Source organism: Streptomyces sp. NPDC024017 (assembly GCF_040638895.1).
GTDB lineage: Bacteria > Actinomycetota > Actinomycetes > Streptomycetales > Streptomycetaceae > Streptomyces.
Window position 1 is genome coordinate 679,946 of sequence record NZ_JBEZYZ010000001.1, and the last position, 55,983, is coordinate 735,928.

Here is a 55,983-nt window from a genome sequence, read left to right on the forward strand (position 1 = left end):
TCCGGATCGCTGCGAACAGCTCAGCGCGCGACAAACCCACCCCGGCCTCCCGACATGACCGCGATCAACACACACGGCCTCCGACAAGACCGTGATCGACGCACACACCCTGCCGTCGCCGGGCGGACGGAGCAGCGCATTCACTCCAACGAGGGCACGCCGCAGCACGTGTTCGCCAAGTGATAGCGGCCAGTCGGGATTCCCCACTGGCGGCCAGTTAGCCGGGAGTTATCTGGCCGCCAGTGATCACTCCGCGTGAGCGGGCCCGCGTCGGCTTGCCACGGTGGAGCCCTGGCCTCACCGGGCCGCGATGTGCGCCGCCCCGAACAGGCGCTTGGTCATGCCGAGGCGTTCATACGTGGCGATGGCCGACGCGTTACCGGTGAGCACCATGAGCGCGGCGCGGCCGTGCTGGTTGACGAGGGCATCCACGACGAAGCCGCACACGGCCCGCGCAAGACCGCGTCCGCGGGCGGCGGGGTGGGTGACCACCCCGCCCATGAACCCGCACCCGGCCGCGGACCACGCGTCCGCCGCCACCGCTAGTGGCTTCGCCCCGACGCTGCTGTCCACCTCGCCGACGGCCCCGGCCCAGCGGCGCATGCCCGCGCGTCCCGGCTGCGCGTAGGAGTCAGGGAAGAAGCGGTCGAACAGCGAGGTCGCCTCCTTCTCCTCGCGGGCGTTCAGCCACCGCACGCCTACGGCGGCGGCACCGGATGGGGGCGTGGCCTCCATCCAGAAGAAGTCGTGGACCGGCGCCAGGTTGGGCAGCTGCCGCACCAGCGCATCGATCAAGGCAGCTTCCCCCAAGACTCGGTAGGACGGGCCGATCTCCTCCAGGATCCGCCGCACCAACACGGCCACGTCGGCGACGTCGCCCTTGACCCCAAGCCGGTCCTGTTGAGGGTTCGGGCTCGCCAGCGCCGCGCCGTGGCACCAGGCCCGTACCCCCGGCCCCAGGCCGTCACCGCCTTGTCCCTGGGCGGCCCAGACCGGATGTCCGTCGCCGGCCGCGGCCTGCTCGATATCGCTGAGCCGTGCAAGTTCCTCCATACGCCGTGCTTAACAGGCGTTCTCGGAGGCCCGCTGTGACCCAGCCCTCATCGATCACCGACTGTGATCACGTATCTGGCCGTACCTGGGGAATGTGAAGTGGCCGCCGACAGCAAAGTGGAGCCAGATCAACTTCTTACTCCGCGGAGCCACTTCAACCCCGTGCACTGGAGCCCAAACAAGTGCTTACAAACACAAGGGCACCGCCCCAAGGACAGCGACCGTTCCAATCAACCGATAGACGAAGGTCTGTGGAGGACGCAGGGTCGATCCAGGACCCAGCAATTGACGGCAGACGGCAGACGGCAGACGACAGCGACACTCAGCGGCTCGGAACGGTGGCGGGACAAGGCGGTCTGACCGGCCTACCACGCCCTGCCCGCCTCTTCTAAGCGCTTGGCGGCAGGTTCGAGTCCTGCCAGGGGCGCAAGTCTCCGCCCTCCCTTCCGGGAGGGCTTTTTGCTGGTCAGGGCACATGCCAGTCGACACGGCGAGGCCCCTGACGCCCTCTTGGTGATCAAGGGTGGGCTCCGGGGCTGTCCGCTGTTACCGGGTTTTGCGGGTGGCCGTGTCGAATACGGCAGCTCCGAGCCCGCCTCTTCAGGTCGGGCAGCCGGCCCTCGACGCAGCGGGCGTAAGTCGCCAGGAGCACGGCAACGCTGTTTCCGCCCACTCGGCCACCTGGCGGGAGGGATCCCGTCGTTCAGCCACTCCCTCAGGCGCGTGTTCCGGTTGTCGTAGACGCGCCGTCCGGTGAGCGACTCGAAGACGTGCGGGGGCAGTACGGCCTTACGGGCGCTGCGCCACGCTCGACGGATGACGGATGACGGATGACGGACCCGGCGAGGATGCCGCCGGACTCACTTTGGAACATGAGCGGCATCGCCGTGACGCGCTCGCCCGCGTCCAGCGCCGACTCCGGAACTCCAGCGCGGAACAAGCCCTGGTCTCCAACCCGCCGTTGTGGCGGGTCGGTCCCTGTGTCGTTGGGTTCAGTCCTCGTCGGGGCGGGGCTGGGGCGGGCCGAAGGGTTCGATCTTCGGGTTCGCGTACGGCCCCTGGGCACCGGGCGTGCCGTGGACGCGCTCGGCGACCGCCTCGGTGACGAGCAGGGCGTAGGTGCCGTTGTGCAGGTCGACGAGGCCGTAGTCGGCATCGACCGCCTCGCGGCCGATGCCGAGCTGACGCAGGGCGTCCTCGAGCGTGGCTCCCGACGGGAGCGTGACCGTGATGAGGCTGGCTGGCTTGTCGGGAGCCATCGGTCTCTCCTCCGGTGCGATGCGGCTACCTGCGGGTGCCGTGCCCGTTCTTGCTGCGGCGGCGAAGCGCATCCATGATCGCCGGTACGTTGATGATGCCGAACCCGTAGTCGTGGTCGAAGCCTGCGGCGCCGCGGTCGTCGGCCGTCCGCTGCAGCAGGGTGCGAAGCTCGGCCGGCTTGATGACGTTGGCCGACCACTGCGTGCGTACGGCGGCGACCACGCCCGCGGCCACCGGACAGGCGGCCGAGGTCCCGGAGTCCGGTTCGCCCGCCCCGAAGGCGTGTGAGCCCTCGAAGTGGGTGTACGCGCAGATGTCCGGCTTGTTGGAATCGAGCCGGCCGGGGCCCTGCGAGGAGTAGCCGACCCGGTTGCCCCGCGTGTCGACACCACCGATGGACAGCGCGCGCGGGTGCGAGTTGGCGCCGACGATGGGCCGGTCGGGGAACTCGCAGCGGCCGTCAGGGCAGTCCAGGCCGCAGTTGCCCGCCGCGAACAGGACGTCGGCGCCCGCGCTCTCCAGTGCGGTCACCATCAGGTTGAAGGGGTGGCCGGGATTGTCCGAGTAGTTCCCGGGGTGGCTGGGCGGGAAGTCCCACCGGGGCGAGAAGGAACCCCAGCTGTTGCTGACGACCAGGGCCCGCTTGTCGTCGGGCATCGTCTCCAGCACGCTCCACAGGTGGGAGTAGGCCGCCACGGCGTCCGAGAGCAGCCCGCTCATGACCGTCGGGCCTTGCTGTTCCGAGAGCAGGACCGGGATGTCGATCAGCGTCGCCTTCGGTGCGGCGATGAGGGCGTCGAAGGCGCACATGGTGCCGTGGTCGACCGGGAACTTGCCCGGCCTGCCGGTCACCCCGGGCGGATTCCAGCTCCGTGCCGCGTCGACCGTGACAGGACGGTCCAGTTCGTTGCTCAGGTGCTGGGTGTTGATGCCGGTGTCGGTGATCGCCAGCGCGATACCGCTGCCGTCCAGGTCGTCCGCGCCGAGCTCGGCGAGGAGGTTCTTCACGTCCTGCCAGTTGCCGACCGGTCCGTCCCCGGGACACGTGGGCGACGTCTGGATGACCGGGTCGGCGGAGATGCCGACGATCTGCGGGCGGCTGAGGGCCAGCATGGAGAGCCGGCTGGCGGTGTCGTAGTCGTGGATCTCGCCACGGACCAGGACGGTGGCGTCTTCCGGCCGCATGGAGAACCGGAGCGGCTGGGTCAGGGACAGCGGGTCCCCTTCGGCCGTGGACGGCACCGGCCTGGGCAGCGCCACTGGTGTGAACGACTGGTCCAGCTCGACGCCGGGCATCGATCCGGCGACATCCTGAGTGGTCACGGTGAGCTGGGGGTTGGCGACGGCCTCAACGACGTCGCGTTCGGGCTTCATCTGGATGAGGACACGCATGGTTCTCCTTGATGTGGGACGGAATCCAGCGCACGCGAGCGGCGTTTCGTCCACGGCGGTTCGTGGAGGGTGCGGCTGGGTGGGGAGCCGTTGAGAGGCGATGGGTGGCCTCGCTGCGACCTGCCATCGACCGGCGGATCGGCCTAGGCCGAGCGCGCGGTGGGCAGATGCGGATCAGGCGCCGTTACCCATACTCACCGGGCAAATGCCGCACCGCACCTTGATGCCCCCGGATGGCCTACAGGCGGCCCGTCCCCCGCCCTTCAACTACTGACCAGCACACCCTCTCCTCAGCACACCACCCCGTTCCGCGACCCGCTGGGTCGTCGGGGGACAGCGGCAGGCTTCCCGCACCGCCGCCCAGGCGCGATCATGACCCCTGGATCCGAGACACGGGCCGGGAAAGGGGCACGACGTGCGGCTGCGCTGCGCTGTACTGGACGACTTTCAGCAGGTGGCGACCGTGGTCGCCGACTGGTCGGTGGTCGCGGACGACGTGGAGGTCGTGGCCTTCGACCGGCACATCGAAGGCGAGGACGATCTGGCCGCGGCCCTGGCCGGGTTCGACATCGTGGTGACCCTGCGCGAACGCGTGCCGTTCCCCGGGTCGCTGATCGCCCGGCTGCCCCGGCTGAAACTGATCGTCGCCTCCGGCATGCGGAACTCCGTGATCGACTACGCGGCCGCCGAGGCGCACGGCGTCACGGTGTGCGGCACGGCCAGTTCCTCCACCCCGCCCGTGGAACTGACCTGGGCACTGCTGCTCGGCCTCGCCCGCGGCATCGTCGAGGAGAGCAACGCCCTGCGCTCCGGCGGCCCCTGGCAGAGCACGGTCGGTGCCGATCTGCACGGCCGGCGTCTCGGGTTGCTCGGTCTGGGGAAGATCGGCAGCCGTGTGGCCCAGGTCGGGCTCGCCTTCGGCATGCGCGTGAGCGCCTGGAGTCAGAACCTCACCCGGGAGCGCGCCGACGAGGTCGGTGCCGAACTCGCCGGTTCCAAGGAAGAGCTGCTCGCGAGCAGCGACTTCGTGTCCGTCCATCTCGCCCTCGGCGACCGCACCCGCGGCCTGCTCGGCCCGGCCGAACTCGCCCTCCTCAAGCCGACCGCCTATCTGATCAACACCTCACGCGCGGCGATCATCGACCAGGACGCCCTCCTCGACGCTCTGCACGCGGGCCGTATCGCCGGCGCCGGCGTGGACGTCTTCGACAGCGAGCCCCTCCCCGCGGACCACCCGATGCGAACGGCACCCCGCCTCCTCGCCACCCCGCACCTCGGCTACGTCTCCCGCGCCAACTACGCGACCTACTACGGGCACGCCGTCGAGGACATCCGGGCGTTCCTCGACGGCGCACCCATACGACGGCTCCCCTGAGATCCCTGAAGACCCCTGACGGCCCCCGGCCTACCCCGGACGACCCGCGACCCGGACGACCCGCGACCCCGGACGACCCATATGGCGTGCACGCTTGTCCAAGATGGGTGATCCGGCCATGATCGCCGTGACCACCCGTGTACGGGCGCGTTGAACGGGAAGCACGGCGGCGCCACCTGCCGCCGTGCTCACCGAGTCAGAAGGAGAACGTGATGTCTCGCATCGCGAAGGCAGCCGGTGTCGCACTCGGCACGGGTGCCGTGGTCCTCAGCGGGGCCGGTCTGGCCCTGGCCGACGCGGGTGCCCAGGGCAAGGCCGTCGGGTCTCCGGGCGTCCTCTCGGGCAACGTCGTCCAGGTCCCGGTCCACATCCCGGTCAACCTGTGCGGCAACACCGTCAACGTGGTCGGTCTGCTCAACCCGGCATTCGGCAACGAGTGCGAGAACAAGGACGACGACAAGGGCCACTCGGGTGGCCACGGGTACGGCCACTGACCCGTCCGCACACCCTGTGCACCCAGAGAGCCCCGGCACCTCGAGCGCCGGGGCTCTCCTCGTGTTCCCGGAGCGTCACGCGTACCGGTAGAACCGCCCGTGATCCTCCAGCTGATCGGGCGTCACGTCCCACGGCGGCAGCTTCTGGTGCCGGGCCACGACCCGCCGGTACTGCGCACTGCCCGGGCCGGGCGGCTTCGCCGGCAGATAGCGGTGCTCGCGGTGCCGCCGCTGCCAGCGGGACCACACCAGGTCGACGAAGGCGTGGTGCATCCAGAACACCGGGTCGTTGACGGAGGCGCCGCCGACCATGGCCCCGCCGACCCAGCGGTGCACCCGGTTGTGGTTCTGCCAGGAGGCGCTGCCGCGGCCCCTCCCCCACCCCTCCAGCTTGTTGCGGAATCCCCTGCCGGCCGTCGAGTCCCAGGGGGAGGCGTCGTAGACCGGGTCCTTCAGGGCCCGTTCCAGTTCGGCCTTGGTGGGCAGCTGGATCGGGTCGCGGGAGCGGCCCAGGTCCCGGGTGAGGAACTCCTCGTCGGTCACGCCCTCCTTGATGGTCCAGTTGCCCTCCGCGTAGGCGAACGGCCCGGTCATGACCTGGCGGTCGGAGCGCCGCCCGGTGCCGCCGAGGAGGTCGGCGGTCCAGGGCGCGGACGTGGTCGTGCGGTCGCGTGTCCAGTCCCAGTAGGGCACCGACACCGACGCGTCGACCCGCCGCAGCGCCTTCTCCAGGTCCAGCAGGAACTGCCGGTGCCAGGGCAGGAAGGAGGGCGCCATGTGGGCCGTGCGCAGGCCGTCCTCGCCGTCGGAGGTGTAGTACTCGATGTGCGTCCGGACGAACTCGTCGTATTCGCCGCGCCGTTTCACCTCCAGCATCGCCTTCACGAACCGGCGCTTCTCGGTGCGGGTGAGGGTGCTGACGTCCTTACGCGTGTACGCCATGGTCTCCCCCCTCCAGGTGTCCCGGGCCGTGGCCGGGCAGGTCGCGCAGGCGCTGCCCCGGGCCCAGTTCGTCGACGGCCGCGCGGGTCGCCGCCAGGGGGGTGGGGTAGGAGCCGTAGTGGTCGACCATGCTCAGCCAGCTGCCGTCCGCGCGGCGCATCAGGTGCAGCGGCCGGCCGTCGACGGTGACGTGCCAGTCCACGTCACCGACCTCCTGCTCCGGGGACGGGAGCGGGACACCGCGGATGCGGCGGCCCCGGTAGATCTCCTCGAACATGCCGTCGTCGGCCCGCACGTCCGTGTTCTTTCCGTCGGATTCTCCGGGCCAGGAGGCCACGACGACGGGTGTGAGCGCGGCGCCCGCCGCCGCGGCCATCAGGCCGCGCAGCACTCCCCGCCGACTGCCTCTGGCGCCCCCGTCGTCCGCCGCTCCCACCGGTACTCCGCCGACTCCTACGACCATGTCGTGCTCCTCGTTCCGCTCGGGTTGTCGTAGCGGTAACAGCGCAAAGGCCCCCGCGGTCACCACCGCGAGGGCCACACGAGAACACCCGGCAGGGCCTGACGTCCTACAGACCGGGGCCGATGCCCAGGTCCGCCGTCGGCACCGTCTGCACCAGCGGGGCCAGCACGCCCACCTGCGGGAGCTTGGCCTGGGGCATGCCGAAGCCGTTCTCGTCGGGCGAGGTGAGCGGGGCGTCGACGGAGACGCCCGGGGCCAGCGTCCGCAGGTCGGAGGCGGGGGCGTCGACGCCGACGTGGTCGAAGCCGGCGCCGAGGATGTGCGGCAGGGGCGCGCGCAGGTCCGCGCCGGGCAGCCCCCCGTGGACGGGCAGTTGCGGGACGGCGCGCTCGGGGATGAGCCGGCCCTCGACGTAGCGCGGCCCCTCGGGCGAGCCCGGCAGCGGCACGGGGAGTTCCCCGGTGGCCTCGGGCAGTTCCACGTTGAGTGCCCTCTCGGCGCCGCCCAGCGGCACGGGGACGGGGACCGTGCCGACCGCGGCGGCGGGGGTCGCGGTGGCGGCGCCGGCCGCGGCCGCCACACACGTGATCACTGCGGCGAGGGTTCCTCGGGTGGTCGACTTCATCTGGGGTACGGTCCCTTTCACGTGTCGGGGGCTCAGCGTGCGTACCGAGTAACGAGCCGGGGAACCGCACCAGCGCAAGATTCCCCCGACTGCCGCAGTAATACGACGGACCGGCCCCGCCTTCCGACAGGTGTCCGTCAGCTCGTCCAGAAGTCCCACCAGCGCGTCAGGACGAGCATGCCGACGACGCCGAGGTGCACCACCGGCAGCACCCACGTGAACTCGTCGAGGAACCGGCGCACCGCCCCGGGCGCGGGCAGGAACTGCCGGCGCACGGCGAACGACGTCACGTACCAGAAGAGGGGGATGGTCGCGGCCCACGCCAGACAGCACCACAGGCACAGCGCGTTGATCCGGTACAGCGACTCGAACTGCAGCCACGTCACGAACCCGACGCCGAACAGGCAGCCGGCGTCGAAACCCAGCCAGTACCAGCGGGGGAAGCGGGCACCGGCCAGCAGGCTCAGGCCGACGCAGATCACGACGCCGTAGGCGACCAGTCCCAGCATCGGGTTGGGGAACCCGAAGACCTCGGCCTGGTCGCTCTCCATGACGCTGCCGCAGGACACCACCGGGTTCAGGCTGCAGCCGGGCGTGAAGTCCGGGTCCTCGAGCAACTTGAACTTGTCGAGGGTGATGATCCAGGACGCCAGCAGCCCGGCCGCTCCGGTGACGACGAGCAGCAGGGCGAACGCCCGGCCGGCGCCCGCCGTGCTCGCCCGGGCGTGCGCGGGTGGGGTCACTTCGGCAGCGGAAGACCGCCGAGGAGCCCGCCGTTCGAGTTCAGCCGGGTGGTCGCCTGCTTGACGGTGCTGAGCACGGAGTCCTCGTTCTCGGTGTCGAGCGCGTTGGACTGGTGCTTGAGCGGCATCGGGTCGATGGGCTCCCTGGTGAGCGCGTTGACGGCGCCGTTGAGGCTGGTGGGGGTCACGTCGGCGGGGTCGTAGGCGGCGTGCGCGGGTGCGGCGGCACCGGCGACGACGAGGGAGCCGGCAACGACTGCGGCGGCCTTCAGGGATTTCATCGTGAATCCTTTCTTCGGCGACTGATGTCACCGGCGGGGAATTCGGACGCCGTGCCTAACGATGCCTGTGCGGAGCGGAAACCCCGTTGCCGGAACCTCATATGAGTCGCTGAAACAGAAGTCGTGCCGGTCCAGGGGGCCGGCACGACGACTGGGTGAGTGAGGGGGCGTCTCAGGGGGCCTTCGGCAGTGAGGGGAGGCCGGCCAGGTCGGGGGCGGGCAGTTCGCTGCCGACCAGCGTCGCGGCGACGGTGTTCACGAGCCCTGCGACGACGGCGTCGACGGCCGGGGTGACCTTGGCGGCGTCGCCGGAGGTGACGGCCTTGAGCAGCCCGTCGGTCGCCTGCTCCAGGGCCGTCAGTGCCTCGGCCGTGAGGCCCTCGGGCAGCTCGGCCCGGTCGTCGACGGGTGCGGGCAGCGTGCTGGCCTGCGGCAGCGGGCTGCTCGGGGCGGCGGTGTCCGGCGCGGTCGCCGGTGAGGGGGCGGCCGGAGCCGTCGCGGTGGCCTGGTCGATCGCGTCCTGCACTCCGGTGCCCAGCTTGGCCGCCTGCGAGGGCGGCAGCTGACCGCCGTCCGCCTTGAGCACGGCGGTCAGCAGATCGGCGACCGGGACGATGACGCCGCCGAGGTCGCCCAGGCTCTTGACCTGGCCGAGCAGTGCGTCCGCGTCGGGGACGGGGGCCCGGGACGCCGCGTGGGGGTGCGCCGGGGCCGATGCGCTGTCGGCGGCCACGGCCGCGGGCCCGGTGGCCCCGAGCAGCAGCGTGGCGCAGAGCGCGGACGTCGCGATTCGCCGTGCGGGCAGACGCATGGGGGGTTCCTTTCGGTGCGTCGGATCTTGTGCCCACCGTGCGAGCGGCCGGAACGCTCCGCAACCGAGCGAACGCCCCAGGTCAGCACCGCGTCCCCGGCCCCGCGGCGTCCCCCCTGGTGAGGCGGCGTGCGGGTGCCCCGTCCGCCGGGCCGCTCACCCGCCCCCGTTCGGAGCAACGCGAACCGGCCGCCCTCCCGCGTGGTCCCGCAGGAGAACGGCCGGTCAGGGTTTCGAGGCGACGTCAGTCGTTCTCGCACTCGTTGCCGAACGCCGGGTTCAGCAGGCCGATGATGTCGACCGTGTTGCCGCAGACGTTGACCGGGATGTGCAGCGGAACCTGGACGACGTTGCCGGACAGCACGCCCGGGGAGTGGGCGGCGGCGGCCTGCGCGCCGCTGTCGGCGGCGGCGATGCCGGTGCTGCCCGCGACAGCGGCAGCGGCAGCGGAGGTCAGGACCAGGCCCTTCGCGATACGCGACATGGAGAGGTGCTCCTTGGGGTTGACACAAACATCCGGGCGGATGCCCGGCGCTGTGTCAACGCGTGGCGTGCACGCGAGTTGTGCCGCCAAAGGAGTGATCTCGCCGGCAGGGCTGCCTTCACCGTTCCGACACACACGCCCGGTTTCAAGGGAAAAGTGCGGATGGCAACTAGAGTCACAAACCTCTCAACGCACCCCTACTGCAAGCAAATCGCACTCAGGGACGAGGGAGGACACCACAGTCCGCGAAGCCCTCCGGTGCGGTGGTGACCAGGTGGCCGTCCGGCTCGTTGCCCAGCGGGACGCGGCGTGCGCCGGCGTGCTCTTCGGCGCTGTCGGCACCCGGCAGTGAGGCGCGTTCCCGCCGTCCCGAGCGCCATCCGTGAGCGAGGAAAACCGCGCATGCACCTGTCACCGACCGACCCTCCGCCACGGGTCCTCCACGTCACCCAACCCGTGGACGGCGGGGTCGCCCGCGTCGTGACGGACCTGGCCGGGGCGCAGCTCGCGGCGGGTCTGCACGTCACGGTCGCCTGCCCCGACAGCCCCTTCGCGGCCCGGCTCGCGGCGCTCGGCGCGGACGTACGGCACTGGGCGGCGACGCGTGCGCCGGGGCCGTCACTCGCGGGCGAGGCGCGACGGCTCGCCCGTGTCGTGGAGGACGTGGAACCGTCCCTGGTGCACGCGCACAGCGCGAAGGCCGGGCTGGCCGGACGGCTCGCCGTGCGGGGGCGGATCCCGACCGTGTTCCAGCCGCACGCCTGGTCGTTCGAGGCGGTGGACGGCGTCACCGCGGCCCTCGCGCGCGGCTGGGAGCAGTGGGCGGCCCGGTGGGCGGCGCGGGTGGTGTGCGTGAGCGAGGCGGAGCGCCGGCTCGGGGCGGAGGCCGGGGTCCGGGGGCGGTGGAGCGTCATTCCCAACGGGATCGACGTCGAGCGCTTCCGTCCGGCCGACGCGGACGCCGTACGGGCGGAGCTGCTGCCGGACGGTGATCCGCGCGGGCCGCTCGTGGTGTGCGTGGGGCGGCTGTGCCGGCAGAAGGGGCAGGACGTCCTGCTGACGGCGTGGGAGTCGGTGCTGCGGCGGGTGCCCGGGGCGCGGCTGGTCCTGGTCGGCGACGGGCCGGACCACGGCAGGCTGCGGGCCTTGGCCCCCGGCTCCGTGCTGTTCGCGGGGGACGTCGCCGATGTCGTGCCCTGGTACCAGGCGGCCGATCTGGTCGTCCTGCCGTCGCGGTGGGAGGGCATGGCGCTGGCTCCCCTGGAAGCCATGGCGTGCGGGCGGCCGGTGGTGGTGACGGACGTCGGCGGGGCCCGGGAGAGCCTGCCGCCGGCCCTCGTGCCGCACTGCCTGGTCCCTGCCCTGGCCCCGGCGGCACTGGCCGCGGCCGTCGCCGGGCTGCTGCTCGACCCGCCGCTGCGCACCGCGCTCGGCGACCAGGGACGCCGGCACGTCCTGTCCACCCACGACGTGCGCCGCACGGCTCAGGCGGTCGCGGACGTGTACCGCGAACTCCTGGACGCGCACGCCGTGTCCACCGAGCGCAGGGAGTCTGTCGCCTCGTGACCGCGGAAAGCACCGTTCCCACTCCCGCCGGGCAGCCGCGGGATCCCGGATACCCGCCCGTGTCGGTCCTGCCGCCGCGCGGCACCACAGCCGGCTTCCGCTTCCCCGACCGGCGGCCGCCCGCCCGGCCCGTGTCGCCGCTGCCGCTGCTCGCCGCGGACGGCACCGCCGCCGTGCTGGGCGGACTGGCGCTGTCCGGAGCCCAGCGCCACCCGCTGCTGCTGGCGGTGCTGGTGGCCGCCTCGCTGCTGCTGCGCCCGCCCCGGCCCGGGCGCGTGCCGGCCGTGCTGGACGAACTGCCCGCCGTGAGCGGCCGGATCGCGGTGGCCTGGCTGACGCTCGCGGCGTTCGTGGCGGCCTGCACACCGCAGCACGTGCTCTCCGCTTCGACCCTGCTGGCCGGTTTCCTGCTCCAGACCGCGGCGAGCTGCGCCGGGCGCGGTGCGGTGCACGCGTGCCGGCGCGGCGAACTGCTGCACCGCCCGCAGGCCGCGCTCGTGGTCGGGCCCGCCGCGACCGCGCAGCGGGTGGCCGCGGCCGTACTGCGTCATCCGCGGGACGGGGTGCGGCCGGTGGGCGTCGTCACCGACGAGCCGGACGGCAGCGCGGGGCTGCCCGTGCTGACCACGGGCGAGGAGGTCCAGCGGGCGCTCATCCAGAACGGGGTGCGCGAGGTACTGGCCGTGCACCCCTCCGTGCGGGCCGGGCAGGGACCGCTGCTGCGGGCGCTCGCCGAGTCGGGCTGCACGGTGTGGGAGGTCGACCCGGACGTGCCGTCGTACCGGACGGGGGAGCGGCTCGCCGGGTTCTCCTGCCGTCGCCTGGACCTCGGGACGGGGCGGCGCGGCAGGACCGGCAAGCGGGCCCTGGACGTCGTGGTCTCAGGGGCGCTGCTCCTCCTGGTCAGCCCGCTGCTGCTGCTGTGCGCGGTGGTGCTGCGGATGAGCGGCGGGCCGGGGGTCGTCTTCCGGCAGGAGCGGATCGGCAAGGACGGGCGGCCCTTCACGCTGCTGAAGTTCCGCACCCACCGCCCGGTCGACGCGCACGAGTCGGCGACCCGCTGGAGCGTGGCGAACGAACGCCAGATGCCGTGGTTCTGCCGCTTCCTGCGCCGCACCTCCCTGGACGAGCTGCTCCAGTTGTGGAACGTCCTGCGCGGCGACATGAGCCTGGTCGGGCCGCGGCCGGAACGCCCGTACTTCGTCGCGAAGTTCGGCCAGACCCACCCGGGCTACGCCGCCCGCCACCGGGTCCGCACCGGCATCACCGGACTCGCCCAGGTGCACGGGCTGCGCGGGGACACCTCGATCGAGGACCGGGCCCGGTTCGACAACGCGTACATCGACGACTGGTCGCTGTGGCAGGACATCTGCATCCTGCTGCGTACGGCGGCCGCGCTCGTGCGTCCGACGGGGAGCTGAGCGCGGATGACCCGGGTCGGGGCCCAAGCGCCCGTCCTCGCGCTGCTGGCCGTCGTGGTCCTGCTCGCCCTGCCGCTGGGGCCGGGCGGCGAGGGCGGTGCCGGACCGGCCGACGCGGCGTCCGCGCTGGTCGTGCTGTTCTGCGCGGTCCGTCTCGTACGGGAGCGGCGGCGGCCGCTGTCCCGTACGGCGGCCGTGGTGCTGGGGCTTCCGGTGCTCGGCGTCGCCGTCGCCGCCATGGGGGCGGTGTCGCCGGGCGAGGGGCTCACCGGTCTCGGCCGCTATCTCCAGGTCTTCGTGCTGGTCCCGGCCACCGTGCTGCTGCTGGTCCGGGACCGGGCCGACTTCCGGCTGCTGGCCTGGTCGTTCGTGGGACTCGCGGTGTGGCAGGGGGCGGTCGGTGTGCACCAGTACGTGACCGCGACGGGTGCCTCGTACCAGGGCCGGCCGGTGCGGGCCGTCGGCACGTTCGGGGCGCAGGACGTGATGGGGATGGCCACGGTCGTCTCCCTCGGGCTGGTCTGCGCGGTGGGGCTGGCGCTGGGCAGTGCGCCGGCGCGGCAGCGGGCCGTCGCCCTCGCCTGCGCGCTGGTGCTGCTGCCGCCGCTCGCGCTGTCGTTCAGCCGCGGGGCGTGGATCGCCACGGCGGTGACGTGCGCGGTGCAGCTGCTGCTGAGCGGGCTGCGGCGGGCGCTCACGGCCGGGGCCGTGGTGGTCGCGGCCTGCGTGATCCTGGTGGGCGGCTTCGGGGTCGGTACGGCGATGCTGCAGGAGCGGATCAGCAGCATCACGCAGGTCGCCGACGCGCCCGACCAGTCGGTGACCGACCGGTACACCATGTGGGCGGCGGCGACCGGGATGTGGCGCGAGCACCCGCTGACCGGCGTGGGCCTGAAGGGCTTCCCCGAACACCGGGACTCGCACGCCTCGCTGGCCCTCTCGGCGGGCAGCGACACGGAGGGTGCGGGCGCGGCCTTCCGCAAGCAGCCGCTGCTCTCCCCCCACAACATGTACCTGCTGATCCTGGCCGAGCAGGGGCTGATCGGGGTCCTGGCACTGGTGGGCAGCTGGCTGGCCCTCCTGCTGTGCGCCGTGCGCGCCCTGTGGCGGACCCGGCGGACCTCCGCACCCGGCCTCGACTGCGGCCTGATCGCCTGCGGCCTGCTGGTCTGGCAGCTGACGGACTTCGCCTACGCCGACATCGGCGGCCCGTCCACCGTCCTGACGGCGATCTGCTTCGGGCTGACGGCGTGGTGGGGCCTGGCAGACACGTCCGCCCCGGCGAGGCCCGAGCGCGACCGGCCCGAATCGGCCGCGCGGGACATGGCGAAGGGGGCGCCGACGCCATGACGGTGACACCTGAACAGACGAACACGGGCGGCGGGCCGACGGTCCCCCGGCCCGCGACACCGAAGGAGCCTCCGGCGGTCCCACGAGCCATGACCGAGCCCCCGACCGTCCCCCGGGCGACGCCCCCGCACAAACCTCCGGCGACCGTCCCCCGAGCCGCGACCGCGCACGAACTTCCAGCCGCCCCACGGACTGCGGCTGCCGACGGGCAGCCGGCCGGTCCCCTGGCATCGACCGCACACGAGCCCACGGCCGCCCCACGGACCGCGCCCCCGCACGAGCCTCCGGCCGCCCCACGGACTGCGGCAGCGGGCGGGAAGCCGGCCGGTCCCCGGTCATCGACCGCCGCAGGGGCAGTGCCCGGCGCTCAGCCGTCGCCGGCCTCCCGTGCTTCGACTGCGGCCGACGGTGCGCCGGCCACCCCCCACGCCTCCCCCGCGGACGCCCCCGTCACCCGCGGGTTCCTCGCCCGGGCCACACTGCTCACCGCTGTCCTCTCCTTCGCCGGGGCCCTGCTCGGGCTCGGGCGGGACCAGGCGTTGGCGCGGATGTTCGGGGCCGGGAGTGCGACGGACGCGTTCCTCGTGGCATGGACCGTGCCGGAGTTCGCCGCCACGCTGCTCATCGAGGACGGACTGGCCATCGCGCTGATCCCGGCGTTCAGCATGGCCCTGGCCCGGCGGGCACAGGGCGCTCCCGGCGACCCGGTCCGCTCGCTGGTCGCCAGTACGCTGCCCCGGCTGGCGCTGGCCTTCGCCGCCGTCGCCGCACTGCTGGCCGCCTTCGCCCCGCAGGTCGTCCACGTCCTGGCCCCGGGCCTGCCCGACCCCGCGCTCGCCGTGGACTGCACCCGGCTCACCGCCACCTGCGTGCTGACCTTCGGCCTCGCCGGGTACTGCAGCGCCGCCCTGCGCGCACACCGCCGCTTCCTCGCCCCGGCGGCCATCTACGTCGCCTACAACACCGGCATCATCACCGCCGTCCTCGTCCTGGGCCCCCGGTGGGGCGTGCGCGCGGCGGCGGCCGGGGTGGCGATCGGCGGCTGTCTGATGATCGTGGCGCAACTGCCCGTGCTGTGGCGCCTGCTGCGGGCCCGGCCGGGGGTGGCCGAATCCACCGGCGCGGACAGCGGCGGTCGTCCCATGGGGGTCGCTCTGCTCGCCGCCGTGCTGCTGTTCGCGCTGTGCCGGCAGTCCCAGGTACTGGTCGAGCGGTTCCTCGGCTCCACCCTGCCCTCCGGTGCCATCTCGCACCTGAACTACGCGCAGAAGATCGCCCAGATCCCCATGACCCTGTCGCTGATGCTGTGCACGGTCACCTTCCCGGTGGTCGCGCGCGCCCTGGCCGACGGGGACACCGAGCGGGCTCGCAGCCGGGTCGAACGGGACCTGGCCCTGGCCGCGTGCGTGATGCTGGCCGGTGCGTCCGTCGTCGTGGCCTGCGCCCCGCAGATCGTCGAACTCCTCTTCCAGCGGGGCGCGTTCACCGGCGAGGACACGGCGGCGACGGTCCGGGTGATGCGCGTGTACGCCCTCGGCCTGCTCGCGCACACCCTGGTCGGCGCCCTGATCCGCTCGTACTTCTCGGCGGGGCGCGTCACCTGGTACCCGCTCGGCGCGATGGCCGTGGGTCTCGCCGTCACCGCCGGCATCGGCGCGGGGGCGGTGGGCCCCTGGGGCGTCATGGGCATCGCCGCCGCCAACGCCGCCGGCATCACCGTCACGGCCGCCCTGCTGCTCGCCGGCATGGGCCCGCGCAGCATCCCGATCCGCACCCGGCGCGTGCTGGCCGAACTGAGCAGGCCGGTGGGGGCGGCGGCCGTCGCGACACCCGCCGGCGCCTGGGCCGCGAGCCAGGCCGGCACGCCCCTCTCCTCCCTCCTCGCCGGCGCGCTCACCATCGGCGTCGTCTTCCTCCTGCTCGGCCGGGCCCTGGGCGACCAGGGCTGCGTCACCGCGCTGACATCCCTCCGTTCCGTCTCACGAAGGCTCTCTCATGGCCGCTCCCGTTGACTCCCCGGACACCCGCGCCCGCACCAGACCCGGTCCGGCCCCGTTCGTGGCGATGTACCACTCCGTCGGCGACCCCACGGACGACCCCTACCGCATCACGGTCACGCCCGAGCGGCTGGACCGGCAGCTCGGCTGGTTCCGGCGGCGCGGGCTGCGAGGCGTGTCCATGGCCGAGCTGCTCGCCGCCCGGGCCCGGGGCGAGGGCCGTGACCTGGTCGGGCTGACCTTCGACGACGGCTACGCGGACTTCGTCACCGAGGCCCTGCCCGTCCTGCGCCGGCACGACTGCGGCGCGACCCTGTTCGTGCTGCCGGGCCGGCTCGGCGGCGACAACGCCTGGGACCCGCTGGGCCCGCGCAAGCGGCTGCTGACCGCCGACGGCGTCCGGCGGGCCGCGGCCGAGGGCATCGAGATCGGCTCGCACGGCCTCACACACGTCGACCTGACCCAGGCGGACGACGTCACCCTGAAGTCGGAGGCCGAGGGCAGCAGGACCGTCCTCGCGGAGCTGACGGGCGCCGCGCCCGCCGGCTTCTGCTACCCGTACGGCACGCTCGACCAGCGGGCCGTCGACGCCGTACGGGAGGCCGGCTACGCGTACGCGTGCGCCATCGACCCCGGCCCGCTCGGCGGCCCGCACGCCCTGCCCCGGGTGCACATCGGCCAGAACGACACCGCCGCACGGCTGTTCCTGAAGTACCGGCTGCACCGGCTGCGCCGCCGACCCGTGGAGGAGCCGCGGTGAAGGCCCTGCACATCATCACCGGCCTCGGCGTGGGCGGGGCCGAGCAGCAACTGCGGCTGCTGCTGCGGCATCTGCCCCTCGACTGCGACGTGGTGACCCTGACCAACCCCGGCACCGTGGCCGCGGGGCTCGCCTCCGACGGAGTACGGGTCCTCGACCTCGGCATGGCCGGTAACCGCGACCTGGCCGCCCTGCCCCGCCTGGTGCGGATCATCCGCTCGGGCGGCTACCAGCTCGTGCACACCCACCTCTACCGGGCCTGCCTCTACGGCCGCCTCGCCGCGCGCCTCGCGGGGGTCCGGGCGGTCGTCGCCACCGAACACTCCCTCGGCGACTCGCAGATGGAGGGCCGCCCGCTGAACGCCGGGGTGCGTGCCCTGTACCTGGCGGGCGAGCGGCTGGGCCGTACGACGGTCGCGGTCTCCCCCACCGTCGCCGAGCGGCTGAAGCACTGGGGCGTGCCCGGGCCGCGGATCGAGGTCGTGCCCAACGGCATCGACGTGGCCCGCTTCCGCTTCGACGCGGCCCGCCGCCACGACACCCGCCGCCGGCTCGGCCTGCCGGACGACGCCTACGTCATCGGCGCCGTCGGCCGCCTCACGCCCGGCAAGCGCTTCGGCGCGCTCATCCGCGCGCTCGCGCAACTCCCCGACGACCACTGGCTGCTGCTGGTCGGCGGCGGCCCGGAGGAGGACGTGCTGCGCCGCACCGCCCGTGCGGCCGGGGTCGCCGACCGTGTGCTGTTCACCGGCGAACGCCCCTGCGTCCCGGACGGCACGCCCGGCCCCGACCTGCCGTCGCTGACCTGCGCGATGGACGTCCTCGCCTCACCGTCCCCGGAGGAGGCCTTCGGCCTGGCGATCGTGGAGGCCCTGGCGTCCGGCCTGCCGGTGCTCTACGCCTCCTGCCCGGCCCTGGAGGACCTGCCCCCGTCCGCCGCGCCCGCCGCCCGGCGCGTCACCGGCGGCCCCGACGCCTACGCCCGCGCCCTGACGGACGTGCGCCGGCAGGGCCCCGCACCGCGCACGGCACCCGAGGCGGCCCGCCACTACTGCATCACCCGCAGCGCCGCCCGGCTCATGGACGTGTACGCCGCCGCGGTCTCCCGCCCCCTGTCCCCCTCCCTCCAGGAAGCCCGCACCTCATGACCGACAACCCCGCAAGGCAGCACCGCCAGGTCACCGCCCTCTCCAGGGCTCTGCCCCCCTGGTCCCTGCTCGCGGCCGGGGCCGTCGCGGGCGGTCTGCTCGGCGGCACGTACGGCCTGGTCAGGACGCCGGCGTACACGGCGACCAGCTATGTCGTCGCCGTGCCGACGGAGAAGTCCGACACCGCCACCGCCCTCGGTTTCGCCCAGGCCTACGGCCGGGTCGCCCCCCAGCTCGCGGTGCTCGGCGACGCCCAGGTGTGGGCGGGCGTGCCCGTGAAGACGCTGCAGGAGAGTGTCCGGACGGCGACCTCGCCGGACGCGCCGATGGTGTCGGTCACGGCCACCTCCTCCCGCCCGGACGCCGCCGCCGACATGGCCAACGCCGTGGCCCGCGCGCTGACCCGGCACGCGGGCGACACCGAGCAGTCCACCCACGTCGAACTCCAGCAGTTCGCCCGGGCGGTGAAACCCACCGAACCGTCCTCCGCCTCGGCGCGGGTGACGGGGCTGGTCGGCGCGAGCGCGGGCGGTCTGCTGGGCGGGCTGGCCGTGCTGGTCCGGCCGCGGCGCACCACCGACCGCACCGGGCGCCCCGCCGCCGTGCCCGGTCCGGCCGTCGCCGCCGACACCCACGGGCAGCTGTGACCTACACCGCGGAACTCGTCACCGACGAGCGGGTCTTCGCGGGCCTGGCCGCCGACTGGGACCGGCTGCACCGGCGGTGCGCGTCGGCCACCCCGTTCCAGTGCCACGCCTGGCTGCACTCGTGGTGGCAGTCGTACGGCGGGCGCCGCCGGCTGCGGCTGGTGCTGGTGCGGCACGGCGGTGAACTCGTCGCGGCGGCACCGCTGATGCGGGTACGGCGTCCGCTCCCGGCGCTGGTGCCGCTCGGCGGGGCGATCTCCGACCACGGGGACGTGCTGCTGGACGACGAGCACGGCGAGGGGGCGCTGGCCGCGCTCACCGGCGCGCTGGCGGCCGCCGCCCGGGCCGCGCTGATCGACCTGCGCGAGGTACGGCCGGGCGGCGCGGCGGAACAGCTCTACGAGCGGTGGTCCGGGCCCCGCAGCCGGGTGAGCGACTCGGTGTGCCTGGAGCTGCCGGCCGTGCCGATGGACGAGTTGATCGCGCGGGTGCCGTCGAAGACCCAGCAGCGGCTGCGCGCCAAGCTGCGCAAGCTGGACGCGCTCGGCATCCAGCGCCACGTCGTCTCCCCGGGGGAGGTGGAGACGGCACTGCTGCGGCTGCTGGAGCTGCACCGGTTGCAGTGGCAGGGCCGGAAGGTGACGTCGGAGCACCTGCGGAGGCGGTTCCGTGAGCATCTGGTGCGGTCGGTGGGGCCGATGGTGCGCTCCGGGAACGCGGTCGTCACCGAGTTCCGGCTCGACGACGAGGTCGTGGCGGTCGACGTGACGCTGCTCTCGCCCCGGCTCGCGGGCGGCTATCTCTACGGTGCCCATCCGGGGCTGCGGGAGCGCAAGGCGGACGTGGCGGCGATGCTGCTCGACTCCACCGCCACCCACACCAAGGACGGCACGCCCGCCACGCTGAGTCTGCTGCGGGGCAACGAGCCCTACAAGCACCGCTGGCGCCCGCGGGCGGTGGTGAACCAGCGGCTGCTGCTGGCCCGGCGGCGCACGGCACCGCTGCTGACGGCGGCGTTGTGCGACGCGGCGGCCCGGAGACGGGTCAAGGAGCTGATGCGGCGCCTGCGGGAACGCGACGGCCGCGGCGGGCCCTGACCGGGTCCGCCGCCGCCGGTGGGACGTCCGTCCCGGCTACCTCGTACGCGACCACCAGTCGAGGCGCAGGCACAGCTTGCCGCCGATCCAGTACTCGACCCAGTCGCCGAGGTTCAGCGGCGAGCAGTTCGCCGGGCGCTCCGGGGTGGGCGTGGTCGGCTGCGGTGTGGGGGTGGGCGCCGGGGGCTGGGCCGGGGCGGTGGGGGCCGGGTCCGGCTGGTCGTCGCGGCCGAAGAGGAAGGACCGGTAGACCTGGGAGGCCCGGGGGTTGTCGTCGCACTGCCACACGCCGTGCGGGCAGTAGTCGGTCAGCGTCTGGTACAGCGGTTTGTGCTCGTCCATCCAGGCGAGCATGCGCTTCATGTACTCGGGGTTGTCGCCGTTGCGGAAGAGTCCCCATTCCGGGTAGGAAATGGCCTTGCCGTGGGCTTTCGCGAACTCCACGTGTTCCTGGAGTCCGTAGGGCTCCTTCACCTGTTCGTCGAACGACATTCCCCGCGGCTGGTCGTACGCGTCCATGCCGATGATGTCGACGGTGTCGTCCCCCGGATAACACTGCGTCCAGGGGACGGCGTCCCGGCCGCGACTCGGGGTGAAGTCGAACCGGAATTTCTGGCCCGGCACCGCACGCATGGTGGTGACGATCCTGTTCCAGTACTGCTTCCAGGACTCCGGGTCCGGCCCGCAGCGGTGGGTGTAGGTGATGCCGTTCATCTCCCAGCCGAGCACCAGGACCGTGTCCGGCACCCCCAGCTCGACCAGCCGCTCGGCGAGTCTGCGGAAGTGGTGGTCGAATCGGCCGGCCGCGCCGTCACGCAGCAGCCGGCGTACCTCGTGGTCCGACACGCCCTCCTCGTTGCGCTCCATCATGGGCACGTTGAGGACGAGGAGCCGGTCTGCCCGCTCGCGCCGCCAGTTCGCCCACACGTCGAGGAAGCCGGGGAGGCCTTCGATGTTGCTCCAGCGGTCGCCGGGGAGGTAGGTGTGCCCGACGCGCAGTTCGGCACCGCCGAGCCAGGTGCTGAGCTGGGCCATCCGGGCCACGCCGCGGGGACCGTAGTCGAGGTAGGCGCCGAAGGCCGGAACGTGCTTGGCGGGCGCCGCCGGTGTGGCCGCGGGCACCGGTGGAGGCGGCTCGGCGGGGCGCATCGATCCCGCCTCGGCGGCAACCATGTGACCGGACGTCAGCGCCGCCGTCACGGCGACCGCCGCCGCGACGAATGCCAGTCGCCGGGACCGTACGCGTCGCTGCCGTGTGACCATGGCCGCCCCTTTCGCTCGCCTCCACTTACTGACACTCAGTCATATGAATGGCATTCACGCCACCGTCGCTGAGGCTTTCGAGTGGTGCGCTCCCCCGCACCGGTGACCCAGTTCGAAGGAAATGCGCGGGAGAGGGGGCAGCCGGCCGCTGCTGCAGGCGTTCCCGACCCGGTGGGGCGGTTCACTCGGCCGGCCGAATAGAAGTACATGCTTTTATAAAGAAATGCCTAATTTGTTCTCATGACTCACATGAAGCGCACCGCCACGGTGCTTTCCAGCCTGGTCCTGAGCGTCGCCGTCCTCGGCGGCACCGCGTCCGCCGTGGACGCGGACCTCCTCCCCGAGGTCGGCGACCAGTCGAACTCCCGGGAGTGCAACGAGCACGACAGCCTGGGACTGACCCTGCTGGGCATCCCGCTGCTCGGGTTCTTCTTCCCGGACCAGTGCTGATCCCACAGGCCTCACGGGTGCCGGGCGCTTGCGTCCGGCACCCGCTGTGTCAGCGGTGGGACGCGGCCCGGCCTCGCCGGTACAGCACGACGCCGCTCACGATCAGCGCGGCACTGGCGCCCGCGGCACCGAGCAGGTCGGCGGCGCCGGTCTCGGGGAGACTCGGCGGCTGCTCCTGATCACCGGGAGGTGGCGGGGGCGTCTGGTGGCCGCCCGGGGGTGTCGCCGGAGGCGTCGACTGATCGCCGCCCGGCGGGGGTGTGTGCGGGGGCTTGGTCGGAGGGGTGTGCGGGGGCTTCGTCGGGGGCGTGTGCGGGGGCTTGGTCGGAGGGGTGTCGCCGTACCCGTAGCCGCCGTCGTCGTCTCCGTATCCGCCGTCGCCGTAGGACGTGTCCTCGTCGTCGTAGGACGTGTCCTCGTCGCCGCGGGACCTGTCCTCGCCGTCACCGCCGTCGGCGTCCGCCTCGTTGGCGCAGGAGTTGCCGAAGGACGGGTTGAGCGCGGCGATCACGTCGACGCTGTTGCCGCAGGCGTTCACCGGTACCTCGACGGGGGCCTGGACGGTGTTGCCGGACAGGGCGCCCGGTGAGCCCTTGGTCACTCCGTCGGCCGAGGTGTCGGCGAAAGCGGCGCCGCCGCACAGGGACAGGATGCCCGTCGCGGCCGCCGCCGCGACCATTCCCCTGCTCAGGGTCTGTCGCAATCTCGTTGTCTTCCTGCTCGTAGAAGTGGGAAAAGCCGACCCCGGAACGAACGGTGTTGTCCCAGGGCCGGCCAGGTCGCAGCCGATGCTGCTCGTGCGTTGCCGAGTCAGTCGTTCTCGCACTCGTTGCCGAACGCCGGGTTCAGGGCGGCGATGACGTCCACGGTGTTGCCGCACACGTTGAGCGGGATGTGCACGGGAATCTGGATCACATTGCCGGAGAGGACACCCGGGGAACCGACAGCGGCACCCTGGGCGCCGGAGTCGGCGATGGCCGGGCTGGCCATGCCCAGAGCCATGATCGCGCCCGCGAAGACAGCAGCGCTCTTCTTCATGAACTTTCCCTTCTCTGCGGTCATGCCCACCATGACCTGCAGCCTGCAAACGAGGAATTGACAGCCGAAGAAACTGAACAACGTATAGGGTGGGGTAATTCACTCGATTGCCCCACGAAAAGTTGACAAGTACGGCCGGGCGGCCCGCCGTGAAATCCAGCGGGCCGCCCGGGCTGCGTACGGTACGGCTCAGTCGCCGTTCGCCGACAGGACCGACAGGTCCTCCAGGATGTGGTTGAGCGCACCGTCCCGCTTGGTGTTCGTGGAGTTGTCCGCGCACTGCTGCTGGACGTGGTCCGACAGGACCGGGATGTCCTGGACCACCACACCGATGAGGGCGGCGACGCCGACGTCGAGGTCCTGAACGGCGAGACAGGGCTTGTTGAGCGTGCCGTCGACCAGCGAGAGCTGGGGGCTCATGTCGCCCTTGGTCGCCGAGTTGCCGAACGACGACGAGGCGCCGTTGCCGTTGGCGACAGACGGTCCGGAGTCGTCCCCGACGGCAAGAGCCTGGGGAGCAGCCGCCACCGACATTCCGATGACAGAAGCGGCGGCTGCCGCGGCGACCATTGCCTTCTTGAGCACTTCGCGTTCCTTTCCTCGTAGCGACGCATGTCCTACGGCCTCATCAACCGGGCTCCGGATAATTGGTTGCGGGTGTTCACCCGGTTGGCCCGCAGCGCCGCAAAGCCCTGATAATCACCGGGACCGAAGAACACACAAACTGTCCTGGCGTGGGCCGACAGGGTGATGGGGAGAAACCATGCACCGCCCGAGCAGTTGACCAGAACGCTCCGGAGGACGGGGTTTCCTCAGAAAGGACTGGTCAGTGATCAAGAAGGTTATTGCCACCGCGGCGATCGCCGCTTCCGTCATGGGAGCCTCCGCTGCAGCGGCCCCGCAGGCGCTGGCTGTCGGCGACGACAGCGGCCCGACGGCCGTGAACGGCAACGGGGCGATGCAGAGCTTCGGCAACTCGTCGACGTACGGCAACATGAGCCCGCAGATGGCGCTGATCCAGGGCTCGTTCAACAAGCCGTGCATCGCCGTGAACGACCTGCCCATCGGGGTCGGCGCGCTCGTCGGTATCCCGATCCAGGACATCCCGATCCTGTCGGACCACCAGCAGCAGCAGTGTGCCGAGAACTCCACCAACGCCAAGCGCGACGGTGCGCTGGCGCACCTGCTGGAGGACGTGTCGATCCTGTCCGCGAACGGCGAGTGACACAGCGGTGACGAAGGGGCGGGCCGCCGAGCGACTGCTCGGCGGCCCGCCCCCTTTTGCCGTGTGCCGCGCGTCAGTGCCTGCCCGCGTACAGCGCCTCGATCTGCTCGGCGTACGCGGCCGTCGCCGCCTGGCGCTTGACCTTCAGGGACGGGGTCAGCAGCCCGTTCTCCTCGGTGAACTCGCCCTCGACGAGGGTGAAGGCGCGGATCGACTCGGCGCGTGAGACGGCTTCGTTGGCGTGGTCCACGGCCTTCTGCACATAGGCGCGCAGGCGTTCGTCGCGGACGAGGTCGGACATCGGGGTGTCGGCGGGGAGTTTGCGGACCGCGAGCCAGTGGGCGAGGGCCTCGGGGTCCAGGGTGACGAGGGCGGCGACGTAGGGGCGGTTGTCGCCGACGACGAGGCACTGGCCGACGGGCGGGCGGCTGCGCAGGCGGTCCTCCAGGACGGCCGGGGAGACGTTCTTGCCGCCGGTGGTGACGAGGATGTCCTTCTTGCGGCCGGTGATGGTGAGGTAGCCGTCCTCGTCGAGGGAACCGAGGTCGCCGGTCGCGAACCAGCCGTCGTCCAGGACCTCCCCGGTCGCGTCCGGGTTGTTCCAGTAGGCGCCGAAGACGATCCCGCCCCGGATGAGGACCTCACCGTCGTCGGCGATGCGGACGGTGGTGCCGGGGACAGGCAGGCCGACCGTGCCGGGGCGGGGGTCCAGGGGCGGGACGATGGTGGCGGCGGCCGTGGTCTCGGTGAGGCCGTAGCCCTCGTAGATCAGGATGCCGGCCGCGTAGAAGAAGAGGTTGAGGTCGCGGTCGAGGGGGCTGCCGCCGCTGATGGCGTAGCGCATGCGGCCGCCGAGTTCCTTGCGGATGCGGCGATAGACCAGCAGGTCGTACAGGGCCCAGGCGGCGCGCAGACCGGGGCCGGGCCTTGGGCCCTTGCCCAGGAACCGGTTCATGTGGGCCTCGCCGAAGCGGACGGCGATGCGGTGGGCGCGGTCGAAGGAGGCGCCGCGGCCGAGCTTCTCGGCGGTGGCGCGGCCGGTGTCGTGGATCTTCTCGAAGAGGTAGGGGACGCCGACCAGGAAGGTCGGGCGGAACGCCCTGAGGGCCGGGCGGAGTTCGTCGGGTTTGATGCTCGGGCAGTGGCCGATCTCGATCCGGGCCATCAGGCAGGCGATCTGGAGGGTGCGGCCGAGGATGTGGGCGAGGGGGAGGAACAGCAGGGTCGAGGCGGTCTCGCCGGTGACCTCCTTGAACAGGGGGTGGAGGAGCTCGACCGTGTTGGCGGCCTCGGCGTGCAGGTTGGCGTGGGTGAGGACGCAGCCCTTGGGGCGGCCGGTGGTGCCGGAGGTGTAGCAGAGGGTCGCCGTCGTGTCGGGGGTGAGGGCGGTGCGGCGCTTGGTGACCTCCTCGTCGGGCACGTCCCGGCCGAGGGCGGTGAGGTCGTCGAGGGCGTCGCCGTCGAGTCGCCAGACGCGTGGGGGCCGGGGGTGGGCGGCCGTGCCGGTCAGGACCGTGTCGGCGTTCTCGGCGGTCTCCGTGACGACGTATCGGGCGCCCGAGTCGCGGACGATCCACTCCACCTGGTCGGCGGAGGAGGTGGCGTAGACGGGGACGGTCTGGCCGCCGGCGGACCAGACGGCGAAGTCCAGGACCGTCCACTCGTAGCGGGTGCGGGACATCACCGCGACGCGGCCGCCCGGTTCGAGGCCCGCGGCGATCAGTCCCTTGGCCACGGCGGTGACTTCGCGGGCGAACGCCGCCGCCGTGACGGGCTGCCAGCTGCCGTGCAGCTCGCGGCGCAGGACCACGGCGTCGGGGGCCTCGGCCGCGTTGGTGTACGGGATGTCCGCGATGCTGCCGGTCGTCGGGCGGGGCGCGAGGGGAGCCACGCGGGCCTCGCGGACGACGCCCCGCTCGTCCCTGACGGTCTCGGCCTTCGTGCGGATCGCCAGGTCGGTGCGCTGCTTCGCCCGTTGCAGATCCTTGCGTACGCCCATGACGGCTCCCGGTCGCGGATGAGGCTGAGGTGCTGCCGCACTTACTTACTCTGGAGTAAACTTACTCAGAAGTAAGCGTAGGTCAATGGGCCGGGGGTCACATCAGGCGGCTCGCGGTGTCGATCGCCTCGGCGAGCCGGCGGATCTCCTCGCTCTCCGAGCGGTCGGCCAAGTCGTCCGCGTGGTCGGCGAGTTCGTCGAGCCGCGGGGCGTCGGGCAGGCCGGGCCCGTCGTGGCCGAGGGCGTCGGCGAAGTAGGCGGCCGTGGCGGTGGTCCGCAGGCCGCGGTTCGCGCTCCAGACGGAGTCGTCGAGCGCGTCGGTCTCCAGATCGCCGGTCTCCTCGTGCGGGTCGCGGGTGCCCGGGTCGAGCCAGCGGACGGTGGCCGTGGCGAGGTGGCCCTCGGCGCCGGGCCTGGTGCGCACGGCGTACAGGGCGGTGACGGTGTGGCCGGGGCCGACCTCGCCGCCGTCGACGCGGTCGTCGCGGAAGTCCTCGTCGGCGACGCGGCGGTTGTCGTAGCCGACCAGGCGGAACTCCTCGACCGTCTCCGGGTCGAAGGCGACCTGGGCCTTGGCGTCGCGGGCGGTGAGGTCGATGTTGCGCGGGAGCTGCTCGGAGAAGACCTTGCGGGCCTCGTCGGAGTCGGACACGTAGACGGTGTGGCCGTCGCCCTTGTCGGCGAGGTCTTCCATGAGGGCGTCGCCGTAGTCGCTGCCGACGCCGACACCGAAGAGGGTGATGCCGTGCTCGCGGCGTTCGCCGGAGATCCGCTCCAGGATGGCGTCCGCGTCGGTGTCGCCGGTGTTGGCGAGGGCGTCGGAGACGAGGACGACGCGGTTGGTGGCGCCCTTGCGCAGGCCCTCGACGGCGGTCTCGTAGCCGGTCTCGACGCCGGCGCCGAGGTTGGTGGAGTCCTGGGTGTCCAGGTCGGAGATGGCGTCCTGGATCTCGTCGCGGTTGCCGTCCAGGCGGGTCATGGGCAGGACGGTCTCGGCCTCGTCGCTGAAGGTGACGAGCGCGACCGAGTCGTTGTCGCGCAGCCGGTCCGTCATCACGGAGAGGGACTCCTGGGCGAGGTCCAGGCGGCCCGGTTCGGCCATGGAGCCCGAGACGTCGATGACGAAGGTGAGGGCGGCGGGCGGGCGTTCGCCGGAGCGTTCCGTGGTGCGGGTGGCGAGGCCGACGCGGACCAGGGACCAGTCCTCGTCGCCGGTGCGGGCGCCGTCGACGGTGACCGAGAAGCCGTCGCCGTCGGGGCGGTCGTAGTCCTGGCGGAAGCTGTTGACGAACTCCTCGGGGCGGACGGTCGACGGGTCGGGCAGCCGGCCGTCGGCGAGGGAGCGGCGGGCGTAGTCGTAGGAGGCGGTGTCGACGTCGAGGGCGAAGGTGGAGAGGTGGTCGGGGTCTTCCCGGCGGTCGTCCCGCTCCTCGGCGTCCTGGTTCTGGCCGGGTGCGGGCTGGCCCGCGCTGTAGTCGGGGCGGTCGGCGGCCTTGCTGCCGTCGCCGGAGTCGGCGCTCCCGCTGCACGCGGTGAGCAGCAGGCCGCTCGCGGCCGTGAGGGCGAGCAGCGCTGTTCGTGTCCGGAACCGTTCCATCGTCCGTACCCCCTGCATCCGTTGGCGTCGGCTTCTTGCGACTGTGACGGCGCAGGGGGCCCGAACGTGCGGTACGGGGAGTTGCGGAAGCGTCTCGAAGCGGCCACGGGGACCGCCCTTCGAGACCGGTGGGTGATCCTCCGTTGACCTAGGAGACGACGTCCTTGCGGGCGAAACCGCGGAAGGCCAGGGCGAACAGCACGAGCGCGTACGTTACGGAAATCGACGTGCCCTGGATCATGTCCGACCACTCCAACCGGGGCCGGACGGCGTCGAGCCAGGCGTACTGCCAGTGGGCGGGCAGGAAGTGGCGCCAGTCGCCGAGGGCCGTCACCTCGTCGAGGACGCTGCCGATGATGGTGAGGAACACCGCGCCGCCTACCGCGCCGAGCGGGGCGTCGGTCCGGGTCGACAGCCAGAACGCGAGGCCTGCGGTGACCAGTTGGGACACCATGATGTAGGCGACGACGATCAGCAGGCGCTGGGCGGCCGTGCCGGTGGGCAGGGTGCCGCCGGTGGGCAGTTCGAGCGGTCCCCAGCCGTAGGCGGCCGTCCCCACGGCGAGGGCGACGACCGGGAGCAGGATCATCGCGGTCAGGCTCAGGGTGAGTCCGACGGCGAGCTTGGACCACAGCAGCCTGGCCCGGGGCACGGGGGCCGCGAGCAGATAGCGCAGGGAGGACCAGCTCGCCTCCGAGGCGACGGTGTCGCCGCAGAACAGGGCGACGGGGATGACGAGGAGGAAGCCGGCGGCGGAGAAGAGGTTGACGGCGGCGAAGTTGGCTCCGGAGGCCGTCGCCGTGTCCATGAGGTTGACGCGGTTGTTGTTGCCGCCCGGGTCGCCGCCGACCTGGAAGGCGATGAGCAGGATGATCGGCAGGGCGACCAGCACACCGGCCATGACCTGGGTGCGGCGCCGCTTCAGCTGCCGGACCAGCTCGACGCGGAAGGGCAGGGTGCGGCCCGCGCGGTAGCCGTCGGCGACCTCGACGGGCGGCTCGGCGAGCGTGCTCATGCTTCGGCTCCGATCAGGGTGAGGAAGGCGTCCTCCAGGCGGCGGTGGGGGCCGACCGACCGCACCGCCACGTCGAGCCGTACGAGGTCGGCGACCAGGCGCTGCGGGGTGCCGTCGGCGTCGAGCTGGACGAGGAGACCCTCGTCGGTGCGCACGGCCGAGGCGACGCCCGGCAGGGCGGTGACCTTCTCCACGACGGGCTCGTCCACGGGCGTGGCCGTGCCGACGAGGAGGGTGTCGCCCGAGCCGACGATGTCCGCGACCGGGCCCGCCTGGACGAGCTGTCCGTGGTCCATCACGACCAGGTGGGTGCAGGTCTGCTCGACCTCCGCGAGGAGGTGGCTGGAGACGATGACCGTGCGTCCGGCGGCGGCGTAGCGGATCATCACCTCGCGCATCTCGCGGATCTGGGGCGGGTCGAGGCCGTTGGTCGGCTCGTCGAGGATGAGCAGGTCCGGCAGGCCGAGCATGGCCTGGGCGATGGCGAGGCGCTGGCGCATGCCCTGGGAGTAGGTGCGCACGGCGCGGGCGAGGGCGTCGCCCAGGCCCGCGATCTCCAGGGCCTCCTCCAGGTGCGCGTCCTCGGGCGGGCGGCCGGTGGCGCGCCAGTACAGCTCCAGGTTCTCGCGGCCGGACAGGTGGGGCAGGAAGCCCGCGCCCTCGACGAAGGCGCCGACCCGGGAGAGGACCGGGGCGCCGGGGCTGATGGCGTGGCCGAAGACGCGGATCTCGCCGCCGTCGGGCTTGATCAGGCCCATCAGCATGCGCAGGGTCGTGGTCTTGCCCGCCCCGTTGGGGCCGAGCAGGCCCAGCACCTGCCCCTTCTCCACACGGAAGGAGAGGTCCTTGACCGCGTACCGGTCGGAGGCCTTGGCGTACCGCTTGGTCAGGTCGGTGATCTGGAGCGGGACTTCGGCCAGCGTGGGGTCGGGCGGGGCGGGTGCGGCCGTGCGGCGGCGTCCGGTGACGATCAGGGCCAGTGCGATCGCGGCGCCCGCGATCGGCATCCACCACACCCAGGCGGGCAGCGACCCCTGTGTGTTGCTCTCGCCGAGAGCCGACGGGACCTTCAGATCGCCCTTGAGGGAGACGGTGTACGCCGCCGGGGCCGTCGGGGAGGCGTAGCCGAGGTCCGTCGAGGCGAGGACCAGGCGCAACCGGTGACCGTCGTCGACCTCGTGGTCGATGGCCGGGAGCGTGATGGTGACGTCCTTGCCGGCCTTGGCGCCCTCGATCCTGATGGGCGTCACCAGCTGGGAGGGCAGCACCGGCTGGGTGCGGCCCGGGCCGACGTCGTAGACCTTCGCGAAGAGCACGGCGTCGTCGCTGGTGGACTTCACGTGGACGGTCGCCGTCGGGGAGCCGGTGATCTGGACGTCGCCCCGGAAGGGCTCCGACTCGAACGCGGCGAACTGGCCGGGGAAGTCGAGGGAGACGCCGATGCCGAGCGTGGAGAGCTGGCTGAGGCCGCCGGCGCCGCCGAGGCCGGGCAGGGCGGAGACGCCGGGCGGGCTGGCGCCGGGCGGGTTGTCGAAGGTCTGCTCGCGGCCGGCCAGGGAGACGGAGCGCTGCTTGCTCTCCAGGCCGGGGTAGCGGTCCGAGGTCACGCCGGCCAGGCGGGGTTCGCCGTCGCCGGAGCCCGTGCCGAGGGTGCGGGTGACGCGGAAGGCGGGGCCGGTGTCGGCGCCCTTGTCGTCCTTCAGGTAACGGTCGAACCAGGACGTCACGCGGCCTTGGACGCGGCCGGTCTCCATGTCGCCGCCGTCGTGGCCGCCGGCGATCCAGTCGACGTCGACGGGGGCGCCATTGGCGCGGATGGCCTTCGCGGCCCGGTCGGCCTGGTCGAGCGGGAAGAGGGAGTCGGACTGGCCCTGCATCAGCAGCGTCGGCACCTTGATGTTCCCGCCGACCGCGGACGGTGAGCGCTCTTCGAGCAGTTTGCGCGCCTCCGCGTCCGGCTCGCCCGACTCGGCGACCCGCTCGTACATCCGGCACAGCGCGGGCTCGAACTTCTCGCAGCCGCCGCCGGAGTTGACGAAGATGCCGGCCCAGAGCTTCTTGAACACGCCGTTCGGGAAGAGGGCGTCGGCGAGGTTCCAGTAGGTGATCGCCGGGGCGATGGCGTCCACGCGCTGGTCGTGCCCCGCCGCGAGCAGTGCGATGGCGCCGCCGTAGGAGGCGCCGGCCATGCCGACGCGGGGGTCGCCCTTCTTGTCGAGCTCGACCTGGGGCTGCTTCGCCAGCCAGTCGATGAGCTTGGAGACGTCGGCGACCTCGCCCTCGGGGTCGTTCAGCCCGATCTTGCCGTTCGACGTGCCGAAGCCGCGGGCCGACCAGGTCAGGACCGCGTAGCCGTCCCGGGCGAGGTCCTCGGCCTGCTGCCGTACGTCGTTCTTGCTGCCGCCGAAGCCGTGCCCGAGCAGGACGGCGGGGCGGCGATCGGCCCCGCCGGAGGTGAAGTACGAGGTGTCGATGCGGACGCCGTCGCCGGTGGGCAGGGCCCGGTCTTCGCGGTGGACCGGGGGTGCGTCGTCGTCCGCGACGGCGGTCCATGTGCCCGCTCCGGCGAGCACGACGACAGCGGCCCCGGCGGCCATGAGGCGCCGGGGTCGCCGGGTCAGCCCGCGGAGTCCGGGCAGTCGAAGATCCATGCGTCAACGGTACGGGGTGAACCTGTCGAACAGTTGTCGACCGGAGGCCGAAGTGCGGGGCCTTCCAGGGGTGTACACGGAGTTTTCGGCGTACTGCGGGTGGTGTACGGGTCCCGGCTCGGCGGGGGGGCTGTGCTCTGCCGGGTGCGGGTGCGCCGGGGTTGTTCGCGCAGTTCCCCGCGCCCCTTGGGGCATGTGGCTCCCGGCGCGTCGAAGGAGCCGGCCCTACTCCTCCGGCACGGACACCAGCCACCGCGTCTGCCTGCGGGGGCGGAGGTACAGGGCCCAGTAGACGGTGGCCGCTGCCGTGATGCCCCCGGTCCACAGCAGGTAGGCCGGGTCCTGCTGGATCAGGATGTAAAGCAGGACCACGATCAGGAGGAGCGGGGCCGCCGGCCACAGCGGCATGCGCCAGGCCGGGGTGTGCCGGTGGGCTCCGCGCCGGGACAGCAGCGCGGCGATCGCGACGAGCAGGTACATGCCCGTCACCGAGACGCCCGTGACGCCGTAGAGGGTGTCGAGGTTCACGAAGCACAGGGCCGCGCCGGGGACGCCCACCGCGAGGGTGGAGACCCAGGGGGAGCCGAAGCGGCCGAGGCGGGAGAAGAGGGTGTTGACCGGCTCCGGCCATGCCTTGTCGCGGGCCGACGCGAACAGGACGCGGGAGTTCTGGATGACCATGACGATCCCGGCGTTGATGATCGCGAGTGCCACGCAGAGGCTGACGAACGTGCCGACGGCCGAGTCGGACCAGGCGGTGACCATGGCGGAGATGTCCCCGCCGGTCAGGGCGGCGAGGTCCGGGGCGCCCAGGGTGATGGCGGCGACCGGGACCAGGATGATCACGGTGGAGATGGCGAGCGTGGCGAGCACCGTACGGGCCACCGAGCGGCGCGGGTTCTCCAGCTCCTCGGAGAGGTAGACCGCGGTGGAGAAGCCCTGGGTGACGAACAGGGCGATCGCGAGGCCGGAGACCACGAGGAGGGCCGTGACGGTGTCCGGGGCGCCGTCCGGGCCGGCCACTCGCATCGAGACCAGGCTGCCCGGTCCGCGTTCCGCGTGGGTGAAGCCCAGGACCGCCACCACGGCCGCCGCGATGACCTCCAGGACCAGGAAGACGCCGGTGATCCAGGCGTTGGCGCGCAGGTCGAGCAGGCCGGCGAGGGTGGCGAGCAGCATGACCGAGGCGCCCGTCCAGGACGGGTCGAGGTGCGCGAGCGGGGCGAGGTAGTCGGCCGTGCCCATCGCGATGACCGGCGGCACGATCATCACGACCAGCAGGGACAGGACGAACACCAGCCAGCCCGCGAGCCGTCCGGCCATCGTGGAGACCATGGCGTACTCGCCGCCGGCGCTGGGGATGAGGGTGCCGAGCTCCGAGTAGCAGAACGCCACCGCGACGCAGAGCAGCGAGCCGACGGCGATGGTGAGGGCGGTGGCGGTGCCGAGCGTGCCGAACAGGTCGGGCACCACCACGAACAGCGTCGAGGCGGGGGTCACGCAGGAGAGGGTGAGGAGGGTGCCGCCGACGACTCCGATGGAGCGCTTGAGCTTCCCGGGATGACTGTCCGGGCCCTGCGCGACGGCGGTCTCGACAGGGCGGAGCGTGTCGGTCATGCGGCGGTTCCCATCGGCTCGGCGGTGAACTGCGCAGCATCACACCCCGACGAAAGCAGCACGTCAATGGCTGTTTGGCTACGAAATCCGCAGCAGAATCACGCTTTCACTGCTGTTTTAGGAACCGGAGGCCAAGAGGAACAGGGCGGGGGCTCCCTGCGGTTCTCGCAGGGAGCCCCCGGAAAAAACTCGCGGTGGATGCCTCAGTGGTTGCGCGGGAAGCCCAGGTCCACGCCCGCCGGGGCGTCGGCCGGGTCCGGCCAGCGGGTGGTGACGACCTTGCCGCGGGTGTAGAAGTGCGTGCCGTCGTTGCCGTAGATGTGGTGGTCGCCGAAGAGCGAGTCCTTCCAGCCGCCGAAGGAGTGGTAGCCGACGGGGACCGGGATCGGGACGTTCACGCCGACCATGCCGGCCTCGACCTCCAGCTGGAAGCGGCGGGCCGCGCCGCCGTCCCGGGTGAAGATCGCGGTGCCGTTGCCGAACGGCGAGGCGTTGACGAGGTCCAGGGCCTCCTCGTAGGTCTCCGTGCGCAGCACGCACAGGACCGGGCCGAAGATCTCGTCCTGGTAGGCCTTGGCGGACGTGGGCACCTTGTCGAGCAGCGAGATGCCGATCCAGTGGCCGTCCTCGAAGCCGTCCACGGAGTAGCCGGTGCCGTCCAGGACGACCTCGCAGCCCTCGGCCGCCGCGCCCTCGACGTAGGAGGCCACCTTGTCGCGGTGGACCTTGGTGATGAGCGGGCCCATCTCGGACGCCGGGTCGTCACCGGGGCCGATCTTGATCTTCTCGGCGCGCTCGCGGATCTTCTCCACCAGTTCGTCGCCGATCGCGCCGACCGCGACGACCGCGGAGATGGCCATGCAGCGCTCGCCGGCGGAGCCGTAGGCGGCCGACACGGCGGCGTCGGCGGCCGCGTCGAGGTCGGCGTCGGGGAGGACCAGCATGTGGTTCTTGGCACCGCCGAGCGCCTGGACGCGCTTGCCGTTCGCGGAGGCGGTGGTGTGGATGTAGCGGGCGATCGGGGTCGAGCCGACGAAGGAGACGGCCTTGACGTCCGGGTGCTCCAGGAGGCGGTCGACGGCCACCTTGTCGCCGTGGACGACGTTGAAGACGCCGTCCGGCAGGCCCGCCTCGGCGAGCAGCTCGGCGATCTTGAGGGACGCCGAGGGGTCCTTCTCGGACGGCTTCAGCACGAAGGTGTTGCCGCAGGCGATGGCGAGGGGGAACATCCACATCGGCACCATCGCCGGGAAGTTGAACGGCGTGATGCCCGCGACGACGCCCAGCGGCTGGCGGATCGAGGACACGTCGACGCGGCTGGCGACTTGCGTGGACAGCTCGCCCTTCAGCTGCACGCTGATGCCGCAGGCCAGGTCGACGATCTCCAGGCCGCGGGCGACCTCGCCGAGGGCGTCGCTGTGCACCTTGCCGTGCTCGGCGGTGATCAGCTCCGCGATGGCGTCCCGGTTGGCGTCGAGCAGCGCGCGGAACTTGAACAGGATCGAGGTGCGCTGGGCCAGCGAGGACTGGCCCCAGGTCAGGTAGGCCTCCTTGGCGGCGGCCACCGCCGCGTCCACCTCGTCGACCGAGGCGAACGCGACCTTCGTCGTCACCTCGCCGGTCGCCGGGTTGGTCACCGGCCCGTACGTGCCCGAGGCGCCTTCGACGGTCTTGCCGCCGATCCAGTGGTTGACGATCTTCGTCATGGCCGGGAACTCCTTCACAGATGGCGGCGTCGGGTGGAGACGTGCCGTTCGTACAGCTCTCGTGCCTTGACCGCGGACGGCCGTGTCGCGGTCTCGGCCACGGGTACATCCCACCAGGCCTGCGCGGGAGGCGCGCCCGACACTGTGTCTGCCGTTTGGGTCTCTACGTAGACACATGTGGGAGTGTCGGCCGCCCGGGCCTCGGCGAGGGCCTCCCGCAGGTCCCGGACGGTCTTCGCGCGCAGGACGCGCATGCCGAGGCTGGCCGCGTTGGCGGCGAGGTCCACGGGCAGCGGCGGCCCCGTGTACGAGCCGTCCTCGGCCGGGTAGCGGTAGGCGGTGCCGAACCGCTCGCCGCCCACCGACTCCGACAGGCCGCCGATGGACGCGTAGCCGTGGTTCTGGATGATCAGGACCTTGATCGCGATGCCTTCCTGCACGGCCGTCACGAGCTCCGTCGGCATCATCAGATACGTGCCGTCGCCGACCAGCGCCCACACGGGCCGGTCGGGAGCGGCCAGCTTCACGCCGATGGCGGCCGGGATCTCGTAGCCCATGCAGGAGTAGCCGTACTCCAGGTGGTACTGGTCGGGCGACCGCGTCCGCCACAGTTTGTGCAGGTCGCCGGGGAGGGAGCCGGCGGCGTTGATCAGGATGTCCGACTCGTCGGCGATCTCGTCCAGGGCGCCGAGGACCTGGGGCTGGGTCGGGCGGGTGTCCGGTTCGTCCACCTCGTAGCAGGCGTCGACGCGCTGCTCCCAGCGCTCCTTGTCCTCGGTGTACTCGGTGGCGTAGGACGGCGCGACCCGGTGGTCGTGCATCTTCAGCCTCTCGGTCAGCTCCTCCAGGCCGGTGCGGGCGTCCGCGACCAGGGGCCTTCCGCCGAGCTTGTGACCGTCGAAGGAGGCGATGTTGAGGTTGAGGAACCGGACGTCCGGGTTGCTGAACAGGGTGCCGGAGGCGGTGGTGAAGTCGGTGTAGCGGGTGCCGACGCCGATCACCAGGTCGGCGGTGCGGGCCAGTTCGTCGGCCGTGGCCGTTCCCGTGTGGCCGATGCCTCCGACGTCCTGGGGGTGGTCGTGGCGCAGGGAGCCCTTGCCGGCCTGGGTGGAGGCGACCGGGATGCCGGTGATGTCGGCGAACTCGGCGAGGGCCTCCTCGGCACGGCTGTGGTGGACGCCGCCGCCCGCGATGACCAGGGGCCGCTCGGCCGCCCGGATCGTCCGCACGGCCCCGGCGAGTTCGGCCGAGTCGGCGCCGGGACGCCGTACGGCCCAGACGCGCTCGGCGAAGAACTCCTCGGGCCAGTCGTACGCCTCCGCCTGCACGTCCTGGGGCAGGGCGAGGGTGACGGCGCCGGTCTCGACGGGGTCGGTGAGCACCCGCATCGCGCTGAGCGCCGACGGGATCAGGGCCTCGGGGCGGGTGATCCGGTCGAAGTACTTCGACACCGGGCGCAGGCAGTCGTTGACCGACACATCGCCCGCGTACGGCACTTCGAGCTGCTGGAGGACCGGGTCGGCGGGGCGGGTGGCGAAGACGTCGCCGGGCAGGAGCAGCACCGGAAGGTGGTTGATGGTCGCGAGGGCGGCACCGGTGACGAGGTTGGTGGCGCCGGGGCCGATGGAGGTCGTCACCGCCTGGGTGGACAGGCGGCCCGACTGGCGGGCGTAGCCGACCGCCGCGTGCACCATGGCCTGTTCGTTGCGGCCCTGGTGGTACGGCATCTCCTCGGCGTGCTCCACGAGCGCCTGGCCGATGCCGGCGACGTTGCCGTGGCCGAAGATGCCCCAGGTGGCGCCGATGAGCCGCTGCCGGACGCCGTCGCGTTCGGTGTACTGGGCGGCGAGGAAGCGGACGAGGGCCTGGGCCACCGTCAGCCTGGTCGTCTGCACGGTCATCGGTACCCCTCCGTATGGTCCGGGTGGAAGCAGATCCGCCACTCCCTCGTGTCACCCGGGCCCGCCATGACGTTCAGGTAGTACATGTCGTGGCCGGGCTGGGCGATCGACGGGCCGTGCCATCCGTCGGGGACGAGGACGGCGTCGCCGGAGCGGACCTCGGTGAGGACGTCGGAGCCGCCCTCACGCGAGGGGAATACGCGCTGGTAGCCGAAACCGTTCGGGCCGTCGATCTCGAAGTAGTAGATCTCCTCCAGCTCCGACTCCTCGCCGGGCCGGTGCTCGTCGTGCTTGTGCGGCGGGTACGAGGACCAGTTGCCGCCGGGTGTGATCACCTCGACCGCGATGAGCTTGTCGCAGTCGAAGGCGTCGGCCGAGGCGAAGTTGCGGACGCGGCGCAGGCAGCCGCCGCTGCCGCGGTCTTCGACGGGGACCTCCGGCGCGGGGCCGTAGCGGGCGGGGAGTTGTCGCTCGCACTTCGCTCCTGCCAAAGCAAAGCGGCCTCCCGCGCCGGAGGCGATCTGGACCCGGGCGTCACGGGGCGCGTACGCGAAGTCGGTGACCGACGCGAACACGCTCTCCCTGCCCGAGAGGTGGAACTCTTCGTCCTCGGCGCGCACGGTGCACGCGCCGTGCAGGGGCAGCACGATCCACTCGCTGTCCCCGGTGGTGAAGGTGTGGGTGCCGCCCGGTGCCAGCTCCACGATCCGCAGGCTGCTGTGCGTCCAGCCGGCCCGCTTGGGGTCGATGTCCAGGACGTAGTTCACGTCGGCGGTGGTGCCCTTGGGGACGTACAGCTCACTGGTCACGGCACGGCCCTCACAGCAGTCCGACGGCGGTGTCCACGGCGGCGGCCACGTCGCCGTCCGCCGGGTAGAGCAACGAACGCCCCACGACCAGCCCGCACACGGTGGGCAGTTGGAGCGCGCCGCGCCACTTCTCGTACGCCCCGGCTTGTTCCTCGGCGGAGCCGCCCACCTCGCCGCCGAGCAGCACGGCGGGCAGCGTGGAGGTCGCCATGACCTCGGCCATGTCGTCGGGGTTGTCGGTGACGGGGACCTTCAGCCAGGTGTAGGCGGAACTGCCGCCGAGGCCCGAGGCGATCGCGATCGACTTGGTCACGGCCTCCGCGGAGAGGTCGTTGCGGAGCCGGCCCTGCTCGTCGCGACGGCTGATGAACGGCTCGACGAAGACGGGGAGTTTCCGGGCGGCCATGGCGTCGACGGCCCGGGCGGTGGACTCCAGTGTGGTCAGCGAGCCGGGGTCGTCGTAGTCGATGCGCAGGAGCAGCTTGCCCGCGTCGAAATTGAGGCGCTCGATGTCCTCGGGACGGTGGCCGGTGAAGCGGTCGTCGAGTTCGAAGCTGGCGCCCTGGAGGCCGCCGCGGTTCATCGAGCCCAGGACGACCTTGCCGTCGAGGGCGCCGAGCAGGAGCAGGTCGTCGAGGATGTCGGCGGTGGCGAGGACGCCGTCCACGCCCGGCCGGGACAGGGCCAGGCAGAGGCGTTCGAGGAGGTCGGCGCGGTTGGCCATGGCCATGCTGCGGCCGCCGGCGCCGAGGGCGCCGCGGGCCGGGTGGTCGGCGGCGACGATCATCAGGCGACCGCTCGAGTTCAGCAGCGGACGGCGGGGGCGGCGGGCCGCGGCCTCGGCGATCGCCTCCGGGCGGCGGCTGCGCAGGCGGACGAGTTCGGAGATGTCGACGGTCACCGGACGGCCCCTGCGGTGACGGCGGCCTCGATCTCGTCCGGCGTGGGCATCGCGGAGGAGCACTCAAGGCGGGAGGCGACGATGGCACCGGCGGCGTTGGCGTGCCGCATGTTCTTCTCCAGGTCCCAGCCGGAGAGCAGACCGTGGACCAGGGAGCCGCCGAAGGCGTCGCCGGCACCGAGGCCGTTCAGGACGTTCACCGGCAGCGGCGGGACCTCGGCGCTCTCGCCGGCGCTGTCGACCGCGAGGACGCCCTTGGGGCCCTGCTTGACTACGGCCAGTTCGACCCCGGCGTCCAGGAGGGCGCGGGCGGCGGCGTGGGGTTCGCGCACGCCCGTGGCGACCTCCACCTCGTCGAGGTTGCCGACCGCGACGGTGGTGTGGCGCAGGGCCTCCTCGTAGAAGGGGCGGGCCGCGTCCGGGTCCGTCCAGAACATCGGGCGCCAGTCGAGGTCGAACACCGTCGTGCCGGCCTTGGCGCGGTGGGCGAGGGCCGCGAGGGTCGCCGTCCGGCTGGGTTCCTCGCTCAGGCCCGTGCCCGTGACCCAGAAGACCCGGGCGTCGCGGATGGCGTCGAGGTCGAGTTCGTGGGCGTCGATCTCCAGGTCGGGGGCCTTGGGCTGCCGGTAGAAGTACAGCGGGAAGTCGTCCGGCGGGAAGACCTCGCAGAAGGTGACCGGGGTGGGCAGGCCGGGGACCGGGGTGACCCAGCGGTCGTCCACGCCGAAGTCCCTCAGTGCCTCGTGGAGGTAGGTGCCGAAGGGGTCGTCGCCGGTGCGGGTGATCACCGCCGTCCGCCGTCCCAGGCGGGCCGCGGCGACCGCGACGTTGCTCGCCGAGCCGCCGAGGAACTTGCCGAAGGACGTGACCTGCGGCAGCGGGACGCCGGTCTGGAGCGGATACAGATCCACTCCGATCCGCCCCATGGTGATCAGGTCGTACGCCATCAATGTCCCCTCGATGCTCGGCTCTCCCCGGTTTTGTAGCCCCCTCTCGAAGCCCTGTCAATGTTTTGTCCGGACATTCGGACCAGATCATGACAGCGCTTTCCGCTCTCCGGCCGGCTGCCGGCCGGGCCCGGGTGCCGCGTCAAGGCGCCCCGCCGACACTTCGGCGCGCGCCTTTGCCCCGGGTGTGTCACAAACGCCCGCTCTCTGTCACACATGTCGCGTTCACGCGGGTCTTCCGTCACACCCGGCCCACAGGCCCTGCCCCGTGTCCCCCGGGCGTCGTTGACCGGGCACAGGCTTGTTGATCGCCAGCGCAGCGCCCGGCTCCCCCTGGACGGCCGTCCACGGCCGCCGCCGTGGTGCGCGCGGGGAGGTGCACGTCATGACCGACCGAAGGCTCTGGTCCTACAAGGAGATCGCGGCGCACATCCGGGTGCAGCCGGACACCGTGCGGTCCTACCGCAAGCACGGGCTGCTGCCCCCGCCCGACCATGTCGAGAGCGGCAAGCCCTACTGGTACGCCGACACGGTCCGGGCCTGGGTCGCCTCCCGGCCCGGCAACCGGGGCCGAAGAGCCGACTGACCCCACCTCCCGGGCTCGGCCTCGTGCCCCACCCTCGCGTGGGGCACCGTCATCGGCCGGTGCGTCAGCTCCACGGCTCGATGACCGTCGCTCCCACCCCCGGCGCCGTCCCCATCGCCGCCAGCGCGGACGGGACCTCCTCCAGCGCGATCGTCGACGTCACCAGCAAGTCGGGGCGCAGCACACCGCTGCGGACCAGCTCCAGCATCGGCGGGTAGCTGTGCGCGGCCATGCCGTGGCTGCCGAGGAGTTCGAGCTCCAGGGCGATCGCGCGGGCCATCGGTACGGGCGTCGTGCCGGTCGGCGAGGGCAGCAGGCCGACCTGGACGTGCCGGCCACGGCGGCGCAGGCCGTTCACGGAGGCGGCACATGTGCCGGCCGAGCCCAGAGCGTCGAGGGAGAGGTGGGCACCGCCGCCCGTCAGTTCGCGGACCGCGGCCGCGGTGTCCGGCACGGCCGCCGCGTCGACACACCGCGCCGCCCCGAACGTCCGCGCCAGGTCCAGGGCACCGGGCGACACGTCGACGGCCACGACCCGGGCGCCCGACGCGGCGGCGATCATCACGGCCGAGAGCCCGACCCCGCCGCAGCCGTGCACCGCGACCCACTCCCCCGCCGCGACCCGGCCCTGCTGCACCACCGCCCGGTACGCCGTGGCGAACCGGCAGCCGAGCGAGGCCGCCGTCGCACAGGACAACTCCTCGGGCAGCGCCACGAGGTTCACATCGGCGTGGTCCAGCGCCACGTACTGGGCGAAGGAGCCCCAGTGGGTGAAGCCGGGCTGGGTCTGGCGCTCGCACACCTGGTGGTCGCCCGCCGCGCAGGACGGGCAGGTGCCGCAGGCGCAGATGAACGGCACGGTGACCCGGTCGCCCGGCCGCCACCGGGTCACCCGGGCGCCCACCGCCTCGACGACCCCGGCGAGTTCGTGCCCGGGCACGTGCGGCAGGGCGATGTCCGGGTCGTGGCCCTGCCAGCCGTGCCAGTCGCTGCGGCACAGCCCGGTGGCCTCGACCCGCACGACGACGCCGTGCTCCGCGGGCTCCGGGTCCGCGACGTCCCGCACCTCTGCCGCTTCCCCGTACCGCTCGAACACCACGGCCCGCATGGACCCACCCGCCTTTCGTTCCTGCCGTGCCCGGACCCCCCGGGGGTGCTGGGTGCCCTCGCGCCCTCGCGTCGGCACCTCGGGGAACGCTAGCGCCTCCTGCGCCCTGTGCGGCCCCTGGTGGGGACGTCGTGAGCTGATACCCCCTAGGGGTACAGTTGGGTGTGCGGATCCCTCAGAGGACCCCATAGCCCCACACGCCTCGACGAGGAGTAACGACATGACCGCCCAGACCGACACCACGGGCCCCGTCACCACCGTCTTCAAGGTGAGCGGCATGAGCTGCGGACACTGCGAGGGCGCAGTCTCCGGCGAGATCTCCCAGATCTCCGGCGTGAGCTCGGTGACCGCCGTCGCCAAGACCGGCGAGGTCACCGTCGTCTCCGCGGCCCCGCTCGACGACGAGGCCGTACGCGCCGCCGTCGACGAGGCCGGCTTCGAACTGGCCGGCCGCGCCTGAGAACCCCCCGGGCGCGAAAGTCCGGACGACCCGCCAGGCCTGAGACACACCAGACCTGGCACTCGTACTCGTGTACGGGCCGTACGGCCGCCGCCCCGGCCCGTACGGCCCGTTCCGCTTCCCGGGCGCCCCGCATCTCCTGGAGTCGAGGACATGACCAGCACCACCACCCAGGCACCGGCCGACCACGAGCCGGCCCTCGCCGAGGTCGAGCTGCTCATCGGCGGGATGACCTGCGCCTCCTGCGCGGCCCGCGTCGAGAAGAAGCTCAACCGCATGGACGGCGTCACGGCCACGGTGAACTACGCGACGGAGAAGGCCCGGATCGCCTACCCCGAGGGCACCGAGATCGCCGATCTGATCGCCACGGTGGTGAAGACCGGGTACACCGCCGAGGAACCCGCGCCCCCGCGGGAGGAGGCCGCCGCCGCCGAGGAGGACCCCGAGCTGTCGGCCCTGCGCCGGCGTCTGGCCGCCTCCGCCGTCCTCGCGGTGCCTGTCGTCCTGCTGGCGATGGTCCCCGGCCTGCAGTTCGACAACTGGCAGTGGCTCTCGCTCACCCTCGCCGCACCGGTCGTCGTCTGGGGCGGGCTGCCCTTCCACCGGGCCGCCTGGACGAACGCCCGGCACGGCGCCGCCACCATGGACACACTGGTCTCCCTCGGCACCCTGGCCGCGTTCGGCTGGTCCCTGTGGGCACTGTTCCTCGGCGACGCGGGCATGCCGGGCATGCGGCACCCCTTCGAGCTCACGGTCTCGCGCGGGGACGGCGCCTCCTCGATCTACCTGGAGGTCGCTTCCGGGGTCACCGCCTTCATTCTGCTGGGCCGCTACCTGGAGGCCCGGTCCAAGCGCCGTGCGGGGGCGGCACTCAGGGCGCTGATGGAGCTGGGCGCCAAGGACGTGGCCGTACTGCGGGACGGGCGCGAGGTGCGGATCCCGGCGCAGCGCCTGGCCGTCGGCGACCGGTTCGTCGTACGGCCCGGCGAGAAGATCGCCACCGACGGCACGGTCGTCGAGGGCGCCTCCGCGGTGGACGCCTCGATGCTGACCGGCGAGTCGGTGCCGGTGGACGTGACCGCCGGGGACCCGGTCACCGGCGCCACGGTCAACGCGGGCGGCCGGCTGGTCGTCGAGGCCACCCGGGTCGGCGAGGACACCCAGCTCGCACGGATGGCGAAGCTGGTGGAGGACGCGCAGAACGGCAAGGCCGAGGTGCAGCGGCTCGCCGACCGGATCTCCGGGATCTTCGTGCCGGTGGTGCTGCTGATCGCCGTCGCCACGGCCGGGGTGTGGCTCGGGCTGACCGGCGACAGTGTCGCCGCGTTCACCGCGGCCGTCGCGGTACTGATCATCGCCTGCCCGTGCGCGCTGGGCCTGGCCACCCCGACCGCGCTGATGGTCGGCACGGGCCGCGGCGCCCAGCTCGGCATCCTCATCAAGGGCCCGGAGGTCCTGGAGTCCACGCGCCGGGTCGACACGGTCGTCCTGGACAAGACCGGCACGGTCACGACGGGCCGGATGACCCTCCAGGAGGTCCACGTCGCCGGGGGCACCGACGAGAAGGAGGTGCTGCGGCTCGCGGGCGCCGTCGAGCACGCCTCCGAGCATCCCGTCGCCCGTGCGATCGCGCTGGGCGCCGAGGAGAGCGCGGGGCGGCTCCCGGAGGTCGAAGGGTTCGAGAACGTCCCCGGGCGGGGCGTGCGGGGGCGCGTGGAGGGCCGTGACGTCGCCGTGGGGCGGCTCTTCGACGACGTGCCGCCGGAGCTGGCCCGCGCGCGGGACGAGGCCGAGCGGGCCGGACGTACGGCCGTCGTGGCCGGCTGGGACGGGACGGCGCGGGCCGTTCTGACCGTGGCGGACGCGGTCAAGGAGACCAGCGCCGAGGCCGTGCGCGAACTGCGTGCCCTGGGGCTCACACCGGTGCTGCTGACCGGGGACAACCGCGCGGTGGCCGAGACGGTGGCGGCAGCCGTGGGGATCGAGAAGGTGGTGGCCGAGGTGCTGCCCGAGGACAAGGTCGACGCGGTGCGGCGGCTGCAGGCCGAGGGGCGGGTCGTGGCCATGGTGGGCGACGGCGTCAACGACGCGGCCGCGCTCGCCGCCGCCGATCTGGGCCTGGCCATGGGCACCGGCACGGACGCGGCGATCGAGGCGGGCGATCTGACCCTGGTCCGCGGCGATCTGCGGGTGGCCGCGGACGCGATCCGGCTGTCCCGCCGGACACTGGCCACGATCAAGGGCAATCTCGTGTGGGCCTTCGGCTACAACGTGGCCGCGCTGCCGCTGGCCGCGGCGGGCCTGCTGAACCCGATGATCGCCGGGGCGGCGATGGCCTTCTCGTCGGTCTTCGTCGTCACGAACAGTCTGCGACTGCGGACATTCCGGTGAAGTCCCCCGAATTCCCCCTAAGTTCACGGCGAACGCGATTTGAGCCCCTCTGGAGTCCCGGGCCCGGCTCACATAAGCTCTTCACAAGGCTCGCGCATCTTCCTTACGCTTGGGTCTCCGGACGGCATATCCGGGTTCTTGCGCATCTAACGGACATACGCAAGAGACGCAGATCACAGTGATGTGAACGTAACCATCGAAGGGGTTCGAAGGTCTAAGTTGACGATGTCAGGGAGCGTCTTGGGGGGCGCAACCTGGCATCTGGAGATGTCTTGGGGGACTTCTCCAGAGATGCGTTGCCGGGGCACGCACACCGGGAAGCTTTGAGCGGCCCTCCCGGGCGTGTCCCGGCAGATCGCACACCACAGCAGTGCGGCGAGTTTTGCTCGTTCTGCTCAACAGCGGTTTCAGGCGCTGTCCTCACAGACGCCCGGCCGGATCCCGTGGGGGGAATCCGTACCGGGACTGGGAAGGCGCCCTGGTCGTCGGCCCGTGGGGGGACCGGCGCCGGGGCGCCTTCTTCATTGCGTAAGAAATCATGTAAGAGAGCACGCGAGAGCGCACGCGAAAGCCCCCGCACCCGGCAAGCGGATACGGGGGCCGAAGCGGGCTTGCGCCTCAGCGCTCCTCGACGGGAACGAAGTCGCGCTCGACCACGCCCGTGTAGATCTGGCGCGGGCGGCCGATGCGGGAGCCGGGCTCCTTGATCATCTCGTGCCACTGGGCGATCCAGCCCGGCAGCCGGCCGAGGGCGAACAGGACCGTGAACATCTCGGTCGGGAAGCCCATGGCCCGGTAGATCAGGCCGGTGTAGAAGTCGACGTTCGGGTAGAGGCTGCGCTCGACGAAGTAGTCGTCGGAGAGCGCGTGCTCCTCCAGCTTCAGCGCGATGTCCAGCAGCTCGTCGGACTTGCCGAGCGCGGACAGCACGTCGTGCGCGGCGGCCTTGATGATCTTGGCGCGCGGGTCGAAGTTCTTGTAGACCCGGTGGCCGAAGCCCATCAGGCGGACGCCGTCCTCCTTGTTCTTCACCTTGCGGATGAAGGAGTCGACGTCGCCGCCGGAGTCGCGGATGCCCTCCAGCATCTCCAGCACCGACTGGTTGGCGCCGCCGTGCAGCGGGCCCCACAGGGCGTTGATACCGGCGGAGATCGAGGCGAACATGTTCGCCTGCGAGGAGCCGACCAGGCGGACCGTGGACGTCGAGCAGTTCTGCTCGTGGTCCGCGTGCAGGATCAGCAGCTTGTCGAGCGCGGAGACCACGGTCGGGTCCAGCTCGTACTCCTGCGCCGGGACCGAGAAGGTCATGCGGAGGAAGTTCTCGACGTAGCCGAGGTCGTTGCGCGGGTAGACGAACGGGTGACCGATCGACTTCTTGTACGCGTACGCGGCGATCGTCGGAAGCTTGGCGAGCAGGCGGATCGTGGAGAGGTTGCGCTGGCGCTCGTCGAACGGGTTGTGGCTGTCCTGGTAGAACGTGGACAGCGCCGAGACCACCGAGGACAGCATGGCCATCGGGTGGGCGTCGCGCGGGAAGCCCTTGTAGAAGTTCTTGACGTCCTCGTGCAGCAGGGTGTGCTGCGTGATGTCGTTCTTGAACGTCGAGAGCTCGTCGACCGTCGGCAGCTCGCCGTTGATCAGCAGGTAGGCGACCTCCAGGAAGGTGGAGCGCTCGGCCAGCTGCTCGATCGGGTAGCCGCGATACCGCAGGATGCCCGCTTCGCCGTCCAGGTACGTGACAGCGGATTTGTACGCGGCGGTGTTGCCGTAACCGCTGTCCAGCGTCACCAGACCGGTCTGGGCGCGGAGCTTTCCGATGTCGAAGCCCTTGTCACCGACGGTGCTGTCGATCACCGGGTAGGTGTACTCGCCGTCGCCGTACCGCAGTACTACAGAGTTGTCGCTCACGTCTTCCCTCACCGACGTTGTGCCTCATCTTCGAGGTTGCCCTGACTGTCTCTACCATCCCCCACTTGGCTCAGGAGAGTGCACTCGGGGTCGACCATCGGGCCTATCGACGGCACTGAGTGCCGCCAACTTGCTCATCCTGCCCCCTCAGTTCCCCTTCTGGAAGTGTCTTGTGACCTTCACGACTCGTTTGATCGATCATTTTTTGCTGAACCGAGCCGGAAGTCGAGTGCCGTGCACCGCCGGCCCGCCGAAACGGTGCGCACCGCCTGGCCGATCGCCTTGCGCGAACCGACGAGGACGACCAGCTGCTTGGCCCGCGTGACGGCCGTGTAGAGGAGGTTCCGCTGGAGCATCATCCAGGCGCCCATGGTGACCGGGATGACGACCGCCGGGTACTCGCTGCCCTGGGACCGGTGGATCGTCACGGCGTACGCGTGGGCCAGCTCGTCGAGCTCGTCGAACTCGTACGGCACCTCCTCGTCCTCGTCGGTGAGCACCGTCAGGCGCTGGTCGACCGGGTCGAGCGAGGTGACCACACCGACGGTGCCGTTGAAGACACCGTTCCTGCCCTTCTCGTAATTGTTGCGAATCTGGGTGACCTTGTCTCCGACGCGGAACACCCGTCCGCCGAATCTCTTCTCGGGCAGGTCGGGGCGGCCCGGGGTGACGGCCTGTTGCAGCAGGCCGTTGAGGGTGCCCGCGCCGGCCGGGCCGCGGTGCATGGGGGCGAGGACCTGGACGTCCCGGCGGGGGTCCAGCCCGAACTTGGCCGGAATGCGACGGGCCGCCACGTCGACGGTGAGCCGGCCGGCGGCCTCGGTGTCGTCCTCGACGAAGAGGAAGAAGTCCTTCATGCCGTCCGTGACCGGGTGTTGGCCGGCGTTGATCCGGTGCGCGTTGGTCACCACGCCCGACTGCTGGGCCTGCCGGAAGACCCGGGTGAGACGGACCGCGGGGATCGGGCCGCCGTCGGCCAGGAGGTCCCGGAGGACCTCGCCCGCGCCGACGCTGGGCAGTTGGTCGACGTCCCCGACGAAGAGCAGATGCGCGCCCGGCGGGACCGCCTTCACCAGCTTGTTGGCGAGGAGCAGGTCCAGCATGGAGGCCTCGTCGACCACGACCAGGTCGGCGTCCAGCGGGCGGTCCCGGTCGTAGGCCGCGTCACCGCCGGGCTTGAGCTCCAGCAGGCGGTGGACGGTGGAGGCCTCGGCGCCGGTGAGCTCGGACAGGCGTTTGGCGGCCCGGCCCGTGGGGGCGGCGAGCACGACCTTCGCCTTCCTGGCGCGGGCCAGCTCCACGATCGAACGGACCGTGAAGGACTTGCCGCAGCCCGGCCCGCCGGTGAGGACGGCGACCTTCTCGGTCAGCGCCAGCTTGACGGCGGCCTCCTGCTCCGGGGCGAGATCGGTGCCCGTGCGCCCCTTCAGCCAGCTCAGCGCCTTGTCCCAGGCCACGGTCCGGAAGCCCGGCATCCGGTCCTCGTCGGTGCGCAGGAGGCGCAGCAGCTGGGCGGCGAGGGAGAGTTCGGCGCGGTGGAAGGGGACGAGGTAGATCGCGGTGACGGGCTCCCCGCCGTCGGGACCCGGCACCTTCTCCCGCACGACGCCGGGGTCCTCGCCGTCCTGAGGGGGTTCGGCCAGCTCGGCCAGGCATTCGATGACCAGGCCGGTGTCGACCTGGAGGAGCTTGACCGCGTCCTTGATCAGCTGCTCCTCCGGGAGGAAGCAGTGGCCCTGGTCGGTGGACTGGGACAGCGCGTACTGCAATCCGGCCTTGACGCGCTCGGGGCTGTCGTGCGGGATGCCGACGGACTGGGCGATCTTGTCGGCGGTGAGGAAGCCGATGCCCCAGACGTCGGAGGCGAGCCGGTACGGCTGGTTCTTCACGACCGAGATGGAGGCGTCGCCGTACTTCTTGTAGATGCGCACCGCGATGGACGTGGACACCTCGACGGTCTGGAGGAAGAGCATGACCTCCTTGATGGCCTTCTGCTCCTCCCAGGCGTCGGCGATCTTCCTGGTCCGCTTGGGGCCGAGCCCGGGGACCTCGATGAGCCGCTTGGGCTCCTCCTCGATGATCTTGAGGGTGTCCACGCCGAAGTGCTGGGTGATCCGGTCGGCGAAGACCGGGCCGATTCCCTTGACCAGTCCGGAGCCGAGGTAGCGGCGGATGCCCTGGACGGTGGCCGGGAGGACGGTCGTGTAGTTCTCTACGTGGAACTGCTTGCCGTATTGCGGGTGGGAGCCCCAGCGGCCCTCCATGCGCAGGGACTCGCCGACCTGCGCGCCGAGGAGCGCGCCCACGACCGTGAGCAGGTCGCCGGCGCCTCTGCCGGTGTCGACCCGGGCGACCGTGTAGCCGTTCTCCTCGTTGGCGTACGTGATGCGCTCGAGTACGCCCTCCAGTGTGGCCAGTCGCCGCTCGCCCGCCTGATCGGCCCCCGCCTGATCGGTCATGATCCGACGGTACCGCCCGGGTACGACAGTGCGGTGGGGACGAACTCCGGTGGCCCTCGCACAAAGCGACCGATCAGTATGCGGCCCGGCGTTCACCTTTCACGCCGGATTCACAAGGGGACCCGAAACTTTACAGTTCAAGCATCCCCGTCGCCCCTTTTGTGATTCCTTCCCGTGGAAGAATTCAGGGGTTCATCGAAAAGGGGGCGGACTCGATTCCGGAGTGACCGTGATGCCGATGCGTCCCCCAGGCCCCAGTGCCCCTCGGTGCGCGCACACCGCCGGCACGCTTCTCGTCGGCCTGTGCGCCGTCGGCACGTTGACGCTGCTCGTGACCTCTCCGGCGATTTCCGGGAACCACTCGATCGTGGCGCCGGGGCCTTCCGCGCCGAATCAGGAACCCGTGCCGGAATTCCACCCCCGCCCCAGCCCGGAACCGGGCTGATTCCGCCCCGCCTTCCGCTCCGCCCATTCCCCTCTCCCCGGCCCCGAATGACGACGAGGAACGATGTCACCCCAGGCCCAGAGCGTCGCCCTGTGGATCATGTCCCTGGCCATCAACATCACGGCGGCGTGCGCGGGGATCGTATGGGGCTGGGAGGCCTTCGCGCAGTTCCTGCTGCCGGCGTTCGGGTCGGTGGTGGGGGCGTCGATGGTGAGCTACAGCCTGCGGCGCTGAGGGCACCGGCCGGAGCGGACACCGTGCGGCGGGAAAGCCGATTGCCGCCCTGCATTCGGCCTGACTAGCGTCCGTTCCATGCCCCCGGCTCTGCACACCCCGCGCCTGCTCCTGGACCCCTACACTCCGGACGACGAAGAGGGCTTCGTCGCCCTGTTCCAGGACGTCAGGGTGTCCCGGTGGATGGGCGACGGGCCCTCTCCCGAGGCGGACGACCGGGCCCTGTTCGGGCGGATCTTCAGCAAGGTCTACGCGCGGGACCTGTTCGACGTGTGGGCGGTCCGGCGCGACGGGCGACTGGTCGGGCACGCGGAGATCAAGCGGACCGACGCGGTGGACGGGCACGAGATCGTCTACGCCCTGGCCCCCGAGGCCTGGGGAAGCGGACTCGGGACGGAGCTCGCCGAGGCGCTCCTGGCGTACGGCTTCGGGACGCTCGGGCTGACCGAGGTGCACGCCACCGTCGCCGCGGAGAACGAGGCCTCGCTGCGCCTGCTCGGGCGGATCGGGTTCGAGCACGTGCGCGACATCGAGGAGGACGACGGGGGCCTCACCCGCGTACTCACAGCCCGCCGACGGCGACTCGGCGCCGGGTCCGGTCCGCGGTGAGCACGCCGCCCGGGGGCTCCTCAAGAATCCGGCAAGAATTTCTTACCTGCCGTGCAACCCTTCCGGCCCCAAGGCTGTCGTACTAGGCGTCAGGACTTCTGGAGGGGGATCCGGGGGGATCGCGGGGGTTCCTGACGGGAGGGGAAAAGCCGAGGGGGCCCGGTCGACGGACCGGGCCCCTTCGAAACCGTTCAGAGGCGTGACAAGCCGTTCAGGGGTGTCAGAAGAAGACGCCGCACCTCAGCAGGACGTTCGCGTACGGCCGGGCCTCGCCCGTGCGGACGACGAGCCGGGCCCCCGCGGACAGCTCCTTGAGGCGTTCGTGCGACACGAGCTCCAGCCCGGGGAAGTGCCCCTCCAGCAGCGACGACGCCTCCGGATTGGCTCCCCGCACCTCCTGCGCCGCCGTCGCCCCCTCGACCACCAGCTCGGCCAGCAGCCCGTCCAGCACCTCGGCGAACGTCGGCACCCCGGCCCGGAAGGCCAGGTCCACCACCCGGGGGCCGTCGGGGACGGGCATGCCCGCGTCGCACACCAGCACCCCGTGGCCGTGGCCGAGTTCGGCCAGCGCACCGGCGAGGTGACGGTTCAGTATTCCGGACTTCTTCATGAGCCGGCGACCTCCGCCGCCGTCGGGAAGGACGCCTGCGCACCCTCCTTCGTGACGGTCGCGGCACCCACCCGCGCCGCGTACGCCGCCGCCCGGGCCAGGGACTCGCCCGCCCCCAGTCGGCAGGCCAGGGCGGCGGTGAAGGAGTCGCCCGCTCCCGTCGTGTCCACCGCGTGCACCTTCACGGCCGGAACGCGCGAGACACCCGCCGCCGACGCCACCAGCGCGCCCTCCGCGCCCAGCGTCACCACCACCGACTTCGGGCCCTTGGCGAGGAGGATCCGCGCCCAGTCCTCGGGGGTGTCCCCGACGGCGGAGTCGCCCAGGATCACCTTCGCCTCGTGCTCGTTCACGATCAGCGGGTCGCAGGCCGCCAGCACCTCCTGCGGAAGGGGGCGCGGCGGCGAGGGGTTCAGCACGAAACGGCTCTCCGGAGCCAGGTTCCGTACGACCTCCACCACCGTCTCCAGCGGGATCTCCAGCTGCGCCGACACCACCCGCGAGCCCTGGAAGAGGCACCCGGCAGCCCTGACGTCCTCCGGGGTGAGGCGGCCGTTGGCGCCGGGCGAGACGACGATGCTGTTGTCCCCGGACGGGTCGACCGTGATCAGCGCGACCCCAGTCGGTGCGCCGCCCACCAGGACCCCCACCGTGTCGACGCCGGCCGTGCGCTGCGACTCCAGCAGCAGCCGGCCGTACGCGTCGTCGCCGACCCGGGCCAGCAGCGCCGTACGGGCGCCGAGCCGGGCGGCGGCGACCGCCTGGTTCGCGCCCTTGCCGCCCGGGTGGACGGCCAGGTCGGAGCCGAGCACGGTCTCGCCGGCCCCGGGCCGGCGCTCCACTCCGATCACCAGGTCGGCGTTGGCCGACCCCACGACCAGGAGGTCGTAGTCGTACATGAGTTGTCTCCCCACGTGAGTGACATGGGCGGGCGGTCCCCACACGCCGTGTGACCGCCCGCCGTTCCCCGATGTCAGCCGCTGAAGCCGGCCACGTTCTCCTTGGTGACCACCTTCACCGGCACCTTCACCGTCTCCTCGACCTTCTCGCCCTTCAGGGCCCGCAGGGCGTTGTCCACGGCGATCTTCCCGAGCTGGGACGGCTGCTGCGCCACGGACGCGTACAGCGTGCCGCCCTCGACCGCCTTCAGTCCGTCAGGCGTGCCGTCGAAGCCGACGACCGAGACCGACTTGCCGGCCTTGGAGCCCAGGGCCTTGATCGCGCCGAGCGCCATCTCGTCGTTGGCGGCGATGACGCCCTGGACGTCCGGGTGAGCCTGCAGCAGGTTCGACATCACGTCGAGGCCCTTGGTGCGGTCGAAGTCGGCGGGCTGCTGGGCCACGACCTGGATGCCCGGGAAGGCCTTGAGGCCGTTCGCGAAGCCCTGCGCACGCTCCCGGGCCGCGGACGTTCCGGCCTGGCCCTGGAGGATCACGATCTTGCCCTTGCCGCCCAGCTTGTCGGCGATGGTCTTGGCGGCGAGTTCACCGCCGGCGACGTTGTCGGAGGCGACCAGGGCGTCCACCGACGCCTTGTTGACGCCCCGGTCGACCGCGATGACCGGGATCTTCGCCTGGTCGGCGGCCTTCACGGAGTTGCTCGCGGCGTCCGAGTCCACCGGGTTGACGATGATCGCGCCGAGGCCGGAACTGGTGAAGTTCTGCAACTGGTTGGCCTGCTGGGAGGCGTCGTTCTGGGCGTCCGTGACGGTCAGGTCCACGCCCCGCTTCTCCGCCTCGGCCTGGGCGCCCGCCCGGATCTGCACGAAGAAGGGGTTGTTGAGGGTGGACAGCGACAGGCCCATCTTCGGGCTGCTCGTGGCGGAGGAGCCGTTGTGCAGGAAGGACGTGGCGCCGACGATCGCGACGGTGACGACGGCCGCGAGCCCGTACGTCGCCGCCTGCTTGCCCTTGGGGCCGCCGGTGCCGGCCGCCGCCGGGGTCGCCCCCGCCTTGCGCCGGAGCGTGTCGAACAGCACCGCGAGCGCGATGACGACACCGATGACGACCTGCTGCCAGAACGCGGAGACGTTCAGCAGGTTCAGCCCGTTGCGCAGCACGGCCAGGATCAGCGCACCGATGAGCGTGCCGGACGCCTTGCCGGTGCCGCCCGCGAGGGAGGCGCCGCCGATGACGACCGCGGCGATCGCGTCCAGCTCGTAGCCGTCGGCGGCCTGGGGCTGCGCGGAGGACAGCCGGGCGGCGAGGACGACACCGGCGACGGCGGCGAAGACGCCCGAGAAGGCGTAGATCGCGAGCTTCTGCTTCTTCACGCGCAGGCCGGACAGCCGCGCGGCCTCCTCGTTGCCGCCGATCGCGTACATGGAGCGGCCGATGTAGGTCCGGCCGAGCACGAAGGCGGCGATCAGGCCCATCACGGCCATCACCAGGACCGGCACCGGCAGCCAGCCGCCGAGCGTGTCCCCGAGGTGGGAGACGGAGTCGGGGAAGGCGATCGGGGAGCCCTCGGAGATCACGAGGGACAGCCCGCGGGCCACGGACAGCATGGCCAGCGTGGCGATGAACGGCGGGAGCTTGCCGTAGGAGATCAGGATGCCGTTGACCAGGCCGCAGACGATGCCCGTCGCTATGGCGAGGAGAACGGCGAGGAAGACCGGGACCCCTGCCGACGTGGCGCTCCAGGCGAGGACCGTGGCGGACAGCGCGGCGACCGAGCCGACCGACAGGTCGATGCCAGCGGAGACGATCACGAAGGTCACGCCGAAGGCGAGGATGGCCGTCACGGCCGCCTGCACACCGACGTTGAGGAGGTTGTCCGTCGTCAGGAAGTCGCCCGACAGGGCGGACATCGCGATGACGAGGACGATGAGCGCGGTGAGCGCTCCGTTGTCGAGCAGGAGGCGGCGCAGGCCCCCCGAGGCGCCACCCGCGCCCGTCGTTCTCTTGAGCGTGTCAGTGGCCACGGGAGGCCTCCGTTCCGGTCGTGGTCGTTGTCGTGGGGGTGCTGACTGCGAGTGCCATCACGGCGTCCTGGGTCGCCTCGTCGGCGGAGAGTTCACCGGCGATCCGGCCCTGCGCCATCACCAGCACCCGGTCGCTCATGCCGAGCACCTCGGGCAGATCGCTGGAGATCATCAGGACGGCCGCGCCGGCGGCGGTGAGTTCGTTGACGAGCTGGTAGATCTCGACCTTGGCGCCGACGTCGATGCCGCGTGTCGGCTCGTCGAGGATCAGCACCTTGGTGTCGGCGAGCAGCCACTTGCCGATGACGACCTTCTGCTGGTTGCCGCCGGAGAGCGTGCGCACGTGCTGGCCGAGGCCCGCCATCCGCACGCCGAGCTGCCCGGCGATCCGCTCGGCCGCCTCGCGCTGGCCCTTGAGGTCGACGAGGCCCGCACGCGTGGCGGACCGCAGCGTCACCAGGCCGAGGTTCTCCTCGACCGAGGCGTCCAGCACCAGGCCCTGGCCCTTGCGGTCCTCGGGGACGAGTCCGATGCCCGCGGTCATCGCCGCGTTGACGTCGTACTTGGCGATCGGGGCGCCGGAGACCTTCACGGTGCCGTGGTCGTACGCGTCGGCCCCGAAGAGCGCCCGTACGACCTCGGTACGGCCGGCGCCGACCAGTCCCGCGATGCCGACGACCTCACCGGCGTGCACCTCGAAGCTGACGTCGTGGAAGACACCGCCCCGGGTCAGGCCCTCGACGGAAAGCAACGCCTCACCCCTGTCGGCGCGTTCCCGCGGATACTGCTGCTCGATGGAGCGCCCGACCATGAGCCGGACGAGCTCGTCCTCGGGGGTGGAGGCGGGGACCTGCCCGACGCTCCTGCCGTCCCGGATAACCGTCACCCGGTCGCCGAGCGCGGCGATCTCCTCCAGGTGATGGGTGATGAAGACGATCCCGACGCCGTCCTCGCGCAGCGTGCGCACGATCGCGAAGAGCTTGTCGACCTCCTCGGAGGTGAGCACGGCCGTCGGCTCGTCCATGATCAGCACACGGGCGTTCAGGCTGAGCGCCTTGGCGATCTCGACCATCTGCAGGCGTGCGATACCGAGTTCGCGGACCCGCGCGCGGGGCGACACGTTCAAGCCGACCCGCTTCAGCAGGACCTCGGCGTCGGCCTCCATCCGCCCCCGGTCGATCATCCCGAAGCGGCGCGGCTGGCGCCCGAGGAAGATGTTCTCGGCGACCGTCAGGTCGGGTACCAGGTTGAACTCCTGGTAGATGGTGGCGATCCCGAGCCGCTCGGAGTCCTGCGCACCCTGGATGCGGGTCTCCTCACCGCCGACCAGGATCCGCCCGGCGTCGGGGGTGTAGGCGCCGGAGAGCATCTTGATGAGGGTGCTCTTGCCGGCACCGTTCTCACCGAGCAGTACGTGCACCTCGCCCCGGCGCAGGTCGAAGTCGACGCCGTCCAGCGCGACCACGCCGGGGAAGGTTTTCCGTATGCCCTCGATGCGCAGCAACTCGTCCGCGTTGCTCACGTCGTGCTCCTTTGCACTGGGGTGGGGTGCTCGCCGCACGAGCGGCGTACGACGAGCCGGGCGGGGAGGGTGACGGACTCGCCGGGCCGTCCCTCGATGCGGTCGACCAGGGCCCGTACGGCGGCCCGGCCCAGCTCGCCCGTGGGCTGGGCGATCGCGGTGATCGGCGGATCGGTGTGCACGAACCACCGGATGTCGTCGAACGCGGCCAGCGCGAGGTCGTCCGGTACGCGCAGGCCACGCGCGCGTACCGCGTCCAACGCGCCGAGCGCCATCAGGTTGTCGGCCGCGAAGACGACCTCGGGCGGCTCGGCCAGGTCGAGGAAGCCCTCGGTGACCAGACGGCCGCTCTCGGCCTGGAAGTCGCCCTGCCCTATGTAGGCGTCGGGCAGTTCGAGCCCGTACGCGCCGAGCGCCTCCCGGAAGGCCTCGACACGCTCGCGGCCGGTCGTGGTCGCCGCCGGGCCCGCGATGATGGCGAGCCTGCAGTGCCCCAGCCCGTGCAGATGCGCCACGAGGTCCCGTACGGCGCTGCGCCCGTCGGCCCGCACCACCGGCACGTCCATGCCCGGGATCCACCGGTCCACGAACACCATGGGCGTCCCGGCCCGCACGGCGTCCAGCATCAGCGGCGAGCCGCCGTCCGTCGGGGAGACGAGCAGCCCGTCGATCCGCCGGTCCAGCAGGGTGCGTACGTGGTGGTCCTGGAGGTCCGGCCGCTCGTCGGCGTTGCCGATGATGACGCTGTAGCCGAGCGCGCGGGCCTCCTCCTCGACGGAGCGGGCCAGTTCGGTGAAGTACGGGTTCAGCACGTCGCTGATGACCAGGCCGAGGGTGTGGGTCTGGTCGGTGCGCAGGGAGCGGGCGACGGCGTTCGGGCGGTAGCCCAGGGTCTCGACGGCGGCCAGCACGCGGGTGCGTGCGTCTTCGCTGACCGACGGGTGGTCGTTCAGGACGCGCGAGACCGTGGCGACGGAGACGCCGGCCTCGGCAGCGACGTCCTTGATGCTGGCCACCGCCGCTCCACCTCCTTGTGGATCAGTCGGGGAGCACCGGGTGAGTGCTCGTGGAATCGATTACATCGACGGGAGCATGGAATCGATTACACGCATACGAATCAAGCCCCCGACGGTACCTCTTGACCGGATCGTGATGTCGCGGGGCGCGGCCCGGCGGTCCACGCTGGAGGTACGGGAGTTTCACGAGGGGCGTCCGAGGCCCTGACGGGCCGGAGCGGAGGAACCATGACGGCGGCGACCCGGAACGACGTACCTGTCGCCCTCGAAGGCGACGGCGTGGAACTGCGCATGATGCCGATCGGCGGCGGTCTGTCGGTGAGCTACATCACTCTCCCCCAGGGCACGGACATGGGCCCGGCCCTCAAGGGACTGCCCGACGACGCCTGCCAGTGCCCGCACTGGGGCTACCTGCTCAAGGGCCGGATCAGGATGCGCGCGGCCGCGGGCGAGGAGGAGTACGAGGCCGGGCAGGCGTACTACTGGGGCCCCGGCCATGTGCCGGTGGCGCTGGAGGACAGCGAGCTGGTGGAGTTCTCGCCGAGTGAGGACTTCCAGCAGGTGATCGACCACGTGGTGGCGCAGGCCGGGTGAAGCCGGAGCCTTGATTCGCCGGACCCGCGCCGATGAGTTTCACCGGTCCGGGCGGTCTCTCTTGCGTCGACCACAGGAGGAGCGCCGTGA

At 71.9% G+C, this 55,983-nt stretch carries 52 protein-coding genes (2 of these 52 only partly in view); 19 read left to right on the forward strand and 33 right to left on the reverse strand.

The annotated features are described in order from the left end of the window. From AB0G20_RS03100 to AB0G20_RS03115, 4 genes are all read right to left on the reverse strand, one after another. Positions 1-40, reverse strand: partial view of a hypothetical protein gene (locus AB0G20_RS03100; RefSeq protein ID WP_361294892.1) — the beginning only. It extends 320 nt beyond the left edge of the window; the window shows 40 of its 360 coding nt (coding positions 1-40); the start codon lies at positions 38-40; its stop codon lies off the left edge, out of view. Positions 41-297: 257 nt separating this feature from the next. Then, a complete protein-coding gene (locus AB0G20_RS03105; RefSeq protein ID WP_361294895.1) occupies positions 298-1,053 on the reverse strand; it encodes a GNAT family N-acetyltransferase in 756 nt (251 codons plus the stop codon). Between the two features lie 992 nt (positions 1,054-2,045). Next, positions 2,046-2,312, reverse strand: coding sequence for a hypothetical protein (locus AB0G20_RS03110; protein ID WP_361294898.1), 267 nt, complete (start codon positions 2,310-2,312; stop codon positions 2,046-2,048). A gap of 25 nt (positions 2,313-2,337) precedes the next feature. Then, the gene (locus AB0G20_RS03115; RefSeq protein ID WP_361294901.1) at positions 2,338-3,705 is read right to left on the reverse strand and encodes a S8 family serine peptidase; all 1,368 of its coding nucleotides are present in this window, start codon (positions 3,703-3,705) and stop codon (positions 2,338-2,340) included. A gap of 415 nt (positions 3,706-4,120) precedes the next feature. On the opposite strand from AB0G20_RS03115, the gene AB0G20_RS03120 reads away from it, so the two are divergent. Further along, the gene (locus tag AB0G20_RS03120; protein ID WP_361294904.1) at positions 4,121-5,080 is read left to right on the forward strand and encodes a D-2-hydroxyacid dehydrogenase family protein; all 960 of its coding nucleotides are present in this window, start codon (positions 4,121-4,123) and stop codon (positions 5,078-5,080) included. A gap of 212 nt (positions 5,081-5,292) precedes the next feature. Next, positions 5,293-5,574 (forward strand): chaplin, encoded by a 282-nt coding sequence (locus AB0G20_RS03125; protein WP_361294907.1) that lies wholly within the window; start codon positions 5,293-5,295, stop codon positions 5,572-5,574. Between the two features lie 75 nt (positions 5,575-5,649). On the opposite strand, the gene AB0G20_RS03130 is transcribed toward AB0G20_RS03125, so the two are convergent. The 7 genes from AB0G20_RS03130 to chpG all read right to left on the reverse strand — a co-directional run bounded on the left by AB0G20_RS03130 (position 5,650) and on the right by chpG (position 9,923). After that, the gene (locus AB0G20_RS03130; protein WP_361294910.1) at positions 5,650-6,516 is read right to left on the reverse strand and encodes a tyrosinase family protein; all 867 of its coding nucleotides are present in this window, start codon (positions 6,514-6,516) and stop codon (positions 5,650-5,652) included. Beyond that, on the reverse strand, positions 6,500-6,979 hold the full coding sequence (locus tag AB0G20_RS03135; protein ID WP_361294913.1) for a tyrosinase family oxidase copper chaperone: 480 nt from the start codon (positions 6,977-6,979) through the stop codon (positions 6,500-6,502). Before AB0G20_RS03135 ends, AB0G20_RS03130 begins: the two co-directional genes overlap by 17 nt. 106 nt (positions 6,980-7,085) lie before the next feature. Next, the gene (locus AB0G20_RS03140) at positions 7,086-7,604 is read right to left on the reverse strand and encodes a hypothetical protein (RefSeq protein WP_361294916.1); all 519 of its coding nucleotides are present in this window, start codon (positions 7,602-7,604) and stop codon (positions 7,086-7,088) included. Between the two features lie 137 nt (positions 7,605-7,741). Beyond that, positions 7,742-8,347, reverse strand: a complete 606-nt coding sequence (locus AB0G20_RS03145) for a vitamin K epoxide reductase family protein (RefSeq protein WP_361294919.1) — start codon at positions 8,345-8,347, stop codon at positions 7,742-7,744. Then, positions 8,344-8,628, reverse strand: coding sequence for a hypothetical protein (locus AB0G20_RS03150; RefSeq protein WP_361294922.1), 285 nt, complete (start codon positions 8,626-8,628; stop codon positions 8,344-8,346). The genes AB0G20_RS03145 and AB0G20_RS03150 overlap by 4 nt, the downstream gene beginning before the upstream one ends. 172 nt (positions 8,629-8,800) lie before the next feature. Continuing rightward, the gene (locus AB0G20_RS03155) at positions 8,801-9,439 is read right to left on the reverse strand and encodes a hypothetical protein (protein WP_361294925.1); all 639 of its coding nucleotides are present in this window, start codon (positions 9,437-9,439) and stop codon (positions 8,801-8,803) included. Positions 9,440-9,683: 244 nt separating this feature from the next. Continuing rightward, the gene (chpG, locus tag AB0G20_RS03160; protein ID WP_030838293.1) at positions 9,684-9,923 is read right to left on the reverse strand and encodes a chaplin ChpG; all 240 of its coding nucleotides are present in this window, start codon (positions 9,921-9,923) and stop codon (positions 9,684-9,686) included. A 402-nt stretch (positions 9,924-10,325) separates the two neighbouring features. Here chpG and AB0G20_RS03165 point away from each other — a divergent pair, with 402 nt between their 5' ends. The 8 genes from AB0G20_RS03165 (at position 10,326) to AB0G20_RS03200 (ending at position 19,909) form a co-directional block, all read left to right on the forward strand. Continuing rightward, positions 10,326-11,489, forward strand: a complete 1,164-nt coding sequence (locus AB0G20_RS03165; RefSeq protein WP_361294928.1) for a glycosyltransferase family 4 protein — start codon at positions 10,326-10,328, stop codon at positions 11,487-11,489. After that, the gene (locus tag AB0G20_RS03170; protein ID WP_361294931.1) at positions 11,486-12,910 is read left to right on the forward strand and encodes an exopolysaccharide biosynthesis polyprenyl glycosylphosphotransferase; all 1,425 of its coding nucleotides are present in this window, start codon (positions 11,486-11,488) and stop codon (positions 12,908-12,910) included. The genes AB0G20_RS03165 and AB0G20_RS03170 overlap by 4 nt, the downstream gene beginning before the upstream one ends. 6 nt (positions 12,911-12,916) lie before the next feature. Next, positions 12,917-14,260 (forward strand): O-antigen ligase family protein, encoded by a 1,344-nt coding sequence (locus tag AB0G20_RS03175; protein WP_361294934.1) that lies wholly within the window; start codon positions 12,917-12,919, stop codon positions 14,258-14,260. Between the two features lie 356 nt (positions 14,261-14,616). Beyond that, on the forward strand, positions 14,617-16,272 hold the full coding sequence (locus tag AB0G20_RS03180; protein ID WP_361294937.1) for a lipid II flippase MurJ: 1,656 nt from the start codon (positions 14,617-14,619) through the stop codon (positions 16,270-16,272). Further along, complete coding sequence (locus AB0G20_RS03185) at positions 16,256-17,017, forward strand: polysaccharide deacetylase family protein (protein WP_361294940.1); 762 nt, start codon at positions 16,256-16,258, stop codon at positions 17,015-17,017. The genes AB0G20_RS03180 and AB0G20_RS03185 overlap by 17 nt, the downstream gene beginning before the upstream one ends. Further along, on the forward strand, positions 17,014-18,165 hold the full coding sequence (locus AB0G20_RS03190) for a glycosyltransferase (RefSeq protein WP_361294943.1): 1,152 nt from the start codon (positions 17,014-17,016) through the stop codon (positions 18,163-18,165). Before AB0G20_RS03185 ends, AB0G20_RS03190 begins: the two co-directional genes overlap by 4 nt. Continuing rightward, positions 18,162-18,812, forward strand: coding sequence for a lipopolysaccharide biosynthesis protein (locus AB0G20_RS03195; protein WP_361294946.1), 651 nt, complete (start codon positions 18,162-18,164; stop codon positions 18,810-18,812). The genes AB0G20_RS03190 and AB0G20_RS03195 overlap by 4 nt, the downstream gene beginning before the upstream one ends. Then, positions 18,809-19,909, forward strand: a complete 1,101-nt coding sequence (locus AB0G20_RS03200; protein WP_361294949.1) for a GNAT family N-acetyltransferase — start codon at positions 18,809-18,811, stop codon at positions 19,907-19,909. Before AB0G20_RS03195 ends, AB0G20_RS03200 begins: the two co-directional genes overlap by 4 nt. A 36-nt stretch (positions 19,910-19,945) precedes the next feature. Here AB0G20_RS03200 and AB0G20_RS03205 read toward each other — a convergent pair whose 3' ends face one another. Then, complete coding sequence (locus AB0G20_RS03205; RefSeq protein ID WP_361294952.1) at positions 19,946-21,172, reverse strand: glycosyl hydrolase; 1,227 nt, start codon at positions 21,170-21,172, stop codon at positions 19,946-19,948. Between the two features lie 240 nt (positions 21,173-21,412). Here AB0G20_RS03205 and AB0G20_RS03210 point away from each other — a divergent pair, with 240 nt between their 5' ends. Beyond that, on the forward strand, positions 21,413-21,622 hold the full coding sequence (locus AB0G20_RS03210; RefSeq protein WP_361294955.1) for a hypothetical protein: 210 nt from the start codon (positions 21,413-21,415) through the stop codon (positions 21,620-21,622). Between the two features lie 49 nt (positions 21,623-21,671). Here the strand turns inward: AB0G20_RS03210 and AB0G20_RS03215 are convergent, their stop codons facing one another. The 3 genes from AB0G20_RS03215 to AB0G20_RS03225 form a co-directional block, all read right to left on the reverse strand. After that, positions 21,672-22,325, reverse strand: coding sequence for a chaplin (locus AB0G20_RS03215; protein WP_361294958.1), 654 nt, complete (start codon positions 22,323-22,325; stop codon positions 21,672-21,674). A 107-nt stretch (positions 22,326-22,432) separates the two neighbouring features. After that, entirely contained in the window at positions 22,433-22,660 is a 228-nt protein-coding gene (locus AB0G20_RS03220) for a chaplin (RefSeq protein WP_361295803.1), read from the reverse strand. Positions 22,661-22,849: 189 nt separating this feature from the next. Then, on the reverse strand, positions 22,850-23,245 hold the full coding sequence (locus tag AB0G20_RS03225) for a rodlin (RefSeq protein ID WP_030838260.1): 396 nt from the start codon (positions 23,243-23,245) through the stop codon (positions 22,850-22,852). A gap of 244 nt (positions 23,246-23,489) precedes the next feature. On the opposite strand from AB0G20_RS03225, the gene AB0G20_RS03230 reads away from it, so the two are divergent. Next, on the forward strand, positions 23,490-23,885 hold the full coding sequence (locus AB0G20_RS03230) for a rodlin (protein WP_361294962.1): 396 nt from the start codon (positions 23,490-23,492) through the stop codon (positions 23,883-23,885). 73 nt (positions 23,886-23,958) lie between these two features. Here the strand turns inward: AB0G20_RS03230 and AB0G20_RS03235 are convergent, their stop codons facing one another. The 10 genes from AB0G20_RS03235 to iolC form a co-directional block, all read right to left on the reverse strand. Continuing rightward, a complete protein-coding gene (locus tag AB0G20_RS03235; protein WP_361294965.1) occupies positions 23,959-25,884 on the reverse strand; it encodes an AMP-binding protein in 1,926 nt (641 codons plus the stop codon). A 97-nt stretch (positions 25,885-25,981) separates the two neighbouring features. Further along, positions 25,982-27,481: a von Willebrand factor type A domain-containing protein gene (locus tag AB0G20_RS03240; protein WP_361294968.1), complete on the reverse strand. Its 1,500-nt coding sequence runs from the start codon at positions 27,479-27,481 to the stop codon at positions 25,982-25,984. A 148-nt stretch (positions 27,482-27,629) separates the two neighbouring features. After that, entirely contained in the window at positions 27,630-28,496 is an 867-nt protein-coding gene (locus AB0G20_RS03245) for an ABC transporter permease (protein WP_361294971.1), read from the reverse strand. Then, entirely contained in the window at positions 28,493-31,147 is a 2,655-nt protein-coding gene (locus AB0G20_RS03250; protein WP_361294974.1) for a CocE/NonD family hydrolase, read from the reverse strand. Before AB0G20_RS03250 ends, AB0G20_RS03245 begins: the two co-directional genes overlap by 4 nt. A 225-nt stretch (positions 31,148-31,372) precedes the next feature. Next, positions 31,373-32,764, reverse strand: coding sequence for an APC family permease (locus AB0G20_RS03255; protein ID WP_361294977.1), 1,392 nt, complete (start codon positions 32,762-32,764; stop codon positions 31,373-31,375). Between the two features lie 203 nt (positions 32,765-32,967). Beyond that, positions 32,968-34,470, reverse strand: a complete 1,503-nt coding sequence (gene mmsA, locus AB0G20_RS03260) for a CoA-acylating methylmalonate-semialdehyde dehydrogenase (protein ID WP_361294980.1) — start codon at positions 34,468-34,470, stop codon at positions 32,968-32,970. A 14-nt stretch (positions 34,471-34,484) separates the two neighbouring features. Continuing rightward, positions 34,485-36,371 (reverse strand): 3D-(3,5/4)-trihydroxycyclohexane-1,2-dione acylhydrolase (decyclizing), encoded by a 1,887-nt coding sequence (iolD, locus tag AB0G20_RS03265; protein WP_361294983.1) that lies wholly within the window; start codon positions 36,369-36,371, stop codon positions 34,485-34,487. Next, positions 36,368-37,180: a 5-deoxy-glucuronate isomerase gene (gene iolB / locus AB0G20_RS03270; protein WP_361294986.1), complete on the reverse strand. Its 813-nt coding sequence runs from the start codon at positions 37,178-37,180 to the stop codon at positions 36,368-36,370. The genes iolD and iolB overlap by 4 nt, the downstream gene beginning before the upstream one ends. A gap of 10 nt (positions 37,181-37,190) precedes the next feature. After that, positions 37,191-38,081, reverse strand: a complete 891-nt coding sequence (locus tag AB0G20_RS03275; protein ID WP_361294989.1) for a deoxyribose-phosphate aldolase — start codon at positions 38,079-38,081, stop codon at positions 37,191-37,193. After that, positions 38,078-39,028, reverse strand: coding sequence for a 5-dehydro-2-deoxygluconokinase (gene iolC / locus AB0G20_RS03280; RefSeq protein ID WP_361294992.1), 951 nt, complete (start codon positions 39,026-39,028; stop codon positions 38,078-38,080). Before iolC ends, AB0G20_RS03275 begins: the two co-directional genes overlap by 4 nt. Positions 39,029-39,413: 385 nt before the next feature. Here iolC and AB0G20_RS03285 point away from each other — a divergent pair, with 385 nt between their 5' ends. Then, positions 39,414-39,614 carry a MerR family transcriptional regulator gene (locus AB0G20_RS03285; protein ID WP_031130605.1) on the forward strand — a complete coding sequence of 67 codons (201 nt, stop codon included), beginning with the start codon at positions 39,414-39,416 and terminating at the stop codon, positions 39,612-39,614. 64 nt (positions 39,615-39,678) lie between these two features. On the opposite strand, the gene AB0G20_RS03290 is transcribed toward AB0G20_RS03285, so the two are convergent. After that, a complete protein-coding gene (locus tag AB0G20_RS03290; RefSeq protein WP_361294995.1) occupies positions 39,679-40,722 on the reverse strand; it encodes a zinc-dependent alcohol dehydrogenase family protein in 1,044 nt (347 codons plus the stop codon). Between the two features lie 220 nt (positions 40,723-40,942). Between AB0G20_RS03290 and AB0G20_RS03295 the strand changes: the two genes are divergently transcribed. Together AB0G20_RS03295 and AB0G20_RS03300 are read left to right on the forward strand one after the other, a co-directional pair. Further along, a complete protein-coding gene (locus tag AB0G20_RS03295; RefSeq protein WP_248500392.1) occupies positions 40,943-41,182 on the forward strand; it encodes a heavy-metal-associated domain-containing protein in 240 nt (79 codons plus the stop codon). Between the two features lie 153 nt (positions 41,183-41,335). Then, positions 41,336-43,573: a heavy metal translocating P-type ATPase gene (locus AB0G20_RS03300; RefSeq protein WP_361294999.1), complete on the forward strand. Its 2,238-nt coding sequence runs from the start codon at positions 41,336-41,338 to the stop codon at positions 43,571-43,573. Between the two features lie 618 nt (positions 43,574-44,191). Here AB0G20_RS03300 and AB0G20_RS03305 read toward each other — a convergent pair. Further along, positions 44,192-45,481, reverse strand: a complete 1,290-nt coding sequence (locus tag AB0G20_RS03305) for a citrate synthase (RefSeq protein WP_361295002.1) — start codon at positions 45,479-45,481, stop codon at positions 44,192-44,194. 179 nt (positions 45,482-45,660) lie between these two features. Continuing rightward, a complete protein-coding gene (locus tag AB0G20_RS03310; protein ID WP_361295005.1) occupies positions 45,661-47,940 on the reverse strand; it encodes an ATP-dependent RecD-like DNA helicase in 2,280 nt (759 codons plus the stop codon). 508 nt (positions 47,941-48,448) lie between these two features. On the opposite strand from AB0G20_RS03310, the gene AB0G20_RS03315 reads away from it, so the two are divergent. Together AB0G20_RS03315 and AB0G20_RS03320 are read left to right on the forward strand one after the other, a co-directional pair. Further along, on the forward strand, positions 48,449-48,619 hold the full coding sequence (locus AB0G20_RS03315) for a hypothetical protein (protein ID WP_157851227.1): 171 nt from the start codon (positions 48,449-48,451) through the stop codon (positions 48,617-48,619). 78 nt (positions 48,620-48,697) lie between these two features. Next, a complete protein-coding gene (locus tag AB0G20_RS03320; RefSeq protein WP_361295008.1) occupies positions 48,698-49,228 on the forward strand; it encodes a GNAT family N-acetyltransferase in 531 nt (176 codons plus the stop codon). Between the two features lie 220 nt (positions 49,229-49,448). Here AB0G20_RS03320 and rbsD read toward each other — a convergent pair whose 3' ends face one another. The 5 genes from rbsD to AB0G20_RS03345 form a co-directional block, all read right to left on the reverse strand. Next, entirely contained in the window at positions 49,449-49,838 is a 390-nt protein-coding gene (rbsD, locus tag AB0G20_RS03325) for a D-ribose pyranase (RefSeq protein WP_361295011.1), read from the reverse strand. Then, complete coding sequence (locus AB0G20_RS03330; RefSeq protein WP_361295014.1) at positions 49,835-50,737, reverse strand: ribokinase; 903 nt, start codon at positions 50,735-50,737, stop codon at positions 49,835-49,837. The genes rbsD and AB0G20_RS03330 overlap by 4 nt, the downstream gene beginning before the upstream one ends. Positions 50,738-50,811: 74 nt before the next feature. Further along, a complete protein-coding gene (locus AB0G20_RS03335) occupies positions 50,812-52,761 on the reverse strand; it encodes a substrate-binding domain-containing protein (RefSeq protein ID WP_361295017.1) in 1,950 nt (649 codons plus the stop codon). Then, entirely contained in the window at positions 52,751-54,283 is a 1,533-nt protein-coding gene (locus AB0G20_RS03340; RefSeq protein WP_361295020.1) for a sugar ABC transporter ATP-binding protein, read from the reverse strand. Before AB0G20_RS03340 ends, AB0G20_RS03335 begins: the two co-directional genes overlap by 11 nt. After that, a complete protein-coding gene (locus tag AB0G20_RS03345) occupies positions 54,280-55,299 on the reverse strand; it encodes a LacI family DNA-binding transcriptional regulator (protein ID WP_361295023.1) in 1,020 nt (339 codons plus the stop codon). The genes AB0G20_RS03340 and AB0G20_RS03345 overlap by 4 nt, the downstream gene beginning before the upstream one ends. Positions 55,300-55,527: 228 nt before the next feature. On the opposite strand from AB0G20_RS03345, the gene AB0G20_RS03350 reads away from it, so the two are divergent. Together AB0G20_RS03350 and AB0G20_RS03355 are read left to right on the forward strand one after the other, a co-directional pair. Beyond that, positions 55,528-55,893 carry a hypothetical protein gene (locus AB0G20_RS03350; RefSeq protein ID WP_361295026.1) on the forward strand — a complete coding sequence of 122 codons (366 nt, stop codon included), beginning with the start codon at positions 55,528-55,530 and terminating at the stop codon, positions 55,891-55,893. A gap of 86 nt (positions 55,894-55,979) precedes the next feature. Next, on the forward strand, positions 55,980-55,983 hold the beginning of the coding sequence (locus AB0G20_RS03355; RefSeq protein ID WP_361295029.1) for a dihydrofolate reductase family protein. The gene runs 644 nt beyond the window's last position; only the first 4 of its 648 coding nucleotides appear in the window; the start codon lies at positions 55,980-55,982; its stop codon lies beyond the right edge, outside the window.

What these genes read in the sequence shown, in the direction of transcription:
- AB0G20_RS03105 (WP_361294895.1), bottom strand. Translation starts at nt 1,053, where the DNA reads ATGGAGGAACTTGCACGGCTCAGCGATATCGAGCAGGCCGCGGCCGGC.
- AB0G20_RS03110 (WP_361294898.1), bottom strand. Translation starts at nt 2,312, where the DNA reads ATGGCTCCCGACAAGCCAGCCAGCCTCATCACGGTCACGCTCCCGTCG.
- AB0G20_RS03115 (WP_361294901.1), bottom strand. Translation starts at nt 3,705, where the DNA reads ATGCGTGTCCTCATCCAGATGAAGCCCGAACGCGACGTCGTTGAGGCC.
- AB0G20_RS03125 (WP_361294907.1), top strand. Translation starts at nt 5,293, where the DNA reads ATGTCTCGCATCGCGAAGGCAGCCGGTGTCGCACTCGGCACGGGTGCC.
- AB0G20_RS03130 (WP_361294910.1), bottom strand. Translation starts at nt 6,516, where the DNA reads ATGGCGTACACGCGTAAGGACGTCAGCACCCTCACCCGCACCGAGAAG.
- AB0G20_RS03135 (WP_361294913.1), bottom strand. Translation starts at nt 6,979, where the DNA reads ATGGTCGTAGGAGTCGGCGGAGTACCGGTGGGAGCGGCGGACGACGGG.
- AB0G20_RS03140 (WP_361294916.1), bottom strand. Translation starts at nt 7,604, where the DNA reads ATGAAGTCGACCACCCGAGGAACCCTCGCCGCAGTGATCACGTGTGTG.
- AB0G20_RS03150 (WP_361294922.1), bottom strand. Translation starts at nt 8,628, where the DNA reads ATGAAATCCCTGAAGGCCGCCGCAGTCGTTGCCGGCTCCCTCGTCGTC.
- AB0G20_RS03155 (WP_361294925.1), bottom strand. Translation starts at nt 9,439, where the DNA reads ATGCGTCTGCCCGCACGGCGAATCGCGACGTCCGCGCTCTGCGCCACG.
- chpG (WP_030838293.1), bottom strand. Translation starts at nt 9,923, where the DNA reads ATGTCGCGTATCGCGAAGGGCCTGGTCCTGACCTCCGCTGCCGCTGCC.
- AB0G20_RS03165 (WP_361294928.1), top strand. Translation starts at nt 10,326, where the DNA reads ATGCACCTGTCACCGACCGACCCTCCGCCACGGGTCCTCCACGTCACC.
- AB0G20_RS03175 (WP_361294934.1), top strand. Translation starts at nt 12,917, where the DNA reads ATGACCCGGGTCGGGGCCCAAGCGCCCGTCCTCGCGCTGCTGGCCGTC.
- AB0G20_RS03185 (WP_361294940.1), top strand. Translation starts at nt 16,256, where the DNA reads ATGGCCGCTCCCGTTGACTCCCCGGACACCCGCGCCCGCACCAGACCC.
- AB0G20_RS03195 (WP_361294946.1), top strand. Translation starts at nt 18,162, where the DNA reads ATGACCGACAACCCCGCAAGGCAGCACCGCCAGGTCACCGCCCTCTCC.
- AB0G20_RS03205 (WP_361294952.1), bottom strand. Translation starts at nt 21,172, where the DNA reads ATGGTCACACGGCAGCGACGCGTACGGTCCCGGCGACTGGCATTCGTC.
- AB0G20_RS03210 (WP_361294955.1), top strand. Translation starts at nt 21,413, where the DNA reads ATGACTCACATGAAGCGCACCGCCACGGTGCTTTCCAGCCTGGTCCTG.
- AB0G20_RS03220 (WP_361295803.1), bottom strand. Translation starts at nt 22,660, where the DNA reads ATGAAGAAGAGCGCTGCTGTCTTCGCGGGCGCGATCATGGCTCTGGGC.
- AB0G20_RS03235 (WP_361294965.1), bottom strand. Translation starts at nt 25,884, where the DNA reads ATGGGCGTACGCAAGGATCTGCAACGGGCGAAGCAGCGCACCGACCTG.
- AB0G20_RS03240 (WP_361294968.1), bottom strand. Translation starts at nt 27,481, where the DNA reads ATGGAACGGTTCCGGACACGAACAGCGCTGCTCGCCCTCACGGCCGCG.
- AB0G20_RS03245 (WP_361294971.1), bottom strand. Translation starts at nt 28,496, where the DNA reads ATGAGCACGCTCGCCGAGCCGCCCGTCGAGGTCGCCGACGGCTACCGC.
- AB0G20_RS03250 (WP_361294974.1), bottom strand. Translation starts at nt 31,147, where the DNA reads ATGGATCTTCGACTGCCCGGACTCCGCGGGCTGACCCGGCGACCCCGG.
- AB0G20_RS03255 (WP_361294977.1), bottom strand. Translation starts at nt 32,764, where the DNA reads ATGACCGACACGCTCCGCCCTGTCGAGACCGCCGTCGCGCAGGGCCCG.
- mmsA (WP_361294980.1), bottom strand. Translation starts at nt 34,470, where the DNA reads ATGACGAAGATCGTCAACCACTGGATCGGCGGCAAGACCGTCGAAGGC.
- iolD (WP_361294983.1), bottom strand. Translation starts at nt 36,371, where the DNA reads ATGACCGTGCAGACGACCAGGCTGACGGTGGCCCAGGCCCTCGTCCGC.
- iolC (WP_361294992.1), bottom strand. Translation starts at nt 39,028, where the DNA reads ATGGCGTACGACCTGATCACCATGGGGCGGATCGGAGTGGATCTGTAT.
- AB0G20_RS03285 (WP_031130605.1), top strand. Translation starts at nt 39,414, where the DNA reads ATGACCGACCGAAGGCTCTGGTCCTACAAGGAGATCGCGGCGCACATC.
- AB0G20_RS03290 (WP_361294995.1), bottom strand. Translation starts at nt 40,722, where the DNA reads ATGCGGGCCGTGGTGTTCGAGCGGTACGGGGAAGCGGCAGAGGTGCGG.
- AB0G20_RS03295 (WP_248500392.1), top strand. Translation starts at nt 40,943, where the DNA reads ATGACCGCCCAGACCGACACCACGGGCCCCGTCACCACCGTCTTCAAG.
- AB0G20_RS03300 (WP_361294999.1), top strand. Translation starts at nt 41,336, where the DNA reads ATGACCAGCACCACCACCCAGGCACCGGCCGACCACGAGCCGGCCCTC.
- AB0G20_RS03310 (WP_361295005.1), bottom strand. Translation starts at nt 47,940, where the DNA reads ATGACCGATCAGGCGGGGGCCGATCAGGCGGGCGAGCGGCGACTGGCC.
- AB0G20_RS03315 (WP_157851227.1), top strand. Translation starts at nt 48,449, where the DNA reads ATGTCACCCCAGGCCCAGAGCGTCGCCCTGTGGATCATGTCCCTGGCC.
- AB0G20_RS03320 (WP_361295008.1), top strand. Translation starts at nt 48,698, where the DNA reads ATGCCCCCGGCTCTGCACACCCCGCGCCTGCTCCTGGACCCCTACACT.
- rbsD (WP_361295011.1), bottom strand. Translation starts at nt 49,838, where the DNA reads ATGAAGAAGTCCGGAATACTGAACCGTCACCTCGCCGGTGCGCTGGCC.
- AB0G20_RS03330 (WP_361295014.1), bottom strand. Translation starts at nt 50,737, where the DNA reads ATGTACGACTACGACCTCCTGGTCGTGGGGTCGGCCAACGCCGACCTG.
- AB0G20_RS03350 (WP_361295026.1), top strand. Translation starts at nt 55,528, where the DNA reads ATGACGGCGGCGACCCGGAACGACGTACCTGTCGCCCTCGAAGGCGAC.